Below are 54853 nucleotides of genomic sequence, written 5' to 3' on the forward strand. Positions count from 1 at the left end.
GGGCCCCCGCCCTGACCCCCCCCCCCTCCTCGCCGCAACCGTCCCAGACGCCGTCCCAGGAACCTCGGGCTGAGACCCGCACTTCTCTCAGGAAAGATCCATGCCTGAACTTCAGCCGATGTCCGAGCTGCTCGCCGGCCACGTCGAAGGCCACCTCGCCGCCGCCCGCGGCATGGCGGCGCTCATGCCCGCCGTCGAGGCCGCGGCGGACCTGCTCATCGACGCCTTCGCCCACGGCGGCACCCTCTACACGCTGGGCAACGGCGGCAGCGCGGCCGACGCCCAGCACCTCACCGGCGAGCTGGTCGGCCACTACAAGCGCGACCGGCGCCCGCTGCCCGCGGTGACGCTCACGACCGACGCCACGGTCATGACGTGCATCGCCAACGACTACGCCTACGAGGACGTCTTCGCCCGGCAGGTCCAGGCGCTGGCCCGCCGGGGCGACGTCGTGGCCGCCTTCACCACCAGCGGAAACTCGCCCAGCGTGGTCACCGCACTCGACGCCGCGCGGAGCAAGGGCGCGGTGACGGTACTGTTCGGCGGCGGCGACGGCGGCACCGCCGCCAAGTACGCCGACCACCTCCTCCTCGCCCCCAGCTCAGAGACCCCCCGCATCCAGGAGATCCACACACTGATGCTGCACATGATCAGCGAGCAGCTCGACGTCTGGGCGGCAGCGTGACCAGGCGCCCCGCCCCCATGTCGAACGCCCCCTCCGGCGGCCGGCCCTCCGGCCTTCCGGCGGCCCCACGCCCGGCCGCCAGCCCTGGCCGTACCCTGCACATGATCGGCAACGCCCACCTCGACCCCGTGTGGCTGTGGCCGTGGCAGGAGGGCTACCAGGAGGCGCGGGCCACGTTCTGGTCGGCGATCCACCGCATGGACGAGTACCCCGACTTCGTCTTCACCTGCGACCAGGTCGTGCTGCTGTCGTGGGTGGAGGAGTCCGACCCCGAACTGTTCGCCCGGATCGGAGAGCGGGTGGCGGAGGGCCGCTGGGTCATGACCGGCGGCTGGTGGGTGGAGCCCGACTGCAACATGCCGTCGGGGGAGTCGTTCGTCCGCCAGGGCCTGTACGGCCAGCGCTACCTCAAGGAGAAGTTCGGCGTCACGGCCTCGGTCGGGATGAACGTGGACCCGTTCGGCCACAACGCCATGCTTCCGGCCATCCTGCGCGGCCAGGGCATGGACTCCTACTGCTTCCTGCGCCCGGGGCCGCACGAGAGCGACCTGCCCGGCACCATGTTCTGGTGGGAGTCGCCCGACGGCAGCCGGGTGCTGGCCTACCGCATCCCGTTCGAATACTGCAGCCCGCCCGGCGAGGTCGCGGGACAGACCGAGAAGGCGCTCGGCCAGCTCGACCGCTCGCTCGGCGATCTGATGGTCTTCTACGGCGTCGGCAATCACGGCGGCGGCCCCACCAAGGCCAACATCGAGTCCATCCACCGCTACGACCGGATGGGCACGTTCGGGGAGCTGACGATGTCCTCCCCGCGCCGCTACTTCGACGAGATGGTCAAGCGGCTCGGCGAGCAGGGCCTGGCCGAGCTGCCGGTGTGGCGCGACGACCTGCAGCACCACGCGGCCGGCTGCTACTCGTCCCACTCCGGGATCAAGGCATGGCAGCGCAGGGCGCAGGCGGCGGTGCTGTCGGCCGAGCGCTGGGCCGCCGTCGCCGGCCACGACGCCCGCGCCGACCTGGAAGGGGCCTGGAAGCAGGTGCTGTTCAACCAGTTCCACGACGTGCTGCCGGGCTCGGCCATCGAGCCCGCCTACGACGACGCCCGCGACCAGCTCGGCGAGGCGGTGGCGATCTCCAAGCGGATCATCACCGGGGCGCACAACGTGATCGCCCGCGACGTGTGCGTGCCCGAGGAGACCGGCACCCAGCCGGTCGTCGTCTTCAACCCGCACCCGTGGCCGGTCAGCACCAGGGTCGAGCTGCAGTACGGCCTGGCCCCCAGCGGCGTGCACGTCGTGGACGCCGACGGCGCCGACGTGCCCTGCCAGCGCACCCAGTCGGTCGCCACCACCGACGACAAGGGTCGCGGTGCCACCGTGTTCCAGGCCGAGCTGCCCGCCCTCGGCTACCGCCTCTACCGGCTGCGCCAGGGCCCGGCCGCCCACGCCACCGGCACGCTGTCCGCCTCGCTGTCCGCCTCGCTGTCCGCCTCGCTGTCCGCCTCGCGGCACCATCTGGAGAACGACGTCCTGCGCCTGGAGCTCGACCCCCTCACGGGCTGGCTGTCCAGCCTGGTCGACAAGCGCACCGGCGTGGACCTGGTGGCCGGGGCGGCGGGCGAGCACACGCAGATCTGCGAAGACCCGACCGACACGTGGGGCCACCGCGTCGTCTCCTACGACTGGCCGGGCGCGGCGATGACCACGACCGACATCGTGCTGCGCGAGGAGGGTCCGCTGCGCGCCCGCATCCGCGTCGAACGCGAGTGGGGCCGCTCCACCATGGCCGAGGAGTTCATCCTGGGCGCGGGCGACGACGACGCCGTCGAGGTGCGGGTCACGCTCGACTGGCGGGAGCAGGCGCACCTGATGAAGCTGCGCTTCCCGGTCGGGCTGGAGAGCCCGGTGGCCACGTACGAGATCCCCTTCGCGCACCTCGACCGGCCGATCGACGGGGCGGAGGAGCCCGCCCAGTCGTGGGTGAACCTGTCGGGGACCGTGAACGGCAGGCGCGCGGGGCTGGCCGTGGTGAACAACGCCAAGCACGGCTACGACGTCTCCCCGCCCGGCCCCGGTCCCAGCCACAGCCGCAGTCACAGCATCGGCATCACCGCCGTGCGCAGCCCGGTCTACGCCTGGCACGACCCTCGGCTGCTCGACCCCGACGGCTTCTACTCCTACCAGGACCAGGGGACGCAGCGGTTCTCGTACCTGCTGGTGCCGCACGCGGGCGACTGGCGCGCGGCCGCGCTAACCCGGCGCGCCGCCCTGCTCGGCTCGCCGGTGCGGGCGATGCTGGAGAGCTTCCACGACGGCCCGCTGCCGTCCTCGCGCGGTTACCTGGACGACGGCGGCGGCCAGGTCATGGTCACGGCGGTCAAGCTGCACGAGGACGCGCCCGGCGATCTCGTGGTGCGCGCCGTCGAGAGCACCGGCGAGGCCGCGGTCGCGACCCTGAACATCCCGATGGCCGGCATCCGGCTGACGGCCGACTTCGGGCCGAGCCAGATCCGCACGTTCCGGATCCCGCTCGCCGACCCGCTCGCCGCCGTCGAGACGGACCTGATCGAGCTGAACGAGCGCAAGGGCGCGTTCACGGTGGAACCGTGGTGATCGTCGCGGGCGGCGGCGAGCCCGCTGGCGATCACCGACCCCGACGGGGGCGCGGTGACCGTGGAGGTGCTGGGCGAGGGCACGTGGAGCGTCGCCTGGCGCTGGGGCGAGCGGCTCCCGACCGGCCGCCGCGACCTGACCCTCGACCTCGGTACGACGGCGCCGAGCCGGCCGCGGGCACTGTGCGCGTGAGCAGGTCCGTGGCCGCCGGCGACCCGTGGTGGCTGATCCCGGGCCTGTTCTACGGCGAGAACCGGCCCGCTGCCTGCCGGCGGATCTTTCCACGCTTCGAGACGGGGCCGACCGGCCGGAGGAACTGGTCTCGGCCCGCTGGGGCTTCCGCGCCGACCGGGCCGCCACACCGGCCGTGCTGGCCTGGGGCGACAGGGGCGGTGCCGCGCTGATCGCGAACGAGCGCTCGTCCCTCGGCCCGACCGGCCTGGCCATCGATCACACAGAGGGAGCGCTCGGCTCGACCGGCTCGGCCATCGGCCACGCGGAGTCGGCGTCCAGCCTGGACGGGCCGACCATCGATCATGCGGCGGGGACGGCGACGATCTCGCTGCTGTTCCCGTACCAGGAGTATCCGGTGACCTACTACGGATCCGCCCTGGCCAGGCCCGCCGAGGCCGCCGTGCACGTGCGGCGGCCGGGGGAGTCGCACGTCCTGACGGTCGCCACGTGCGCGCTGCCCGCCGACCGGCACGCGTACGCGCCGCTGCTGCGCGAGGACCGTGAGCTGCGTCTGTCGGCCGCGCCCGTCGAACCCTGGGCGGACGTCGCGGAGGCGGCCGACATCGCGGCCGAGGGCCTGTACCGCTGGCACTGCGACCCCGAGCCCGGCGTACTGCTGGAGACGGTCGGGTCCGACCGCGAGATCAGCGGGGGCGACGGCGAGCGGGTGGACCGGCAGGCCATGCACGTCGGCTGGGTCAGCGGCATCCCCTGGGCGACCGCGCTCCTGGAGCACGGCCTGCGTACGGGCTGGTGTGCACCGCCGAGCCGGTCGAGCTGCCGGGGGCGCTCGGAGACCCGTACTACGCCGAGCGGGCCCACGAGACGCTCGCCTGCTTCCGCCAGCTTCTGCCCGCCACCGACGGCGACCTCAACGCCTCCCGCGGCATGATCACCGAACGGCACTACCAGACGGACTGCTTCCAGCCGAAGGGCATGTACCTGACGCTGTCGCACGCCTGGAGCGCGGGGGTGCTGCTGCTGGCCTGCGAACAGGTGCTCGCCGAGACGTCGGTGGCGGCTCGGGATCGCTGGTGAGCGCTTCGCCGGCGACCGACCGCCCGACTCGGGGGGCCGCGCGTAGCGACCGGGTAATCTGAGCACCCCGTCAACACGGAAAGGCGCTCGATGCCCGGTGCGCGACTCCGGCCGGTGGATCTGGCGCGGGAGCACGGTCTGTCGACCCAGGCGGTCCGCAACTACGAGGACGCGGGCATCCTGCCGCCCGCCGCCCGCACCGAGTACGGCTACCGCACCTACACCCGCCTGCACTCCCGGGCCTTGGGCGCGTTCCTCGCCCTCGTGCCCGCCCACGGACACCGGACCGCCACGTCGATCATGTACGCCGTGCACCGGGACGCGGAGGAGGAGGCGCTGCGGCTGATCGACGAGAGCCACGCCCAGCTGCTCGACGACCGCCGCACGCTCCGGGCCGTCGAACAGGCCCTGCGTGCCCTGGAACCGCCGGACCCGTCACCGGTCGCCGGCACGTTCATCGGCCCGCTGGCCGTCCGGCTCGGCATCCGGCCCGCGACCCTGCGCAAGTGGGAACGGGCCGGGCTGGTCACGCCGCGCCGCGATCGGCAGACGGGCTACCGCGTCTACTCGGCCGCCGACGTACGGGACGCGCAGCTCGCGCACCAGCTCAGAAGGGGCGGCTACCCGCTGGAGCAGATCGCGCTGCTGCTCGCCCAGGTCCGCGCGGCCGGCGGTCTCGCGCCCTTGGAGAGCGCCCTGAACGACTGGCACGAGCGGCTGTCGGCCCGCGGCCGCGCGATGCTGCGCGGCGCCGCCGAACTCCACGCGTACCTGAACGCCCGCGCCCCCGGCGCTGACCGAAGCGAACCGGAGTAACCGGCACGAACCTGAGCAAGCGGTGGCGAGCCGGGGAGCCGGAGCGATCCCGAGGAGACGGAACGACCCGCTGTGCGCCGGGCGTCGGCGTCAGGCGAGCGGGAACACCTCGCCCTCCGTCCAGCGCTCGCCGCCCACGCGCACCAGCAGCGTCACGGCCCGCGCCCGGGACGTCAGCGGCAACTCCCCGTCCAGGGCCGACTCCTCCACCACGCCGGCGCGCCCCAGGGTCAGGTGCGGGATGATCGTGTCGTACGCCCCGCCGTACGGAGGCGTCTCCGGCCAGCGCGCCACGACCGCCTCCGTCAGCCGTACGAACGGCTCGGCGGGCTCCGGCGCCAGGTAGACGACCTCGGGAAAGCGCCCGACCCGCCGGAAACCGACGTCCACGGCCGGATGCAGCCGGAACAGCGCCCGCAGGTCGGCCCGCACGCTGTCGTCGATCCGGCTCGTGTGCAGGAACGGCACCAGCACGGTCACATGCGCCGGGATGCCGTCCTCGCGCTCCCGCCACCGCCCCACCAGCGCCTCCGCCTCCGGCACCGTCACCACCAGCGCCGTATCCCCGGCCCGACACGCCGCCTTCCGCTCCCCACCACTCGCCAAGCTCCCCACACCCGCACCCTCGCCCACGTCACGCCGTTCCACCATCGCTCCTCCTCAGCCCGCACCGCACCCGCACGTTCTCACCTCTGCCCCCGCCCCCGGAGCCCCGCACTGCCCCGCTTTTCGGATATTTCGGGAAAGGCGGCACTGGATTCGGGGGTGACCTAATAGTCTCCCGGGGGTGCAGAATTCGCTGACTTTCACCGACCTTCTCGACGACGCCGCCCTGATCTCCCTGGAACACCAGCTGCATCTGGAAGAAGTCCTGGCCGAGCACAGCTGGCATGTGGACCTCCAGGCGCAGCGTTTCGAGTTCACCGGGGCGCGGCCTCGCACGTGCACCGCCTTCCACCTGCTCGGCAGCGCCGCCCCCGGCCCGGGCTCGTGGTTGTGGGCGTGGGCGAACCCGTCCGGTTTCCCGCCCGAGGTCGCGGCGACGGCCGCGAAATTGCGTGACTTCGGGCTCCAGCACGGCATCCCGGAGCTGGCCTCGGCGGAGGTCCCGTTCAGTGCGCTGCCGGGCTCGCCCACGGAGCCGCATCTCGTCGCCGGGCTGATGACTGAGGCGGCCAAGGCGGTGACCGGCCTCTGGACCTCGTACAACGGCGACGCGGGCGGCGGCACGCGCGCGGCCTTCCTGGTGGAGCACCCCGACTTCCACCTGCCTGCGATCGAGTCGGTCCGCGTCATGCGGGTCATGCAGCAGGCGCTCGCCGGCCTGCGCCTGTCGGACCACCGGCGGGTGGTCCACAGCTACGCCAAGCACCGGGGCCTCGGCGTGAGGTTCGACGGTGACCAGGCCACGCTCTCCGGGCCCGGCCTGTCGGCGGTGGTGGACTTCGACGGGCTGGGGCGGATCGCCCACATCAACGCCAATCTGTCGTCCGCGAATGGTGGCTGAGTCCGCCCCATCCCGACGTCGACACCAGCCTGCCGTCCCCGGACCGCGGCTGACGCCACTCCCGGCGTCAGCGTCCCCGGCAGCGGCGCCGCTCTGACAACCCCGGTGGAAAAGCCGTGGCCGGGGTCAAGGGGCTCGGGTAACTTGCTCCGCATGCTGGCCTACCCCGACAAACCGGCGCCCGGTGACGGAGTCGCGATCCTGTCCCCGGCCGCCGGGCTGCCCGCCATCTTCCCCGCCCCGTACGAGCTGGGCCTGTCCCGCCTGGAGAAGGACTTCGGGCTCGTTCCGGTCGAATACCCGACCACCCGAGTGCTCGGCGCCTCCCCGGCCGCGCGCGCCGCCGACGTCAACGCGGCCTTCGCCGATCCGTCGATCAAGGCCGTGCTGACCGCCATCGGCGGCGAGGACCAGATCAAGGTGCTGCGTCACCTCGACCCCGACGTCCTGCGCGCGAACCCGAAGCCGTTCTTCGGCCTCAGCGACAACACCAACCTGTGCAACTACCTGTGGAACCTCGGCATCGTCTCCTACTACGGCGGCGCGATCATGACCGCCTTCGGCCGCGGCGGCGCGATGCACGCGCAGACCGAAGAGGCCCTGCGGGCCGCGCTGTTCACCCACGACGAGTACGAGCTGCGTCCCGCGACGGGTTACAGCGACGTCGACCGCGACTGGGGCGACCCGGAGACGCTGCTGAGCGAGCCCGAGCTGTTCCCCGGCGACGGCTGGCAGTGGCACGGCCCGAGCCATGAAGTGACCGGCCCTTCGTGGGGCGGCTGCCTGGAGATCGTCGACTGGAACCTGCGCGTCGGCACCCACATCAGGCCGCCCGCCACGTACGACGGCTGCGTGCTGTTCCTGGAGACCTCGGAGGAGCTCCCCGACGCGAATTACGTGTACCGCGTGGTCATGGCCATGGGCGAGCGCGGCCTGCTCCAGCACTTCGGCGCCGCCGTCGTCGGCCGGCCCAAGGCGTGGTCGATGGACAGGCGGCCGACGCCCGAGCGCAAGGCCGAGTACATCGCCGCCCAGCGGGAAGCCGTGCTGAGGGCGTTCACCGAGTACAACCCGGACATTCCACTGGTCTTCAACGTGGACATCGGGCACACGGACCCGCAGCTGGTCGTTCCGTACGGCGGCACCGTCACCGTCGCCCCAGCAGCCGGCCGCGTCACCGTGCGCTACTGAGCACCGCCACCCGGGAGAACCATGAAAATGACGATCTTCGGCCCCGCCATCGACGTCCGCCCCCTGTTCCCGCGCGAACGGCAGGCCCTGCTCGGCCTGCTGCGCGCTCTCGGCCCGGGGGACTGGTCGAAGGAGACGATCTGCCCGGGCTGGGACGTGCACGACATCGCCGGACATGTGCTCAACGACTATCTGCGGCGCCTGTCGGGCGGCCGCGACGGCTACGCGGGCGCCGTCTTCGCCGACGACGAGACGCTGCCCGCCTACCTCGCGCGGACGAACGGGGAGTTCGTCGCGGCCACCCGCCAGCTCAGCCCGCGGCTGCTGATCGAGCTGCTGGAGCATCTCGGGCCCCAGCTCGACGCCGTCTGGGCGGCACGCGACCTGGAGTCACCGGCCGGCCTGAACGTGTCCTGGGCCGCCGCCGACGTCGACAGCCCCACGTGGCTCGACATCGGCCGCGAGTACACCGAGTTCTGGGTGCACCAGCAGCAGATCCGCGACGCCGTGTCCATGCCGGGAGCCACCCAGCCGGAGCTCATGGCGCCGGTGCCGTACCTCTTCGCCCGCGCCCTGCCGCACACCCTGCGCACGATCGAGCGGCCCGACGGGACGACGGCCGAGCTGGAGGTGCTGGGGCCGGCCGGTGGACGGTGGAGCGCGGTGCGGCGCGACGGCCGCTGGCGCATGGCGGAGGACGCGGGTGAGCCGGCCGCGCGGGTCTCGATGGACCAGGACGTGTTCTGGCGGCTGGCGAGCAGGGGCATCACCGTGGAGGAGGCACGCGAGCGTTCCACGCCGAGCGGCGACCCCGAGCTCACGGCCGCGATGACGACACTCCTCGCCGTCGTCGCCTGAGCCGACCCCGAGCCCGAAAGCCCGGCCTGCGCGCGAGCCCGGCAAGGCCCCGGCCGAACGCAAGGCCCGGCCGGACAGAAAAGCCTGGGAACGCTCTTCCGAGCGCTCCCAGGCCCCGGGAGATCAGCTGCCGACCGGCTCGGCACGCAGCCGCGCCGAGTGCTTGACCAGCGCGATCAGCACCTCACGGCTCGACTCGCGCTTCCTCGCGTCACACATGATGATCGGAACGGACGGGCTGAGCTGCAGCGCCAGGCGTACCTCGTCCAGCTCGAACGTCGGCGCCCCCTCGAAGCAGTTGACCGCCACCACGAACGGCGTCCCGCGCCGCTCGAAGTAGTCGACCGACGGGAAGCAGTCGGCCAGCCGCCGGGTGTCGGCCAGGATGACCGCGCCCAGAGAGCCCTCGGCCAGCTCGTCCCACACGAACCAGAACCGCTCCTGCCCTGGCGTGCCGAACAGGTACAGGACGTAGTCGCTGCCCAGCGTGATGCGGCCGAAGTCCATCGCCACGGTGGTGGTCCGCTTGGCCTCGACGGACGTGAGGTCGTCGACGCCGATGCCGCGGTCGGTCAGCACCTCCTCGGTGCGCAGCGGCCGGGTCTCGGAGACGGCGCCCACCATGGTCGTCTTGCCCGCGCCGAACCCACCCGCGATCAGGATCTTGATCGCCGTCGGCAGGCGCGGACGCTCAGAGCGAGCGAAGACCATCGAGCACCGCCCTGTACATCTTCATGTCGTGCATGTCCACCTCGGATCGTGGTTCCTGCGCGGAGACGAGTTCACGGTCGAACAGGTCGCCGAGCAGCACCCGGATCGTGCCGGCCGGCAGGTCCAGGTAGGCGGCTATCTCGGCGACGGACTTGGGCTCGCGGCAGAGCTGGATGATCCGCAGGTGCTCGGGATCGAGCCCCGCGTCCGGCCCGGGTGGAGGGCCCACCGCCAGCGCCATGGAGATCAGGTCGAACCTGCCGTGGGCCGGCTGGGTACGGCCGCGCGTGACGACATAGGGCCGGATGATCTCCGGATCCACCCAGTGCTCGTCCGTGGGCTCGTCGGCGCCTCTCACCGGTCGCTCCTGGCGATGGCCTCGGCGTTGCGGGCCCCCGAGGTCAGGTATTGGCCCACCCGGGCCACCAGCATCGCCATCTCGTACGCGACCAGCCCGATGTCGGCGTTCTGCGCGCACAGCACGGCCAGGCAGGCCCGCTCGCCCGCGGTGGTCACGATGAGGAACTGGTTCTTCCACTCGACGACCGTCTGCCGCACCTCGCCGCCGGAGATGTGCTCGGAGACTCCCTTGGCCAGGCTCTGCAGCCCTGAGGCCACGGCGGACAGGTGCTCGCCGTCGGTCCGCTGCAGGCCCGCTGAGGAGGCCATGAGCAGTCCGTCCGACGACAGCACGATGGCGTGCTCGGTCTCCTTGATCCGGCCGACCAGGTCGTCGAGCAGCCAGTTGAGGTCGGTTCCCGTTGACGGGGTCATGCTTCACCTCCGGGCTGCTCGTCCATCATCTCGGCCGCGCGGGTGCGGCCCAGACGGGTGCCTGACTGCAGAGATCCCATCATCGCGCGGATCTCCTCCGGCGAGCGCTCGTCATCGTCCTCCTCGAGGTCGGGCTGCGTGGGCGTGTCGTCACGCAGCGCTGGCGCCAGGTTGGCCTGGGGCACGCGCAACGGTAGCCCCGATGGGGTGAACTCGGCCACAGGTCGCTGCTCCGGGTCGGCCGGCTTCTCTGTCGCTGTTTCCGGGTCGGGCGCCGGAGCGCCCTCGGGCTGTGGGGCCGGCTCTGGAGCCGGCTTGGGGTCGGCCACGGGGGTGGGACGCGACACCGGCCGGGGCTCCGGCCGGGTCGCGGGCCTGCCGTCCGTCCTGCTCCCCGGCCCGTTCTCAGGAGTGGCCGCCGGACGCGGCACCGCCGTGGGGCGGCCGGGCTTGAGCGTGCGCACGTTCTCGGCCGAGGCCGGCCGGGTCGCCGCCGCCACCGCCGCCAGCCTGCGCGGCAGCCGGTCGCGGCCTTCGCCGTCGTGCGGCTCGGGCGTGGGGTCGAGCTGGACGAGCGCCTGCGGCAGCAGGACGACGACCGTCGTGCCGCCGTACGGGGACGCCTTCAGCACGACCTGGATCTCGTGCCGCCTGGCGAGCTGGCTGACCACGTAGAGGCCGAGCCGGGCGGTGCCGGTGATGCGGAACTCCGGCGGGTCCGCGATGCGCTCGTTGGCCGCCTCCAGGTCCTCGGGCTTCATACCGAGGCCGCGGTCCTCGATCTCGATCACGTACCCGTTGGCCACGAGCTGCCCGCTGACCTGCACGTTCGTGTAAGGGGGCGAGAACGACACGGCGTTCTCGATCAGCTCGGCGAGCAGGTGGATCACGTCACCGACGGCCCGGCCGACGAGCACCACGTCGCCCATCGGCATGAGCGAGACTCGCGTGTAGTCCTCGACCTCGGCCAGCGCGCCGCGGACCACGTCGACCATGGGGACCGAGCGCCGCCAGGTTCGGGCGGGCGCGGAGCCGGACAGGACGATGAGGTTTTCCGCGTTGCGCCGCATCCGGATGGCGAGGTGGTCGAGCCGGAAGAGCTCCTTGAGCTCCTCGGGGTCGGTCTCGCGGCGCTCCATCACGTCGAGGACGGTCAGCTGGCGGTGCACCAGGCCCTGCGTCCTGCGGGCCAGGCTGAGCAGGATGTCGCGGATGCTGCGGCGCAGCTCGGCCTGCTCGGCGGCGACGCCGATGGCGGTGCGCTGGACGGTGTTGAACGCCTGGCCCACCTGGCCGATCTCGTCGTCACCGAAGTCGAGCGCGGGGGCCTCCTTGGCGACGTCGACCTCCTCGCCCTGGCCGATGCGCTCGACGATGCCGGGCAGGCGGTCGTCGGACAGCTCGTGGGCGGCGTCGCGCAGCTTCTGCAGCTGGGCGAACAGGGATCGGGCCGTGGTGATGGACAGCATGATCGAGGCGATGACCGCGAGGAGGCCGAGGCCGCCGGCCAGGACCAGCCGGACGATCACGTTGACGGCGACCGGCACCGTCCGCTCGACCACGCGGTCACCGGCGTCGAGGACCATGGTGTTGAAGTCGGTCAGGAAGCGCTCGGTGGCCGACTTCCACTCCGCGGCGGTGAACGGCAGGCTCAGGGAGCTCTGGTCGTAGGCCATGACCTGCTTCTCCAGGGTCTGCAGCCGGACGGCCGACTGTCCCTTGATCAGCTTGTCGTAGGCGGCCCGGTCGAAGTCGGGCAGGTCGGTCGCGGCCTGTTCGGCGGTGATCCGCCAGGAGCCCACCATCTGGGAGAAGCCGGCCAGGGTGGCGGGGGTCAGCCGCCCGTCGGCGAGCGCGCCGGCCAGCAGCGCGTCCTCTCTGGTGAGGAGCTCTCTGGCGCGGCTCAGGGCGAGCAGCGAGCGGACGTCTCCGGCGAGCTCCTTGTCGTCGAGCGTCGCCAGCGAGCCGTAGAGGCCGTAGATGGGGTCGATGACGTCGGCGTACGCGTCCGACGTGCGCGCCTGGTCGAACCGGCCCGCGTCGATGCCCTTACGGACCTCCTTGAGGGACTCAAGCCGCGTCAGCATCTGGGCGAGCCGCTCGTCGCCCTGGTCGTCGAGAGCCAGATCCACCACGCTGGAGCTCGCCGACTCCCGGAAAGCCGCGTGGAAGCGGTCGGTCTGCTTACGCTGCGTTTCCAGTTCTTTGCGAGATTGGGCGGTCTTCTCGCTCAGCCGCACCATCGAAATACGACGCTCTTTTTGCAGCGCGAACAGCAAAGGGTCGCTCGGGGCCGACACAGCGCTGTCGAGTTGGGAGACCCAGAGGAGGTTGACGCCCTCACGGAGGGTGACCCACGCGGCGAAGACCCACAAGGCCGCCAGGGAGAGCAGCATGGCCGTGATCTTGGTCCGCAGCCGCGTCTTGCGGAAGCGCATTATATCCACCCGGTGAAAGTCACATGTTGTACGCCAGCCACCTGACGTGCGGGGACGCTGGACATCATATCGATCAAGGGACTCTAGCGCACCGGCAAAGCGTCTCTCAAGCAACAGTAATCACACTTGCCGGGCTATTGACTCAAGTTAGTCAAATTCACCCCAAAATGGGTCAGAAACGATATTCTCGGCAAGTGACCGACCCTGCCTCCGTTTATTTCCACATCCACAATGACCTCGCTGACCAGCTCCTTCAACAGTCACATCAACTGGCGGGCGTGCCACCGGAGGACCGCGGCGGCATCCTTCGAGCCGCGCTAGACTCCGCCCCTGACGTGGCCCGTCTGCTGAGTCCCTATACCGCCCTTTTCGCCGACGGAGACAGCGCGGGAAGCCGGCTGGCCTTCAGCTGCCTGTCGGCCGCGGCCACGTTCCCGGGGGCGCGGCGCGAGCAGATCGCCGACCTGGGCGCCCTGAGCACGATCCTGTTCGGCGTCGACGACATCACGGACAACGTCGCGGGCAACGTCACGGGCAACGTCACGGGCAACGTCGCGGGCGGGTGGACTCACCAGGACGTCGTGGCCCTGTTCCGGCGGCTGTCCTCCGTCCTGGCCGGCGAGCGGATCGAGACGGGGCCGGGGAGCACGCCCATGGAGCAGGCCCTGCACGCCTGGCAGACGTGGTGCGACCGCTTCCACGGGTACGGCGCCGCCGCCGCGTACGCGCCGCTCCTGGCGGAGCAGCTGGAGCTCACCGGCGCCGCCATGGCGCAGGAGAGTGTCTGGGCGACGGGCGGCGAGCCGTGGCCCGCCTACACGGAGTACCTGCCCAACGCGACCGTCACGTTCCTCTATCACACGTGGTGGCTGGCGGCGCTCGGGATCTGCGGCCCGAGCCCCGCCGACGCCGCCGCCTGGGAGACCGTCGGGCAGGTCACCGAGCTCGGCGCCGCCTGCCTGCGGCTGGCCAACGACGTCAGGACGTTCGAGCGCGAGCGGAGCGAGGGCAAGCCGAACGCGGTCCTCATCCTCGAACGCGCGGGCCTGCGTACCGAGGCGGCCGTCGAGCAGGTGTCGGCGCACATCCGCGAGCTCAACGCGGACTTCACGCGGGCGCTGGCCGGCCTGCCCGCCGATCTGGAGTGGGTCGCCGACGGGCAGCGCAGGTGCGTGTTCTTCAGCGGCGGCTGGTACATGGCCAGGGACACGCACGCGTACACCGTCCAGGACCTCGCCGCCGACGCGGACGCTCATCGCGGCTGAACCGCCTGTGCCCGTGCCCGCCGGACGAGGTGCGACGACGCGATGACGGCGGCGCGGGCCACGGCGGTGGGCACGTACAGGTCCTTGTCGTGCCAGAGCGGCGGGTGCTCGCCGGCCCGGCCCGACAGGTGCGCGTGACCGCGGTCCGCCGCCTCCAGCCGCCGCGGGTCGGCGTGTCCGCTGGTCAGCAGCAGGATCTGGATCGCGTACGCGGTCTCCTCCGCCGTGCCCTCCCAGCGGCCCCACGAGCCGTCAGGCCGCTGGGTCCGCAGCGTCCACTCGGCCGCCGCGCGCACCGCCTCCCGCGCGGACTCCCCGCCGAAGGCGTCGAGCGCCAGCGCGCAGCTCACGGTCGCGTAGTACGGGGAGGCGTGCCACCGGTCCGTCCAGCTCCCGTCCGGCTGCTGGCGTTCGCGGATCCACCCGGCCAGCTCGCCGATGGCCGCCTCGTAACGCGGCGCGGCGGCGGGCACGCGGCGGACGTACTCGCCGAAGGCGTCCAGGATGTGCGCGTTCACACTGACCGAGACGCCCTGCTCGCCGGGCCAGGTGGAGAAGTGGGTGCCCGCCCGGAACCCCCACAGGCTGTCCGGCTCGTACGGCGCGTCCAGCAGCGCCAGCGCGTACAGCGCCACGGACGTCGTGTCGGCGTCGGCGGGCAACCCGGGTCCCGCGGGCGTGCCGGCGGGGCCGATCGCCGTCCTGATGTCGGCCACCATCTCCGGCGGCACCTCGATCTCCACCCCCGCCCGCAGCAGCCAGCTCAGCACCCAGCCGCGCTCGAACACGGTGATGGGCAGCCCCACAGGCACGGGGCCTCCATACAGCCGGACCACCGCCTCCAGGTGCCCGCGGGCCGGGTCGTGCGTGTCGCGCTCCCCGCGTTCCCCGTGCTCTCCGAGCCACGCGGCGGTCGCGGCGGGTGAGGCGCCGACGCTGCCGATCGGCGTGGGCCGGATGCCGGGCGCCCCTGCGGCGGCGTCGGAGGCGATCTCCAGGGCGTGCAGCAGCTTCTCCGGCACCTCCTTGCCGGACCTGACCCGCGACCTGACGACGTGGAGCGCGTCGTAGCTCATGGCCGCGGGCAGCGGGATCGGCGCCTGACCGGGTAAGTCCTCGACGCGCTGGTTGATCCGGGCGACCAGGGAGGGGACGATGTGCTCGATCGCCGGCATGTCGGGCAGATCGAGAGGGCCGCCCAGCCAGGCGGTGAGCACGCGCAGGCCGCGCTCCACCGCGCCAACCAGGCTCGCGCGATCGGTTTCCGGGTCCGCGCGCGTCAGCGCGGCCGGGCCTGTGCGGCCGGCGTCCAGGTCACCGCGCGTCAGTGCCGCCAGGAGGCCCTCGGTGGCGCTCAGTGTCGGCACCACGCCGTACCCGTCGGGCGCGCCCCAGGCGCCGTCCTGGCGCTGCGTGCGGATCAGGTAGTCGATGCGTTCCCGATGCCCGGTCAGCCAGGGGGCCAGCGACACGAGCCGGCCGGTCTCGTACACGGAGGTCGAGACCTGCCCCCATGGCCGCAGCATGAGGCTCGTGACCAGTTCGCCCGCTTCCGCGGCGATGTCCGTACCCGCGGTGATGTCCGCCGCCTCGCCGACGCTCACGCCGCACGCGTCCGCTCGGCCGGGTGCAACTGGAGGAACAGCTTCTGCTTGGGTCTCAAAGTGGCTCCCCCCGGTACGGGCTTGAGCTGTTGCGGATTGGCCACGACCGGCCGGAATCTGCTCATCACGTTGGCGATCACCAGGGACGCCTCGATGTAGAACAGGTGCTGGCCGAGGCAGACGTGCGGGCCCACCCCGAAGGGGACGAACGCGTACCGGTGCGAGAGCGCGGCCTTCTCGTCGGCCCAGCGCTCGGGGTCGAACTCCAGCGGCCGGGGCCAGAACTCCTCCAGCCGGTGGGTCGTGTACGGGCTGATCAGCACCTGCGACCCCGCCTTGATCGGCACGCCGCCGATCTCCGTGTCCGCCACCGTCTGGCGGGGGACGACCCAGGCGTTCGGATAGACCCGCAGCAGCTCCTGGAGGACCATGCGCAGGTAGGGCATCGAGGTGATGTGCGAAGGGCGTACCGGATCGTCGCCCACCACCCGGTCCACCTCCTCCTGCAGCCGCTCCCGCACACCGGGATGGTCGTGCAGCACCTGCCACAGCCAGATGAGCGACATGGCCGTGGTCTCGGAGGCGGCGCCGTAGATGTTCACCAGGTCGTCGCGCACCTGCCGCAGGTCGGCCTCGCCCTCCTTCTCCAGCCGGGCCGCGAGCAGCGCCGAGACGACCTCCTTGCTCCTGGTCTTCTCGTGCCGCGCCTGCTCGATGAGGGGGTAGACGATCTCGTCGATCTTCTTCGCCGACCGCAGGAAGGCGCGGTCGCCGGGCACCCTGATCGAGTACGGGGCGAAGGGGAGCAGCATGCGGAAGCCGATCGAGGTCGCGCAGGTGGCGAACTCGGGCGCCAGCCGTTCGGCGGTGTCACGGGAGATCCGGCCGCCGAACAGCACCTTGATCACGGTGTCGTTGACGATCGAGGTCATCTGGTGCTCAAGGTCGATCGGCCGGCCCGCGCGCGAGTAGTCGTCGAGCTCGGAGATGCGCGCGGCGATGGTGTCGGCCATGTCCTCGGCCAGCGAGGCGGTGTAGCGGGCGGTGAACAGCGGCTGGAGGATCTTCCGCGCCGACGCCCAGCTCTCGCCCTCACCGAGGATGCTGTGCCCGATCAGGCGCTGCAGCGGCCGCCAGAAGACGCCCGCGCGGACGAAGTTGGTCCAGTCCGTCTTGAGCACCTGCTGGACGTGGTCGGGGTGCGAGATGAGGTACGGGCGGAACGGCCCGAGGTGGAGCCGGACGACCCGCCCGGAAGCGTCGGTGCCCATCCTGGCCAGCTCGGTGACCGGGTCGCTCACGAGCCTGGGAATGGCGTGGTGGGAGGGAACGATGTGAGGTCTGTTGGTGCGGGTTGCCTTGGCGTGCGGCATGACAGCGATCCCCGATCCGGATGCGATGGCACACGAGAGCCGGCGGGCGTCGGCGTCCGTGATGCCTGCGTGTCTGATGGGTGAGAGGCGGCGTCTGAACTAGATGGGGGGAAGGGTGGGTCGCGGTGCGGCTCGAGTGGCTCTGGCCGGCTCAGCGGGCGCCTTCGCGGACACCCTGGTCGCATGAGCCCCGAACGCCACTTGTGATCCCTCCATCGCTTACGGTGCCCGTCTCACATCACGGACATCTCCTGACAAAAGTCAACCGTCTGGTGGAGTATCACATGCTTGTGCATGTAGATTCAAGATCGTACCCGGGGTAGGAGCGCCAGTTGAATCTCAGCCATCCGTTGCGCGGGGCCACCATGGCCCGCTGTCGTGGCCTCCTCGACCCGGCCCTCAGGGACGCCGTCTCGGTGCTCGACCCCTGGTGGGGGCGTATGGCCGCGTTCGCTCTGGGCCGGTCCGACACCGACGGCGGCCCGCGCGGCGAGGCCGACGGATTCGGTGGGAGCAGTGGCGACGGTGGCAAGGGCGTGCGGCCCGCCATCGCCCTGCTGAGCGCCGAGGCCGTCGGGGCGCCCGCCGAGTCCGCGCTGCCCGGCGCGGTGGCGGTGGAGCTGGTGCACGCGTTCTCCCTGGCCCACGACGACATCATCGACCGCGACGAGCTGCGCAGGCACCGCGCCGCCCTGTGGAAGGCGTACGGCGTGGGCCCCGCGCTGCTCACCGGTGACGCGCTGCTGGCGCTGGCGGTCGGCCAGCTGGCCGGGCGGCCGGAGGCGATGCCGTACCTGTCGGCCGCCCTGATCGAGCTGGTCCAGGGGCAGAGCGCCGACATGGCCTTCGAGAGCCGCCCGTGGAAGGGGCCGGGCGAGGTCGGCATCGACGAGTACGCCGAGATGGCCGCGGGCAAGACCGGCGGCCTCCTGGGCGCCGCCGCCGCGGCCGGCGTGGCCCTGGGCGGGGCGCCGGAACTGGCCGACGCCATGTGGGCCATGGGCCGCGACCTCGGGGTGGCCTTCCAGATCGTGGACGACATGCTCGGCATCTGGGGCGATCCGCGCGTGACGGGCAAACCCATCTACAGCGATCTGCGGCGCGACAAGAAGACGCTCCCCGTGCTGGCGGCCCTCGCCGACGGGGGTTCCGCCGCCCGCGAACTGTCCGCCCTGCTGGCGGCCGGGGCGACGGACGAGGAGTCCGTACGGCATGCCGCCCACCTAGTGGAGGAGGCCGGCGGCCGGGAGAAGGCGCAGGCGCTGGCCGATCGGTACGTGGAGAGCGCGCTCGGCGTCATCGACGAACACCTGCCGGACGCCGGCGAGCTCCGCGCCCTGTGCGACTCCCTGGTCCACCGGGTCAACTGACGCCGGTCCTTCGGGCCGGCTGACCCGGTCGAGTCCCGCCGGTCGAGTCATGACGGCTTTGCCCCGATCGCGTTCATGAGCCGCGGATAGACCCGGTGCAGCTCCCGCTGCCAGTACACGTGCCGATGCCCGCCCCGGTAGAAGTGGGTGCGTACCGGGATGTCCAGCTCCTCCAGCCGACCGGCGAACGACCTGGCAGCCCGGTTCGCCAGGTCCTCGACCAGGTCGCCCTGCCCGGCGGACACGTACAGCTCGACGCCCTTCAACCGCCCGGCCAGGTCGTAGGGGTTGTGCGCGCGCCAGACCTCCCGCTGCGCCTCCGGGTCGCCCCAGACGCGCTTCCAGTCCGTGCCGAAGCAGCCGATCGTGGTCCCCGCCATCACGGCCTGCGGGACGCCCGGCGCCAGGATGTGCAGCGCGCCGCTGAACGAGGCCGCCGCCTCGAACCGGCCCTCGGCCGCGTACAGCATGGCGCCCTGACCGCCCATCGAGTAGCCCGCGACGGCGCGCCGGCCGCCCGCCCGGTAGCGGGACTCCAGCAGTGGCAGCAGCTCGTCGAGGTGGTACGACCTCCAGCGCGGCGGGCCGCCCGCGCCGCCGTTCCACCAGTCGGAGTAGCTGCCGCAGCGGCCGCCGTCCGGCATCACCACGAGCACGCCCGTGTCGCGGGTGATCGCTTCGACGTCGGTCCGCGCGGTCCAGGACGTGTGGTCGTCCAGCCCGCCGTGCAGCAGCCACAGCACCGGCCAGCCGGTACGCGACTCCCAGCCGCGCGGGAGCAGCAGGCGTACGCCCGTGGTGGTGCCGAGGGCGTCCGACCTGATCGTCAGCTCCATCCTGCGCTCGTCGAGCCGCCGCTCCGCCACGACCTCCACCGGGCTCTCCGCGGACCCCACCGCCGGGCCCTCTGCGCCGGTCCCGGTCTCGTTCGTGGACGGGCGGGGCTCCTCGTGAGCCCCCGGCAGGATCGTCACCACGCCCGCCAGGAACAAGCCGCCGGCCACGACCAGGAACAGCCCGCCCGCGACCACCACGCCGACCAGGCATCCACGTAAGCGGGGCCGCATCGAGCCTCCCAACCAGGGTGCGCGGATAATAGCGGGATGAGATCACTGGGCACTACCGGCCTGTCCGTTTTCCCGATATCGCTCGGCACCAATGTCTTCGGCTGGACCGCCGACAAGGAGACCTCGTTCGCCGTCCTCGACGCCTACGTCGAAGGCGGCGGCAACTTCCTCGACACGGCGGACGCCTACCCGTACTGGGCGACGGGGGAGTCCACCTCGGAGACGATCATCGGCGAGTGGCTGGCCGAGCGCCGCAACCGCGACTCCATCGTGCTGGCCACCAAGGTCGGCATGCTGGAGGGGCACAAGGGGCTGGCGCCGGCCACGATCAGGACGGCGGTCGAGAGCTCGCTGCGGCGGCTGCGTACCGACTACATCGACCTGTACTGGGCGCACGTGGACGACCGGGACACGCCGCTGGTGGAGACGCTGTCCACGTTCGACACGCTGATCCGCGAGGGCAAGGTGCGCCAGGTGGGCGCCTCCAACTACGACGCGCCGCGCCTGGCCGAAGCCCTCAAGATCTCCGGCGAGGAGGGGCTGGCCCGGTATGTGGCGTTGCAGCAGCCGTACAACCTGGTCGAGCGTGCCTACGAGGGCGAGCTGCGCGAGGTCGTGGCCACGGAGGGTCTGGCCAGCACGCCGTACTCAGGGCTGGCCCGCGGCTTCCTGACCGGCAAGTACACGCCGGGGGCGAACGTGGACAGCCCGCGGGCGGGGACGGCCTCCCGCCACCTGGAGACCGCGCACGGGCCCAGGGCGCTGGAAGCTCTCGTCCGGCTCGCGGGGGAACGCGGGGACGCGCCGGCCTCGGTGGCCCTGGCCTGGCTCGCCGCCCAGCCGACGATCACGGCACCGATCGCGAGCGCGCGCAACGTGGAGCAGCTGCGGCCTTTGCTGGCTGCGGCGGAGCTGACGCTGAGCGAAGAGGAACTCACCCTCCTGGACGAGGCCTCCCGCCCCTGACCCGCCCTGCCGGGCAACTCGCCGTGCCCGGCAGCCCGCCATCCGTCGCCCGCCATCGAGGGCACGTTGCGGCGACGTCACCAGCGACGACCAAGAGCCGGGCCGGCGGACGCGAAGGTCGGGTGGCGGCGAGGCCATGCCGACAGGAACGAGGGCAGAGGTCAGGCGGCGACGAGGTCGTGCTGACGGCACCACTCGTCGACGCTGCCCGCCTCGCGCTCGATGACCCGCGTCCAGTGGGCGTCGGCCGCGATCGCCTCCTGCACGGAGCTGTGGGAGGCGAACACCGCCGTGAGTCCGGTGATCTTGAAGATGCGCGAGATGCGGTCCGTGGTCATGACGAGCGCCAGCGACCCCTCGTGCGTACGCAGCCGCTTGAGCCCGCCGACGAGGACCCCGAGTCCGGTCGAGTCGAGGAACTCCACCGCGCTGAGGTCGGCGACGAGATGCACGACGCCCTTGGCCGCCAGGTCCACCACCTGCTCGCGCAGCTTGGGAGCGGTGAACACGTCGACCTCGCCGGCGATCTTGAGCACGGCGCAGTCGCCGACCGGTCCGACCACCTCGATGACGATGTCCTGCATGTCTCGCCTCACCATCAGTCGTGTCATTGACTACATTGACGGGGAACTCTGTAGATTTACAGTACTGTCGCGAGCGCCCTTCCGTCAATGACCGGCTGTCGGTGTCATCGTGCAGAATGACAGGTAGGCGTGAGGGGACGAGGGGATGCGGGTAGAAGAGGCGATCGGGCGGCAGCTCGCGCGGCTGCGGGCGGAACGCCGGATGTCGCTGACCGAGCTGGGCGAGGCGCTGGGCCGCTACCTGGACAGGCCATGGAGCCGCCAGGCCGTGCACCAGGCAGAGCGCGGCCAGCGCGCCTTCACGGCGGCCGAGCTGACCGCCCTCGCCCTGGTCCTCGACACCTCGGTCCAGGTGCTGTTCCGCGCCGAGGACGTCGGGATCGAACTGCCCGGCGGCGCCGTCTCCCGCGAGGACTACCGGGGGATCCTGCTGAGCAGAGAGCCGGACATGCCGCTCGACGGGGTCGAGGAGCTGATCATCGCCCTGCACGACATCGGCGAGGTCCTCTCCCGCCCCGCCCTGGCCCGCCTCGCCCGCATCGGCCGCGTAGCCGACCAGGTAGCCGGCCCAGAACACTAGTCCGCTCAGCCCGGCACCTCGGCCTGGCTCGGGAACTCCGCCTGACATTCTCCCTTCGCCCGAGATCCCGCCTCTGCGGACATCCCGGCCCCGGCCTCGTTGCCCAGGACGGGCTCTGGCCGGATCAGGGCGGGGTCGTTCAGATTGGGAGCGCGCACCCGAGCGAGACGGTCGCCGTGAGCAGGACGGGAGGTGTCAGCGGGGACGCCCCATGGCAAGGCTGTCAGGTGGGAAGTGACGGTGGTGGTGGAGGCGGCCGGGGTGGTCACCCGTGATCCGAGACGCCGGGTTCGCCGCCGTCCTGCCTTCACCCGCGGGAGTCCTATGCCGGCTGACCGGTCACCAGCGCGACCTCGGCGCCGTCGCGGAACTCATCGCTCACTCGCTCGTCCAACAGCTCATCGAGCGCCGTACGCAGGTGCGCCAGCAGGCCCCAAACGTCGTTCACGCGCTCGGGGCAGGCCACGATGCCGAAGTCGAGCATGCCGTCGTACGAGAAGCAGGTGATGTTGAGGCCGCCGCTCATGTCGGTGAGCACCGACAGCGGGTAGTAGGACAGAACCCTGCCGCCGCACAGATAGAGCGGGAACTGCGGGCCGGGGACGTTGCTGATGATGAGGTTGATCGGCGGGAAGGCCATCCCCGCCAGCCGGAAGATCGCCGGCGTGGCCAGGCTGGTGACCGGGGCGGGCAGCACCGAGCACAGCTCGCTCAGCCAGGTGGCCGGCGCCCGTGCGAACCGCCGCTTGGCCTGGCCCATGGCGTTCCCGACGGCCTGCAGCCGCTCTTTGGCGTCCGCGATGTTCGTGGGCAGGGGCGCCACCATGGTGGAGATCTGGTTGCCGGCCAGGTCTTTCGCCTCGGCCCGCCGTACCGCCACCGGCACGGCCACGATCAGCGGCGTCTCGGGCAGCGCGTCCCGCTCGCGCAACCACGAACGCAGGGCCGACGTGCACAGGGTCATGACGACGTCGTTGACGCTCACGCCGTTGGCCTTGGCGACGTTCTTGACGTCCTTGAGCGACAGCGAGCCGAAGGAGAGGTGGCGGCGGGCGCTGATGGGGCCGTTGAACGGGGTCCGCGGGACGGCGAGGCTGGGCAGGCCGGGACGGTGGTGCCCGTCGCCGGCGACCACCCGCGCGGCCTTGGCGATCAGCTTCGCGCCGGGGAGACTCGCGGCCACAGGGATGGCGTCCAGATCTTCCGCCGCTCTGACGGCCGACTGGAGGGCGCGTACGGGATGGGTCACGCCACGGACGGCGGCTCCGGCCAGCATCTTGATCATCCCCGGCGGGCCGTCCTCGGGTGACGGAGAACCACCCGTCGACCCGCCGCCCGTAGCGCCCACCTCGGAGGACGGGCCCGCGAGGACTGCGGGCTCCGCGCCGGCCGGCGACTCGGAGCTGATGGGACGGGCGTCGGCGGGTGGAGCGGAGTGGCCTGCGGGGTGGCCTGAGGGGTGGATGCCGGCGGGGGGGTCGGCGGCGGTCGGGTGGGTGTCGGTGCGCCGGTTCGCGGGAGAGAGGTCACTGGGAGGTTGGGGGGAGGGCAGGGTTTGAGGGTTGGCGGGGTGTTGAGTCCGAGGGTGGGCGGGGCGCTGCGGCCGTGGGGTCGTTGTCGTCGTGGGGATGTGCCGGCGGGTGAGGTGGCCGTCGGGGGTCAGGTCGAGGAGAGTGGCGAGGGTCTCGGCGCCTGAGACGCCGTCGATGGCGGCGTGGTGCACCTTCGTGTAGACGGCTACCTTTCCGTCCGTCAGGCCGGTGATCAGGTGCATCTCCCACAGCGGATGCGCACGGTCGAGCCGGCGGGCGTGGAGTTCGGCCACGGTGTCGGCGAGCCGCCAGTCGTCTCCGGGCTCGGGCAGCCTGGTTTCGAACAGGTGGTTGGCGAGGTCGAAGTCGGGATCGGCCGCCCAGTACGGGTGGTCGAGTCCCAGGGGCACCTCCACCAGGCGCAGGCTGAGCGCGGGGGAGAGGTGGAGGCGGTCCAGCAGCAGCTCCGCCAGGGCGGCTCTGTTGACCGAGCCGTCAGCCGAGTCGAGCAGCGCGAGACCGGCCACGTGCGCGGCGGTCGTGGTCGTCTCGACATTGAGGAACTGGGCGTCGAGTGCGGTCAGCTGGCGCATCGGCTCTCCTTTCCCTTGATGTGGGCAGCTTCACACAAGGGGATTTCCGGAAGGTTTCTGCGCGAGTCTTTCAGATGAATTCAGGTGCGCCGAACCAGCCTTTCGTGAATCGCCAGCTCAGCTCGGATGGGTGAGAATTTCCTATCCATTGACGACATGAATGGGATGTTGGACGACGGCGTCGAAGTGGTAGCCGAACGGATGGCGCGGGATGGTGAGGGGCTGGGTGGCGCCGGTCTCGTCGGTGGCGCGCGCCATGAGCAGTCGCGTGCCCGTACGCTGCGGAGCCCATTCGACGTGCCAGGGCAGCCAGGCGCTGACCAGGTGTTGTCCGTGGTGTTCCGCCTGGCGCCAGGTCAGTCCGCCGTCGAGGCTGACCTCCACGCGTACGATCCGGCCGCGTCCCGACCAGGAGCGGCCGCGCAGGACGCGTGGGCTCCCGATGGGCAGGCGCGCGTTCCATTCGAGCTCGAATGCGCTCTTGACCGGCTGGGTGGTGACGTCCGGGTAAAAGACCGAGTTCCATGGTGTGAAGAGCTCTGTTGTTGAAACTTCTATGTCGCCGAGCCATTTTATCGACGCTATTCCCACCCATCCCGGCACCACCAGTCGCACCGGAAATCCATGATCGGGCGGCAGTGGTTCGCCGTTCATCTCATAGGCGACGAGCACGTCGCGCATGGCCTTGTCGAGGGGGAGCGGCCTGCGGACATGGCCGTGGTCCTCGAACGGCGCGTCGAGCCCGGTGGGCAGCACGTCGACCGCGCCGGGCAGCGCGCCCACTTCGTCGAGGAGATGGCGCAGCGGGACGCCCCGCCACCGGGCGACCCCGATCGCGCCGAGCCCCCACTGGGTGCCGGGTGCTCCGTCGTGCTGCTGGGTCCGGTAGAAGCGCCGCCCGTTGCCCGCACATTCGATCGCCACGTCGTACGTGCGGGACGGCATCTCCCGCAGCTCTTCGTAGCTGAACGCGCGCGGACGGCGTACGCCGGCCCCATGGACGTTCAGTCGCCAGGTGGTGGCGTCGATGAGCGGGGTGAAGGTGTGATTGCGCACGAAGAACCGGTCGTTCGGGGTGTGGTACCCCAGTCCCGCCATCGACTCCCAGCGCATCTCCGCGCTGTTGCCGTGGACCCTGAACAGGTGGTCGGGCAACGGCTTGATGATCGCCGCCGTGGCTTGCTTCATGAGAGCATCACCTCGTTATACCTATTTCCTACCTGGAAACCATTTAATCTCCTCGCCCTGCGTGGTGGCGACCCCATTGCCGAAACCTGTCTCAGCTGTACGGGAACGTTCCAACAGGGATCCGGGCCGTCCGAGCCGTCCCGCAGCCTCTACCCGGCTCCGGGCCCGGGCCAACCCCGCCACGGTCGGTCGGCAGGGTCAGGCCGGATTGGCGGACAACGGGAACGGGCGACCGGCGTTGAGGTTGTCGATCAGCGTGAGGAGGCCCTTGCGGCCATTGTTGGCTGCCAGCCAGCGGCTCACCTGGCAGGCGGATTTCGCATACATCGTCACGTCCTTGGACGCGGCGTTCAGCCACTCGTCGAGTGTCTGAGGGAGCGGAGTCGAAGGTGCCACCAAGCAGCGGCCGGAGGTCATCTGCGGGGCGGTCTGCGGGGCCGTCTCCGGGGCCGTCTTCAGGGCCGTCCCCGAGGCTGGCTTCGGGGCGAGGTAGCGGGGGTCGTCGGCGACCACCACCGCGAGGCCCTCGTCGAACCACTGCGGGACTTCGGCTCCGGACGTGAGGCGGGTGTGCAGCTCGACGTGGGACATCTCGTGCGCGGCGATCACCGGGTCTATGCCCTTGGGGGAGAGCAGTACCGATCGGTTGAGCACCGCTATGCCGCGCTCCCCGCCGCCGCCGATGCGCTTGTAGCAGCTCTCGGTCAGGCAGGCGAGCACGGTGGGAGAGCTGCGCCGGGTGCCGTAGAAGCCGGCGACGAGGCGGCGGGCCTGCTGGACCGTCTGTCTCACCTGCGCCTGCCGCGCGCCGGACAGGCCGGCTTCGGTGTAGACGGACTCCTCCAGCTCCGTCAGGCCGTAGCAGCCGGGGCAGAACGTCGAAGCCAGGGACGGGAAGGCCAGGGCCACCCCGGCGACGGCGGTCACGAGCAGCGCTGCCAGAATCGCGAGGAGCCGCGCCCACAGCTTGCGCGACTTCATCCGCAGGGGCCGGTGCATCTTGCTCGGGATCTCCTTGGGCGAGGGTGGGTGGTGGGAACACTATTTCGTATGGCGGGGCCGGGCGCATCAGCCCACGGGTTGTCATGCTGACGGTTGAGAGGGCGGCTGTGCCTGCTTCTGGGGTCCTGCTCTCCGGGGTCCTGCGCGACGGTGTGCTGCGCGACGCCAGGCCGCCGTCCGACGGGCCCGTCGGACGGGGCTGTCGGACGGGGCTGTCCCTGCGAGGCCGGACGCGGGTTGCCGACGAGGTCGGATGATGGGTCGGACCAGGCCGGATGGGTGGCGAATGGGTGTGCCGGACGAGGAGGAACGTGACCGGGACGTGGTGGTGGGACCTGGTGATCGGTGCGGCGGTCGCGCTGGTCGCGACGTGGGCGGCGCTGGTGGTCGCGCTCGTCGCCGTGCGGCCCCGTGGCGGTCTGTTGCGGGAGTCGCTCCGGCTCCTGCCCGACATGTTGCGACTCGTCCGGCGGCTGGCCGCCGACCGGGCACTTCCTCGCGGCGTACGGGTCCGGCTGTGGCTGCTGCTGGTCTATCTCGCCTCTCCGATCGACCTGATCCCCGACTTCATCCCCGTCCTCGGGTACGCCGACGACGCCATCGTGGTCGCAGCCGTGCTGCGGTCGGTCGTACGGAAGGCGGGGCCGGCGGTGGTGGAACGTCATTGGCCGGGGAGCGCGGACGGGCTCGCGGCCTTGGTACGACTCACGGGCCTGCACAAACGCCGCCTCCCGTGACGGCGCCGGCCGCCCCGCACGGCGCCGTCGGAGCCGCCCTCGCCTTCGCCTTCATCACCCCGGGCAAGCACGGTGCCCGCAGCGCCGCCACGACTTCGGCGGACGATGTCGACCGGACCACAGGGCCCGTTACGCGGAGAAGAGGCCGGCGATCGCCGCGATCTTGATGGCCAGCGTGATCGGCATCCAGAACAGCCAGGGCAGCAGCCAGCGAGCCGCAGAGGCCGAGTAGCGGAAGAACACCACCACGGTGGCGGCGGCGAGCAGGAGGCCGGTCGCATCGGTGACGGCGACGGAGCGCAGGCCGTCGGCCAGCCAGAAGAGGGCGGTCTGCAGATAGCCGGCGATCAGCACGGTCAGGGGTACGGTGACGTCGCTTCCGCGTGGTGCCCGGCGCCAGAGCTGCCAGGCCGCGATTCCCATGCCGGCTTTGATCACGAGCCAGACCGCGATGAAGACCCCCGCGGGCACGGGGATCTGGGTCATCCCGAGATCGGTGGCGACCTCGGGGTTGAGCGCGAAGGCGAGTGCGCCGGGAATCTGCCCGATGAGCACGGGAACGAGGACGAAGAGCAGCCCGACCGGCCAGAAACGCGAGCGAGCCGCGCCTGGCTCGTGGGTGCGGGTGTCGGCCGAGGCGTTCATCAAGGTTCCTTCCGGCTGCCGGTGGCCGCGCCGCCGGCGAGCTTGGCGAGCAGGGCGTGCAGGGTCTGCCGTTCCTCAGGCGTCAGCGGGCCGAAGAACTCGCCCGAGATGCGTTCGCTGACCTGTTCGGCGTCCCGGATCTTCCGCACGCCCGCCGGCAGAAGGTGCACCTCCACGGCACGCCGGTCGCGCGGGTGGGGACGCCGCTCTGCCAGGCCCATGGCCTCCAGTTCGTTGACCAGCGTCACCATCACGGGTTTGAACACACTCAGCCGCTCGCTGAGCCGCGACTGGACCAGCGGGCCGCTCTGGAGCTGCGTCAGCACACCGAGGTGAAGCGCCTTGAGTCCTATCTCGGCCAGCACCTCCTCGTACTGCTCACCGGCTCTGGCGGCGACCCACGACAGCAGGAAACCGGTCGAGCGCGCCAGCTCCTCGGGGGGACCCTCGCCCAGGTCGCCACCGAACGCATTGTCGTTAAATCTCATAACGTTATTAAGATTAACGTTATTGAGGGCGCAACGTCAACGGGCGCGTGAAGACATGGCGGCGGCGAGCCCGCACATGCGCCGACGCCCCAGAAGCCCGTGCCCCAGAAGCCCGTGCCCAAGAAGCCCGTGCCCCAGGACGCCGGCGGCGGAGAGGCCGCTCGCGGCCGGCTGCGTCAGCGGCCGAGGAAGGCCAGCAGCCGCTCCAGCGGCCAGGTGTTGATCACGTCGTCCGTGGTCAGCCAGGCCCGCTGCGCGATCCCCACCCCGAACCGCTGGTTCGCCAGGTGCGGGATCGCGTGCGAGTCGCTGTCGATCGAAAACTTCACCCCATGGTGCTTGGCCAGCCGCACCAGGTCGGCGGGCAGGTCGGAGCGGTCGGGGTAGGAGTCGATCTCCATGGCGGTGCCGGTCCTGGCGGCGGCGCGGAAGACGGCCTCCCAGTCGGCGTCCACCGGCTCGCGCTTGCCGATCTTGCGGGTCGTGGGGTGGCCGATGATGTCGACGTACGGATTCTCGCAGGCGGCGATGAAGCGGCGGGTCATCTCGTCGCGCGGCATGCCGAAGTGGGAGTGGACCGAGGCCACGCAGACGTCGAACTCCCGCAGGATCTCGCCCGGCCAGTCGACCGAGCCGTCGGGAGCGATGTTGAGCTCGCTGCCGTGCAGCAGGCGCATGCCGGGGTGGCGCGCCTGCAACTCGGCCACCCTGGCCCGCTGCTCCAGCGCCTTGTCCAGGGTCATCCGCTGCATGGCCAGGTCGGGCGCGTGGTCGGTGACCGCGTAGTAGGAGTAGCCGCGGGCGGCGCCGGCGGCGACCATGTCCTCCAGCGAGGCGATGCCGTCGGTCAGGTCGGTGTGGGTGTGCAGGTCGCCCTTGAGGTCGGCCAGCTCCACCAAGACCGGTAGCGATCCGGCCAGCGCCGCCTTGACCTCGCCGCCGTCCTCGCGCATCGGCGGCGGCACGAACCGCATGCCGAGCGCCTCGTAGATGTCCTCCTCGGACTCGGCGGCGATCACCCGGTCGCCCTCGAAGAGCCCGTACTCGGACAGCTTCCAGCCCTTCTTGACCGCCATCTCCCTGATGGCGACGTTGTGCTCCTTGGAGCCGGTGAAGTACTGCATCGCCGCGCCCCACGAACCGGCGGGCACCACCCGCAGGTCGACCTGCATGCCGGACGTGGTGCGGATCGAGGTCTTCTTGTCGCCGGAGGCGATGACCTCGGCGACGTAGGGCTGGGCGCGGAAGTCGTCCATGATGGACTCGGGCGCCACGGCGAGGATGTCGATGTCGCCGATCGTGTCCTTCATCCGCCGCAGCGAGCCCGCGTAGGCGATGCGCTCGGCCTTCAGCGACCCCATCACCTGCTCGGCCAGGGACATGGCGACGCCGATGTGGACCCGGCGGCCCGACTGCTCCAGCTGCTCGATGCCCTTGAGCAGGTTGGCCAGGGTCTTCGGGCCGAGGCCCTTGACCCCGTCGAGGCGGCCGGAGGTGATCGCCTCGCTCAGCGCCGCGGTCGAGTCGATGCCGTAGTCCTCGAACAGCATGATCGCCGTCTTGGGGCCGAGCGAGGGCACCCTGGTCAGCCGCCGCACGCCGTCGGGCACACGGCCGCGCAGGTCGTCGAGCTGGCGGAAGCTCCCGCGCTGCAGGAACTCCTCCATCTTCTTGGCGATCGCCTCGCCCACGCCGGGGACGCCGCGCACGTCGACGACCGAGATGTCGTCGGGGAACCCGGCGATCGCCTTGGCCGCCTTCTGATAGCTCCGAACCCGGAAGGCGTCGCCGCCGCAGAGCGCGAACAGCTCCGCGTATTCCTGCAGCGCCGCCGCCGCCTCCTCATTTGCCCGCATGACCCATACCTTAGGGGCCCGCTCCGACAAATGATCCCTGACGGGCCCGGGTCAGAAGCGCACCTCGCGCGCCCGGTACGGCGCCTCCAGGAAGGAGATCTCCTCCTGCGTCAGCGACACCGAAACGGCCGCCACCGCGTCGTCCACGTGCCGCTCCTTCGTGGCCCCCACGATCGGCGCCGTGATGCCGGGCCGGTGCAGCACCCAGGCCAGCGCGATCCGCGCGGCGGGCAGCGCCCGGTCGGCGGCCACCTTGGCGACGCGGTCGACGATCTGCTGATCGTTCTCCGGGTCGTACAGGTAGTCGATGCGCCCGTCCGACCCCGTCCTGGTCGTCGCGGCGGGGGAGCCCGCCCTGGCCAGCACGCCGCGCGCCAGCGGGCTCCACGGGATCACGCCCACGCCCTGGTCGGCGCAGAGCGGCAGCATCTCGCGCTCCTCCTCGCGGTAGAGCAGGTTGTAGTGGGGCTGCATCGAGACGAACCTCGTCCAGCCGTTGACCTGCGCCACGTGCTGCGCCTTGGCGAACTGCCAGCCCCACATGCTCGAAGCGCCCAGGTAGCGGGCCTTGCCGGCCCTGACCACGTCGTGCAGCGCCTCCATGGTCTCCTCGATGGGCGTCTCGTCGTCCCAGCGGTGGATCTGGTAGAGGTCCACGTAGTCGGTGCCGAGCCGCTTGAGCGAGGCGTCGATGGCGGCGTGGATGTGCTTGCGCGACAGCCCGCGGTCGTTGGCGCCCCGGCCCATCGGGAAGTACACCTTGGTGGCCAGCACGTAGTCCTCGCGGCGCGGGAAGACCTCCCGCAGCGTCTCGCCGGTCACGACCTCGCTCGCGCCCGCGCTGTAGACGTCGGCGGTGTCGAAGAACGTCACGCCGGCCTCGGCCGCCCTGCGGACGAGGGGCTCGGCGTCCTGCCGCGGCAGCGCCCAGTCCTGTTTCGCGGGGTCGCCGTAGCTCATCATGCCGAGGCAGATCCGCGAGACCTTCAAACCTGTGTCACCGAGTCGCGTGTAGTCCATGGTGCACACCTTATGAGGACGAATCCGGCGGCTGGCCGGGGGCGTCCGCTCGGGAGATGCTGGCGACCATGAAGCCCCGCGTGCGGCCCCTTCCCCCCGGGGAACGGGACGACTTCACGAAGTCCAGCCCGTACAACGTGTTCGCCACCCTGGCCAGGCACCCGCTCCTGTACGAACCCTGGCGCCGCTTCGACGCCGCGCTCCAGGACGGCACGCTGCCCGACCGCGATCGCGAGCTGGCCGTCCTGCGCACGGCCCACCACTCCGGCAGCGAGTACGAGTGGAACCGCCACGCCCGGCGGGCCAGGGAAAAGGGCCTGTCGGCCCTGGAGATCGAGCTGGTACGCCGGCCCGACGCCCTGTGGTCGGTCGAGGACCAGCTCGTCCTCCAGGTGGCCGACGACCTGCACTACGCCGGCGACCTGACCGACGCGACGTGGGCGGCGCTGTGCGACCGCTACGACGAGGCGGGCAGGATCGAGCTGGTGCTGCTCGTGGTCCATCACACCGCGCTGGCGCTGGTGGTCAGGACGCTCCGGGTGCGCTCCGAGGAGTGATCATCGTGACGCCCGGCACCGAGCCGATCGAGGCCAGCGCCTTGCCGGCGTCGGCGAGCCCGATCGTGCGGGTGACGAGCTGGTCGGGGTGGAGGATCCCGGCCCTGATCATCTCCAGCATCGGCGGGTACGCGTGCGCGGCCATGCCGTGGCTGCCCAGCAGCCGCAGCTCGTGGCCGATCACCCGGTCCATCGGCACCGGCGTCGCGCCGCCAGGCAGCAGCCCGACCTGCACGTGACGCCCCCGGCGGCGCAGGCTCTCGACCGAGGCCGCGCAGGTCTGCGGACTGCCCAGCGCGTCGATCGACACGTGGGCCCCACCCCTGGTCAGCTCTCTGACCTGGGCGGCGGCGTCTCCGGCCGAGCCGTTGACGAAGTGGGTGGCGCCGGCCAGCTCGGCCAGGTGGAGCGCGTCGGTGCTGATGTCGACCGCGACCACCCGCGCGCCGGCCGCCGTGGCGATCATGACGGCCGACAGGCCCACGCCGCCGCACCCGTGCACGGCCACCCATTCGCCGGGACGCACCTCGCCGACCTGCGCCACGGCGCGGAAGGCGGTGGCGAAGCGGCAGCCGAGCCCGGCGGCGGTGGCGTACGCCATGTCCTCGGGGACGGCGATCAGGTTGACGTCGGCGTGGTCGATGGCGACGTAGTCGGCGAAGGAGCCCCAGTGGGTGAAGCCGGGCTGCGTCTGCCGCTCGCAGACCTGCTGCTCGCCGGTGGCGCAGGAGGGACAGGTGCCGCAGGCGCAGATGAACGGCACGGTCACGCGCGCTCCTGGCAGCCAGCCGCGCACGTCGGAGCCGACCGCCTCGACGACGCCGGCCAGCTCGTGCCCGGGAACGTGCGGCAGGACCTTGATGTCGGAGTCGTGGCCCTGCCAGCCGTGCCAGTCGGACCGGCACAGGCCGGTCGCCTCGACCCTGATCACCGCCCCGTGCGGGGACGGGGAAGGATCGGGCAGCTCGCGCACGTCGAGCTCTCCACCGAAGATGTCAAAGGCAACCGCTCGCATCTCATGAGCTTAGAGTCAATTGCCGCAGCTCGCGCAAGGCCCGGTGCGACGGCGAGCCGGGTTCGGTGGTGTAGAGCACGAGACGCAGGTCGTCGCGGTCGGGCACGAGCATGACCTGGCAGATCGTGTCGATGACGCCGACCGCCGGATGGATGATCTGCTTGCGCTGTTCGCGGCGGATCTCCACGTCGTGCTGGGCCCACAGCTCGGCGAACTCCGGGCTGAGCGCGTGCATCTCGGCCACGAGCTCCTGGAGCGCGCGGTCGCCGGGGTAGCGGCCGGCGGAGACGCGCAGGTCGGCGACCGAGGCTCGGGCGAAGCGGCCCTTCTCCTCGTCGCTGAGGTGCTCGGCGATCTGGGGGGACAGGAAGACCCAGCGGATGACGTTGAGCTGCTCGGGCGGCAGGGCGTTCAGTCCGCCCATGAGGGCGTCGGCCATGGGGTTCCAGGCGCGGATGTCGCCGCGGGCGTTCACGACGTACGCGGGCACCTCCTCCAGGAACGTGATCAGGTGCATGACGCTCGTCGGCACGTCGTCCCTGATGCGCGCGGGTTCGAGCGGCTGGCCCGCCAGGTGGAACAGGTGCGTGCGCTCGTCCTGGCTCAGCAGCAGCGCTCTGGCCAGCGCGCCGAGCACCTGCCGCGAGGGGTGCGGGCCCCTGGCCTGCTCCAGGCGGATGTAGTAGTCGATCGACATGCCCGCGAGCTGCGCGACCTCCTGCCGGCGCAGGCCGGGCGTGCGGCGGCGGTCCCCGCCCGGCAGCCCCACGTCGGCGGGCGTGACGCGGGCGCGCCGGGCGCGCAGGAATTCGGCCAGTTCGTCGCGGTTCATGGCTCCATCCTCCGTGATGGGACGGCGGCGAGGGTGGCACCGTTGATACCAGCCTCCCCAGGCCTCTCCTCCTAGAGCCCTGACCTGGGCGAACGTGGAGACATGACGAAAATCGCTCTCATCACGGGTGCCAACAAGGGAATCGGATACGAGACCGCGCGGCTGCTGGCCGGGCAGGGCGTCACCGCCGTCGTGGCGGCGCGCGACGAGGAACGCGGCCGGGCCGCGGCCGGGCGGCTCGGGCTGCCGTACGTCCACCTCGACGTGACCGACGAGGCGAGCGTGACCGCCGCCGCGAAGTGGGTCGAGGCCGAGTACGGCCGGCTCGACATCCTGGTCAACAACGCCGGGATCGGCGGCGGGATGACCGCGCTGCAGCCCAGCGCGCTCACGACCGCGCAGGTCAAGGAGGTCTACGAGACGAACGTGTTCGGCGTCGTCACCGTGACCAACGCCATGCTGCCGCTGCTGCGCCGGTCCGCGTCCGGCCGGATCGTGAACCTGTCGAGCGAGCTCGGCTCGCTGGCCATCGCGGTGGACCCGGCCACCCCCTTCCGTTCGTTCAACCACCTGCCCTACAACTCCTCCAAGACCGCGCTCAACATGATCACCGTCTGCTACGCCAAGGAGCTGGAGGACACCCCGATCAAGGTGAACGCCGTCTCCCCCGGCTACTGCGCCACCGACCTGAACGAGAACACGGGTGTGCTCACGCCGGAGCAGGGCGCGGCGGTCGTCGTACGGTTCGCGACCATCGACGCGGACGGGCCCACAGGGACCCATGTGTACGAGGACGGCGTGGTCGCCTGGTGATGTGTCAAGAACGGGAAAAAGGACAGAGGGGGGTGATGGGAAGAGATCTGGATAAGGAGCGCTTCACCGAGGCGGAGTACGCCCGCTTCGCTGACCGCATCCACGAGCAGCTCGGGGTGCTGCGCGAACTGCTCGACACCCCGGGCTTCGGCCAGGGCCCGACCACGATCGGGGCCGAGCTCGAACTGTTCCTGGTCGACGAGGAGGGCCGGCCCCTGCCGCGCAACAGCCAGGTGCGCGAGGCCCTCGGCGACCCCCGCGTCGTGCTGGAGCTGGGCCGCTTCAACATCGAGGTGAACCTGACCCCCACACCCCTGGCGGGCAGGCCCTTCGAGACGCTGAGCGGCGAGGTGCAGGAGACGATCGCCAGGGTGGACGCGGCGGTGGCGGACGGGGGAGCGGTGCCCATCGGCATCCTGCCCACGCTCGACACCGAGGACTTCACGCGGGGCGCGATGAGCGACCAGAACCGCTACCGGGCCATGAGCAGGGGCGTCAGGCGGCTGCGACTGGAGCCGTTCCTGGTCAAGATCGAGGATCTGGAGCTGTCGGTCGAGGACGTGATCCTCGAAAGCGCCAACACCTCGTGGCAGGTGCACGTACGCACGCCTCCTGAGCGTTTCGCCCGGATGTTCAACGCCGCGCAGCTGGCCATCGGGCCGGTGCTGGCGGCGTGCGGCAACTCGCCGTTCTTCCTGGGCCGGTCGTTGTGGGAGGAGACGCGGATCGCGCTGATGGAGGAGGCCGCCGACGACCGTGACGTGCAGCGGCTCGAGCGCAGGGACGGGCGGGTGACGTTCGGCTCCGACTGGGTGTACGAGGGCGCCCACGAGTTGTTCGAACGCTACGTGAAGGACTACGACCCGATCCTGCCCGACCTCACCGAGGACGCGCGGCCGCACGAGGTGCCGGAGCTCCGGCTGCACCAGGGCACGATCTGGCAGTGGAACCGCCCCGTCTACGACCCCGCCGACGGCGGCCACCTGCGGATCGAGATGCGGGCGCTGCCCGCGGGGCCCTCGTGCGCGGACATGGCGGCGAACACGGCCTTCCTGCTGGGGCTGACGTTGTCGCAGGCGGAGCGGGACCTGACCGGCTACCAGTTCGCGCAGGCGTACCAGAACTTCTATCGCGCGGCCATGCACGGACTGGACGCCAAGCTGGCCTGGCCCGGCAGGGAGGGCGAGTTCGACGCGGCGGAGCTGGTGCTGTCGCTGCTGCCCGAGGCGCGGGAAGGGCTGCTCGGAGCCGGGGTGACGCCGGGCGACGCGGACCGGGCGCTGGGCGTGATCGCGCAGCGCACCCGTACGCGGCGGACCGGGTCGGTCTGGCAGCGGGAGGCGCTGGAGCGGTTCGGCGGCGACCGCGGGCGGCTCGTGCGGCGCTATCGGGAGCTGGCTCTGACAGGTTCTCCTGTGCATTTGTGGAAGTGATCGCAAACCTTGGTCGCCCTTTTTCCGTCAGACTGGTCAAGAGACGGAAAAAGGTGAGGAAGATATGGCGGCATCGGGCATGGTTCCTACCGACAAGGCAGCCTTTGTGCTGAATCGGGCGACGGGCGACCTGGCGGATGGGGCGGCCAAGCTGGCGAGCGATATCGGGAGCACCTCCGTCGAAGCGGTGCTCGCGGCGGCCAACCGGGCGATGAGACGCAAGGGCGCGAGCGCGACGATGGGCTCGATGAACCCCAGACCGGCCGAGTGGTACTCCTTCGACGACGGCGACCAGCAGAGCGCCGACTGGTACCCCCAGGGCCTGACCGGCAGCGATGACTCCGGCGGGATGGGGGTGCCGTCGTTCCTGGTGAGCTGGTACTTCAAGCCGGAGGCCGGCGAACGCGGCATCAGGCTGTCGTTCGTCAGCCCGCGCACGCTCAAGTACCGGCACGCGCTGCTGGTGCAGGCCAAGCCGGACGGGGCGTACGGGCCGATCGACATCCACGCGGGCGGCATCGCCTGCCACGGCGACCTGCTCTACGTCGCCGACACCACGCGCGGCCTGCGCGTCTTCGACCTGAACAACGTGCTCGACCTGCGTACGGTCCAGAACGACCTGGGCGACCCGCAGCGCGTCGGCAGGCACGGGGGCAAGCTGCACGCCTTCGGCTACCGCTACGTCATCCCCCAGACCGACTTCTGGAAGGTGGCGCAGGCCGGGCCGCGCTTCTCGTTCGTCTCGATCGACCGCAGCGGCGCCACGCCGCGCCTCATCAGCGGCGAGTACCGGGAGAACGACCCCGGCGGCTGGGTGGGGCGCTGGGACCTCGACCTGGCGGGCGGCGCGCCGGTCGACGCCTTCGTCATGGGCCACCCCAAGATCCAGGGAGCCACGTCACGGGGCGGGAAGTGGTACCTGAGCCAGGCGGCCAACGCCACCACCAACGGCAAACTGCTCGTCTACGAGGGCCAGACCCTGCGCACCAGGCCGTTCCCGATCGGTCCTGAAGACCTGGCCGTGCAGGAGAGCAAGTTGTGGAGCGTCACCGAGTTCAGGAACAAGCGCACGATCTTCGGCGTGAGCCTCTGAAGGCTCTCAGCCGTCGAGGTGGTGGCGCAGGACCTCGCGGTAACGGCGGTCGAAGTCGTCGTAGACCGCCCGCAGCTCGGCACCGGGCCAGCCGTCCGGCAGCAGTTCGCGCGGCAGGAGCGGGTCGGCCAGCAGGTGGCGCAGCACCGCGGCCGAGACGAGGAACCCCTCGGCCAGCCCCTCGGCCCGGCCGAGTGCGCGTTCCAGCCGGCGTGCCTCGCTCGCCCAGCCGTCCAGGTCCCACAGCAGGGGCGTGGGGTCGTCGTGCGGGCGGCCGTCGATCAGCGTGCACTGCGCCGTGACGATCTCCGGCCAGGCCCGCGCCAGGTTCGCCGGGCGCATCCAGGTGCCCTCGCGCAGTTCGGCCAGGCGCAGCGCGAGCATCGCGTGCCGGAACGCGGCCCGCTCGGCCGGAGCCCGGCGCTCCGCGGTGACCACGGCCACCTCCCACGTGCCGTCCCACGGCTTCGGGTGCGGGTCGCGGCTCTCGTCCTGCCTGGCCTGACGCTCGACCAGCCGCTGCGACAGCGTGTACTGGCCGTCGGATTGCAGCAGGTCGCCCGCGGCCAGCATGCGTGACAACGCCACCCTGACCGTGCCCTCGGCGATGCCGAACAGCGCGCCGATGCGCACCAGGTGGCGCGCCGGCAGGCGGGGCGGGTGACTGCCGAGCAGCGCGCTCAGCACCGCGGAACGCGCGCTCAGTGTGGTATTACGCTCTTCCATCGCGTGTCGAGTATATGTAACACTCGCGGTATGGGCCGGTATCTCATCGAAGCTTTCGACCGCGGCGAGCGCAGCGACCGCTACGCCACCGAGCGCTACCAGGGCGCGGCCGGTCGCAACTGGTGGCGCTGCGACCCCACCCTGCGCCTGCTCATGCGGCGCCACCTGGGCGACGGGCTCGCCTGGGCCGAGCCGCACCTCGACGCGCTGGGCGAGCTGACGGGCGGGCTCGTCGCCGAGTGCGCCGAGGAGACCGACAGGAACCCGCCGCGGCTGGAGAAGTACGACAAGTGGGGCAGGGACATCAGCCAGGTCGTCATGCCGCCGTCGTTCCACACCGCCCGGCAGGCCCTGATGGGCGCGAACTTCACCTCGCCCTCCTTCGCCGCGCAGGCCAGGGCGCACGGGGCCGATCCGGCCGCGCTCGGCGCCGCGTGGACGTACCTGCTCGATCAGGCCGACATCGGCATGGGCTGCGCGCTCGGCACGGGCGGGGACATGGTGGTCTCCCTCGCCGAGAAGCACGCGCCCGAGGACGTACGCGATCGGGTGCGGGAGATCTTCGCCAGCGGCTACTACTCCGGCGAGGCCGCTCAGATGTTCACCGAGCGCAGCGGCGGGTCCGACCTGGCCGCGCTGGAGACCGAGGCGGTGCCCGCGGGCGACGCGTGGCTGTTGTCCGGGTTCAAGTGGTTCGCCTCCAACGCCAACGGCTCGGCGTTCGTGGTGCTGGCCAGGATGCCGGGCGGGGCCGTGGCGCCGTTCCTCGTCCTGTGGGAGCGGCGCGACGGCAGCCGCAACGGCGTGCGCATCCGCCGGCTCAAGGACAAGCTCGGCACCAGGTCGGTCGCCTCTGCCGAGGTGGAGTTCGAGCGGGCGGAGGCGTTCCTGCTGGCAGGAACCGGCTCCGGCGAGGGTTCGGGCCTCGGCACCATGATGAAGCTCACCAACGCCTCCCGGCTCGGCGTGGCCATGATGGGCCTCGGCGTGGCCAGGCGCGCCCTGGTCGAGGCGATCTGCTACGCCCGCTCGCGCGAGGCGTTCGGCAGGCCGCTGATCGAACAGCCGCTCATGCGGCGCCGGCTGGGCGAGCTGATCGTCGAGGTCGAGGCGGCGCAGGCGCTGGTGTTCGACGGCCACGTCGGGCCCCGGCTGCGCCTGGCCCCCGCCCTGATCAAGCTGCGCACCGCCCGGCTCGGCGTGACCGCGGCCAGCGACGCCATCGAGGTGCACGGAGGCAACGGCTACATCGAGCAGTGGCCGGTGGCCCGGCTGCTGCGCGACGCCCAGGTCAACCCGATCTGGGAGGGCGGCGACAACATCCTCTGCCTCGACGTGCGCCGCGCCATGCTCAAGGAACGCGCCCACCTGCCCTTCCTCGACCACCTGCGCGCGCTGGCCACCTCCGACCTGGTGCGCGGGCGCGTGGACGACCTGACCAAGGCGATCGAGGCGTGGTCCGCGCTGGAGCACTCGGTGGCGGAGGAGCGGCTCTATCCGCTGGCGCAGTTCATGGCCGACGTCTACGCCGCCGCGCTGCTGGAGGACCAGGCCACGTGGGGGCTCGACGACGGGCGCAAGTCCCTGGTGGCCCGCCTGTACGCCGAGGCCCACCTGGCCGACCAGGGCCCGCTGCGCGGGATCGACCGCCCGGCGGAGGACCTGGAGCATTTTGATGCTCTTGTATCGGGAGCCTTCGCGAACTGAGATTGGATCATCAAATCTGGCCCCGTTCCGCCGCTGTACCGCCAGAAAAGTAGCGCGGTGTGGACGTGGGGCGCAGACGGAAAGGATTTTGACTGCTTGGAGTCACCATTTGGAGAGGCGGTCGGCCTGGGTAGTGCCAAGCCGCTCGAGCGGGCTACGCCGCCTCTGGCAGGTCAGGTGGTTGCGGTCCGGGCAGGGATCGCAGAACGGCATCAAGACGCATGGCGTCGCGGCGGAACGCCCGCGCAAGGTGCTCGTTCTCCTCCCAGCTCGGGCACAACATGCAGATCGCACCGAGGCCACGGGGACTGTACGGTCTACTGGACAGACCCCAAGGCCACACTGCCGCCTAGCCGCACGACGAGGTCGTCGTTCAGTTGGCAACGCGCGAGTCGTCACGCGCGGGTGGGCAATGAGGGCTCCGGTGCATACGACTTCGTCGAAGACGGCGGCAGGGTCAAGGAACTGCGCCCAGCCTTCCTCTACACGCCGGTGTGGGTGTACGCCGCCCACAGGGTAGGTGCCGCGCCATAGCGGGCGCGCTGGTTACGGACGGCTTGGTGCAGGGCGTGGGCCGTGCGGCCGGTATCGGGTGGGGCGGTGCCGTCGCGGGTGAGGTGACGATAGAAATCGGTGGTGAGCTGGTGGGCGGCTCGGTCGTCGATGGGCCAGAGGGTGCCGACGACACTCTGGTACCCGGCGAGGTGGAAAGCGCCGGTGAGGTGGATGGCTTCGTCGGTGAGGGTGGGACTGGAGACGGTGGTGTCGCATGCGGACAAGTAGGCCAGGGCACCGCTGAGGTAGCGGGCGCTGATGTCGGCGACGGTGAGCGGCGCAGTCTGGTGATCGTAGAGGATCAGGCTGCTTCGGCCGGGCTCGGCCCAGTTCGCAATGCCGTGGCAGGCGAAGTGGGCTATGGGGGAGGCGGCGAGAGCCGCGAGGACCTGGTCACGGGTAGGATGCGCCGGGCGCCGGGCGCCGGGAATGAAGGCCGTCACGGTGTCGGCCTCCGCGCCGACTTCGTTGAGCGTCGGGGTTCCGGGGGCGTCGGGGACGGCAATGACGACCGTGCCGGTGGCGGAGCGGGGCGGATGGGAGCGGGCGTAGGCCAGGGCTCGCACGGTGGGGGTGTACGAGGAGACAACCCGGTCGAGCACCGTACGCGATGGGTCGTCGTGATGACCGGCGGCGTGCAGTGGGAGGTAACCAAGGACTCCGACCGGGCACCACCATACCCGCGGCCAGTCCCGGTCGGCGCCGAAGTAGCCCAGCTCGGCCAGCACCGGCTCGGTGACGACGTCCCACAGCCAGGCCAGCACGTCGAGGATCGTCTTCTGTGCGGTGATTCGTGCCGCGAGGGGCAGCACCGGGTTGCCGGTATCCCGGCAGGCGGTCAGTAGCCGGTTGGCCTGTGCGGCGGCCGCCTCCTCGGTAAGCAGGCCGAGCCGGACCGTGCGAACGGGCCGACCGGGGTCGCCGGTGAGGATGACTGCGTCGCTGCGCTGCCCGCTGTTGGCGAAGATGTAGACGATGGGCCCATCGGCTGCCTGGGCGGTGAGCGCGCCGATGTCCGGGGTGTCCAGGAATCCAGCGAAGCCCTCCACGGCCCGGATTCGGCCGATCAGTTGGGCCCACTCGGCCTGTGCGCCGCGGCGCGCCTCGGTGAGCTCGCGCCCGGCGGTCGCGGCGTCGCGACGGTCAAGTGCCTCCCGCCGATGCCGCAAGTCCTCGAATGCCGCGGCCAGTTCGGGGGCACGCGAGCGCAGCTGGCCCAGGTCGCTGCTGCGGGCGTCGACAAGGTCGGCGACGAGCACTCCCCGGGTTGCCTCCAGCAGCTCCGCCGCACGCTCGGCGCGGCCCGCGTCGAGGGAGACCGCGGCGGCCACTCCGGCCAGCGCGCCGACAGCCTCCAACCGGTGTTCCCGGTCTCCCCGGGCCAGGGCGCGCGGTGTCAGCTGCGGCAGCAGCGCCACGGCCTCTTCGACCGCGGTCAACGCCTCCTGCCGGCCCGCGTCGTCGGGGCCGGCGAGGAGCGCGGACTGCCGGAAGGCGATGATTCGGACGATGGGCTCGGCGGCGGTGTTGTTGCCCGCTCGCCGGTACGCCTGCCTGGCTTCCGTCAGGTGCTCGGCGTTCTCCTCCAGGGCGAGGGATGCCTCGAGCGCGACGCCGAGGTTCGTCAACCGCCCGGAGAGATCCGGGTCGTCGTCGCGGCTCACGGTCACGGCCTCCCGGCCGACCCGGATGGCTTCGGCCAGCCCCTCCGGATCGCCGGTCCTCTCCGAGAGCTGCAGCAGGGCGATCGCGAGGTGGGTGAGGTTCCTGGCGCGCGCGGGATGGTGGTCAGGCGTGGCGGCGAGGGCCCCGCGCGCGGCTTGCACCGCCTCGGCCAGATGGTTGCTGTCCTGTGTCCGCTCGAAGAGCCTGAACAGAGCGACGCCGAGGTTGGATTCGATGACCTCGCGTTTGACGTGGTCCGAGGGAGTCGCGGCGACCGCGTCCCGCCCGGCCTGCACCGCCTCGGTAAGGACGGCGAGTTCACCAGTCCGTTCGTACAGTCGCAGCAGCGTGATGCCGAGGCCGGACAGCCGCGCTGCGAGGGCGGTGTCGTTCTCGGGTGTTGCGGCCACCGCCTGCCGTGAAAGGTCTACCGACTCGGTCAGTGTGTCAGTGTCACCTGTCCGCTCGAAGATAGTCAGCAGCGCGAGCCCGAGCTGGAGCAGGCGTGCGGGACGGTCGGGATGGTCGTTGGAAGTGACGGCGATCGCCGCCCGTGCCACGTCTACCGACTCGGCCATCCGGTTGGCGTCGCCGGTGCGCTCGGACAACTCCCGCAGCGCTTCGGCCAGGTCGTCCAGCCGTCCTGCCAGTTCGGGATCGTCGGCAGGAGAAACGTCGACCGCCTTGCGCCCAGACGCCACCTTCTCGGCCAGCACGGCCGTGTCACCGGTCCGCTCGAACAGCATCTGTAACGCAACCCCGAGGTTGGCCAGGTGAGTGGCCATGCCGGGATCATCGTCAGGGACGGCGGCGGCCGCGCTGCGGAAGAGGTCCACTGCCTCCCGCAGCAGCGGGAGTTGGCCGTTCTGCCGGTAGCTGAGCAGCAGCGCGGTACCTCTGAGGGCAGCCTGTTCATGCTCGTCACCCTCATTGTCCATCAGGGCCTCGAGGAGTGCCGTAACGTTGCCGCCCAGTCCACCCTGAGACGCCCGTTGTTCCTGCTCTTCCCGATCGAACTGCTCGTAGACACTGTGCAGTTCTTCGGGGACTGCCTCGGGCTGAGCCCGGTAGACCGGCTCCAAGTACCAGACTGCACGGTCAAGGTCCTCCTTGTCGCTGCCGATGGGCAGGGCCTGGTACCTCAGCCAGTGGAATATCCCCAGCACGTGGTCCGCTTCGATGTCCGCGTTCACATCGATGACACGGGCGAGCTTACTGGCCTCGCGCAGCGCGGCGTCGTTGAGCAGTGTCTGTACGTTCTGCTGGGACACGGTCTGTTCCAGGCGCCGCCGAAGGGCGGCCAAAGCCCTGTTACGTCTACTCATCCCGACTCCCCATGAGCTCTTCACTTTCACTACCCCGGCTCTGCTCTAGGCTTCCATCCGAGCGGCCGTCGAACACCTGGAAAGCCCGGACAATCCGGCGAAGGCGGTCCGCACCTCGGGATCAGGGGAAGCGCGCTCCGCGCTGTGCTGGGTGCAGGAGGCGTAGGTGACGCCGTCGACGAAGCGGCGTCAGAGTACAGCGCGTAGGACGATCCCGCGTCGCTCCTTCCGCCATGGGAACCCGACTGCGCGGGCGCCCGACGACTAGGCTCAGCAAGGACGCGTCGGCCGGCACACCGAGTACTTTCACGCATGCTCCACCCCTTGGCTAGACCTCGACGGGAGGACACCATGACAGGGCGGGACGGTCCACGGACGGAGCCTCAGGCAGCACTAGCCGCCCGGCTCGACCGGCTCCCCGCTCTTCCGTCACTGTGGGCGGCGCATCTTCACTCCGGCTGCTGAGTTCCCGGCCAGCCGACCGTCAAGGGGATCAGATGGGCCTGCCCCTGGACGAGCAGGGTCATCGCCTGCCCCGTCTGCGCGTCGAGCGGGCCGCTGTGGTCGAGACCCAGGCCGCGGGCCAGTTCGGGAGCGTGCAGTCGGGCCGCCGCCTCCACCAGCAGGGCGTATGCCTCCGTCGCCCGGCGGCCCCGCTGCCGGGCGGTCACGAACAGCCCGGCGACGAGCAGGGATGCGGGCCACCACAGAACGGCGACCGCCGCGTACAGCACGCCCCATCCGGCCAGCACCGCCGCCCTGGTGACCGACTCGCGGGCCTCCTTGATCTCGGCGCGGACCTGGTCGGGCAGCGCGAGCCACAGATGCGGCCAGACGCTCGGCAGGTCGAGGCCGCACTCCTCCCGGTAGCGAGCGACGACGGCCTGCACCCGGTCGCCCATCCACGTAGGGCGGGCGGGGCGCTCCTGCGCGGTCGCCATGACCTTGCGCAGCGCCAGCTCAAGGTCGAGGTCGGTGATCTCTGAGGGCGTGCCGCCGGGGATCCGGCCGCGCAGGTACTGCTCGCGCATCGCGGTCTCGGCGTTGTGGTCGGCGTCCCAGCGGCGGCGCCTGGCCCCCACACGGAGCAGGGCCAGACGGCGCAGGGGGCGGGGCCAGGACTGCCAGTCCTCGGCCAGCCACAGGCGTTCGACGAGCGAGCCGACGGCGGAGGCGGCGAGCCCGGCAGCTGCCGCGAGGACCGCGAACACGATCAGCTGGAGGAGCGCGGAGGCGTTGTCGCGCGGCGCGGACAGCGCCCCGACCTTGCTGACCAGCGGAGCGAAGGCGAAGCCGTCGAGGTGGCGGGCGGCGGCCACCGCGCACAGGTACAGGGCGCCGGGCAGGACCAGCAGAGTCAGCCAGCGCTCGGCGAACTTCTTGCCGACCTCCGCGAGCAGGCCGGTCATATCGCTGTCCAGGCGAGGTCCTCGTCAAACAGCGTGCAGCGGGGACGTGCGGTGGCGGCCGGATCCGGCTGCACCATCCGGGAACAGCGTCCCTTCGGGCAGTGGAACACGATCTCCGCACGGCGCACCGGGCCGAGCCCGCCCGAGGAGACGGTGAACGCGCCCCGGTCCGTCCCGCCGTACAGGCCGATGACGTCACCGGCCTGCTGCAGGGCGGTGTGCAGGGTGTCCAGCACGGCCCTCATCCGGTCGGGGTCGGCGTCGCCGGACCGCGCAAGTTCGAGGACCGCGTCGAGCGGGGCCGGATCGTCGAGTATCTCGCGCAGGTCGCCAGAGCTCTCACAGATGTAGGCAATGGCCGTTTTCTCCACGCGCTCACCATAGGGCGGTTTCTGTAGGAGATTCAGGAAATGGTGGCGGCCGACGCGGTGGACCGGCTGCTGGAGGATGCTGCGCCGGACGAACCAGAGCATGGCCGACGTCTACGCCGCCGCGCTGCTGGAGGACCAGGCCACGTGGGGGCTCGACGACGGGCGCAAGTCCCTGGTGGCCCGCCTGTACGCCGAGGCCCACCTGGCCGACCAGGGCCCGCTGCGCGGGATCGACCGCCCGGCGGAGGACCCGTTCGAGGAGCTGATGGGGGGCGCGGTCAGCCTCTGATCGGCGTCACTGGCCGGAGCGAGGATGAGAGCGTACGCTCGGCAGGTTCCCCGAGGAGGATCTCATGACCGTACGCGTGGAACGCCGCGGCCCCGTCACCACGGTGGTGCTCAGCAGGCCGCAGGCGCGCAACGCCGTCGATCGCAAGACCGCCGACGCGCTGGCCGGGGCGTTCAGGGACTTCGAGGACTCCGACGCCGGCGTGGCGGTGCTGTGGGGCGAGGGCGGCACGTTCTGCGCCGGCGCCGACCTCAAGGCGCTCGACAACCACGTCGGCGAGGAGGGCGACGGGCCGATGGGCCCGACCAGGATGCGGCTGGGCAAGCCGGTCATCGCCGCCGTCGCCGGGCACGCCGTGGCCGGCGGGCTGGAGCTGGCGCTCTGGTGCGACCTGCGGGTGGCCGAGGAGGACGCCGTGTTCGGGGTGTTCTGCCGCAGGTGGGGAGTGCCGCTGATCGACGGCGGCACCGTACGGCTGCCGCGGCTCATCGGCTCCTCCCGCGCCATGGACATGATCCTCACCGGACGGCCCGTCGAAGGGCCGGAAGCCTACGCGTGGGGGCTGGCCAACCGGCTCGTCCCCACCGGCACCGCCCGCGCCCACGCCGAGGAGCTGGCCGCGCGGATCGCCGCGTTCCCGCAGGCGTGCCTGCGCGGCGACCGCATGGCGGCGCTGGAGCAGGACGGGATGGCGGAGGCGGAGGCGATGCGGAACGAGCTGCGGCACGGCCTGGTGTCGCTGCCCGACGCCTCCGAGGGGGCCGCCCGCTTCGCGGCGGGCGCGGGCAGGCACGGCTCCTTCCAGAACCCCTGACCTCGGCGTACGGCTTCCCAAGATTGTCGGTGGCCGCGCGTATCGTGATCGTATGCCTGACATCATCGAGGTCGCCGGGCGCGAGGTCCCCATCACCAGCCCCGGCAAGGTGGTCTTCCCGCAGTCCGGCCACACCAAGCTCGACCTGCTCCGGTTCTACCGGAGCGTGGGCGAGGCGGCGTTGCGCGGCGTCCACGGCCGGCCCATGGTGCTCAAGCGGTTCGTGCACGGCATCGAGCAGGAGGCGTTCTTCCAGAAGCGGGCGCCGGCCAAGCGGCCCGACTGGATCGAGGTGGCCGAGCTCAAATACCGGTCGGGGCTCAGCGCCGAAGAGGTCGTCTGCACCGACCTGGCGCAGCTCGTGTGGGTGGTCAACCTGGGCTGCGTCGACCTCAACCCCCATCCGGTACGCTCCGACGACCTGTCCAGGCCCGACGAGCTGCGCATCGACCTCGATCCCGTGCCCGGCGTCGGGTGGGCCGACGTGCTGGCCACGGCGCAGGTGGCGCGCGAGGTGCTGGCCGATCACGGGCTGGTCGCCTGGCCCAAGACGTCCGGATCGCGCGGGTTCCACGTCTACGCCCGGATCGAGCGGCGCTGGCCGTTCGCGAAGGTGCGCAAGGCCGCCGAGACGGTGGCCCGCGAGGTCGAGCGGCGCGCCCCCGGCCTGGCCACCAGCCGCTGGTGGAAGGAGGAGCGGCACGGCGTGTTCGTCGACTTCAACCAGAATGCCTACGACCGCACGGTGGCCTCCGCCTACTCGGTGCGCGCGGTGCCTGATGCCCGCGTGTCGACCCCGCTGACCTGGGACGAGGTGCCGGGGTGCCGGCCCGAGGAGTTCACCCTCGAGACCGTGCCCGAGCGGCTGGCCGAGCTCGGCGACCCCTGGGAGGATCTCGACCTGCATCCCGGCTCGCTCGACGGGCTGCTCGCCCTGGCCGAGGAGCTCGGCCCCGCGCCCAAGCCGCCCAAGGGCAGCGGGCGCAGGCGGCAGACGATGCCGGTGATCGAGATCGCCAAGGCCGAGCACAAGGATGAGGCGATGGCCGGGTTCGAGCGGTGGAAGGCCCGCCACCCCGAGGCCGCGGCCCGGCTGGAGCCCGCCGACGTGCTGGTCGACGGGATGCGCGGGCGCAGCAGCGTGTGGTACCGGATCCGGGTCAACCTCCAGCACGTGCCCGAGGAGGAGCGGCCCGAGCAGGAGGCGCTGGAGGTCGACTACGACCCGTGGCAGGGCGGCGGCGGCCCGGTGAGCTGAACGCACGCCGGTCCGGGCCGGTGCGGGGCGGGACGTTCAGCGGCCCGAGATCAGGTTGGCCAGGTGGGCGTAGGCCGAGGTGGTCGTGCCGCGTTCGTTCTCGTGCCGGTCGGCGGCCCTGAAGAGGGTGTAGATGAGCTGCACCCCGGTCCACCGCAGCGGCTCGGGCTCCCACTGCCGCACCTGACGCCCCACCCAGGGCAGGCCCGTCAGCGCGGTGTCGCGGCGCAGCACCAGGTCGCGCAGCGTGCGGCCGGCCAGGTTCGCCGTGGTGACGCCGCTGCCCACGTAGCCGCCCGCCCAGCCGAGGCCGGCGGCGTGGTCGAGGTGCACCGTCGAGCACCAGTCGCGCGGCACCCCGAGCACGCCGCACCAGGCGTGCTCGATCCGCGCGTCGGCCGCGGCGGGGAAGAGCTTGACCAGCATCCGCCAGAGCAGCGCGACCGTCTGCGCCTGGGTGACCCCCCGGTCGTCGGTACGCGACCCGTACCGGTACGGCACGCCCCGCCCGCCGATCGCGATCCGGTCGTCGGCCGTGCGCTGCGCGTAGACGTAGGCGTGTGCCTCGTCCTCCAGCAGTTCGCTGCCGTGCCAGCCGATGTGCTTCCAGACGTCCGGCGGCAGGGGCTCGGTGACGATCATGGAGCTGTTCATCGGCAGCCACTGGCGGTGCTGGCCGGTCAGGCTCGCGGTGAAGCCTTCGGTCGCGCGGATGACGTAGCCGGCCGTGACGACGCCGCGCGTGGTGAGCGCGGCGGCCTGCCCGCCGCGAGCGGCGTCCCTGGGCAGGATCTCGGTGACCGTGGTGTCCTCGAAGATGTCCACCCCCAGCCCCGCCACCACGCCGGCCAGCCCGACCGCGAGCTTGGCCGGCTGGATGCGGGCGCAGTGCGGCGAGTACGACGCCTCCAGCGCCCCCGCCACCTGCAGCCGTTCGCGCTGCTCGTCACGTTCCATCAGCCGCACGTCGTCCGCGCCGTACCCCCACGCGCGCAGGTCGGCGACGCCGGCCCGCAGCCGCCGCCGCTGGGCCGGGTTGGTCGCGACGTGGATCAGCCCGCCCTTGTGCACGTCGGCGTCGATGCCCTCCGCGCGGGCCACCTCGATGACCTCGTCGACAGACCGGAACATGGCGTGCTGCAGGTCGATCATGGCCTGCCGCCCGCGCGCCCTGGCATGCCGCTTGCGTGACCCGGCGAACTCGGCCGACAGCCACCCGCCGTTGCGGCCCGACGCCCCGAATCCGGCGAACTCCTTCTCCAGGATCGCGATCCGCAGGCCGGGCTCGGCCCGCTTCAGGTAGTACGCGGTCCACAGGCCGGTGTAGCCGCCGCCGACGATGGCGACGTCGTAGTCACGTGGCCCCGGCAGCGCCGGCCGCCGCGTGGGCAGGCCGATCTGCCGATACCAGAAGGAGACGCCGCCGTTGGCGAAGTCCTTGGTCAGCGGGATGCCTTTCATCACCGAACACATTGTCTAGTAACAGCTCAGGGGCCTACAAGTCGGCGAAGTGTAATGAAACCGGGTGCCTGGCTAGCTTCGTGTCGGGCGTTCATACCCCTCGTCCCCTCCGTATACGCGCAGGTCAGGATCCTGCTCCGGCTGCGTGGCCGGGCTGGTGGGCGAGGCGGTGTGCTCGGAGGCGAAGTCGTCCGAGAGGATCGGCTCGGGCGGCAGCAGGTAGTCGTGCCAGGTGATCACACCTTGGGGCAGGGCGTCGGTGAGCAGCAGGCCCGCGCGCTGGGCCGCGTACAGGCGGCCCGGATAGCGGACGGGCACGCACGGCCGGCGCAGGCCCTGCGCCCGCAGCCAGGTCTTGACCAGCGTCTCGGTGTCGATCACCTCGGGGCCGCCGAACTCGATCTCCCTGCCCTCAGGGCCGGCGCTGAGCAGCGCGGCGGCGCGCGCGGCGACCTCGCCCGTGTGCACCGGCTGCCAGGGCAGCGAGCGGTCCACGGGCAGCGCTGGCAGCGACGCGAAGCCGCGTAGCCGTTGGTGCAGCCACTGGTGGAACGGGGTGAGGCGGAGGATCGTCCAGTCCAGGCCGCACTCCGTGACCAGGCGCTCGGCCTCCAGCTTGTGACGCAGGTGGCCGTGGGCGGCCCGGTCGGCCCCGACCATGGAGGTCAGCAGCACGTGCGGCCGCCCGGCCTCCCTGGCCAGCAGGAGCAGGGCCCTGGTGCCCGGCACGTCCACCGCGCCACGCCCCTTGCGGCCGCTGGTGGCCAGGTGCGCGATCGCGTCCACGTCCCGTACGGCCTCCTCGACGCCCTTGCCGGAGATGAGGTCGCCCCACATCCACTCGACGTTCCCGCGGTCCTCCCGCTTGGTCCGGCTCAGCGCCCGCACCTCGTGACCCGCCTTGAGCAGGGCGGGTATCAGTGCGCCGCCCAGCGTGCCGGTGGCTCCCGTGACCAGAATCCGCATGTCAGGACCCCTACCCGCCACAATCCAGAAATGTCATGCATCGACGCCCGGCGTCTGTCCTGACCGGAGCGGGGTAGTGCCGCTCCTATGGCTCGCATCGCATCGGAAACCCTGATCGAACGGCTCGCGGCATGGGGCGTGGACACCGTCTTCGGCATGCCCGGCGACGGCATCAACGGCATCATGGAGGGGCTGCGGCGCCATCGTGACCGGGTGCGCTTCGTCCTGGTGCACCACGAGGAGGCCGCCGCCTTCATGGCGACCGGCTACGCCAAGGCCACCGGGCGGATCGGCGTGTGCCTGGCGACCTCGGGCCCCGGCGGCATCCACCTGCTCAACGGCCTCTACGACGCCAAGCTCGACCACGTGCCCGTGCTGGCCATCACCGGCATGCAGGAGACGTCCGTGCTCGGCACCGGCTACCAGCAGGAGGTGCACCTGGACAAGCTGTTCGCCGACGTGGCCGAGTACAACATGATGATCACCAACCCGGCGCAGCTGCCCTCGCTGGTGGACCTGGCCATCAGGACGTCGTACGCGCGGCGCGGGGTCTCGCACCTCACGCTGCCCAACGACATCCAGGTGGCGGACGCGGGCGCGGACCCGTACCGGCACGTGGCCCCGGCGCGCCCGCCCGAGACCGCGCCCGTCTACCTGCCGCCGGCCGGGCTGCCCCGGCAGGAGGACGTGGAGTGGGCGGCCGAGGTGCTCAACCGGGCCGAGCGGCCCGCCATGCTGGTCGGGCAGGGGGCGCTGCACGCCAGGCAGGAGGTACTGGCGGTGGCCGAGGCGCTGGGGGCGCCGGTGGTCAAGACGTTGCCGGGCAAGGCGGTGGTGCCGGACGACTCGCCGTACACGACGGGTGGGCTCGGGCTGCTCGGCACGCGGCCGAGCGAGGAGCTGATGGACGAGGCCGACGTGCTCTTCATGGTGGGCACGAACTTCCCCTACTCCCAGTTCCTGCCGGAGGTGCGGGACACGCGGGTGGTGCAGTTCGAGGCCGATCCGACCAGAGCGGGAGCGCGCATCGCGACAGACGTGCCGGTGGTGTGCGACGCGAAGGAGGGGCTGCGGGCGCTGCTGCCGCTGCTCACCCGCCGGAACGGAAACGCTCATCTAGCGAAATATCAGAAGATGATGGCGAAGTGGCGCTCGGACATGGACGCTCTGGAGAACCCGGACAGAGACCCCATCGCCCCTCAGTATGCCGTGTCCGTCCTCGACGACCTCGCGGCCGACGACGCCATCCTGACCTGCGACAGCGGCACCATCGCGACCTGGGCGGCCCGGCACTGGACGATCAGGGGCGAGCGCGAGTTCTACCTGTCCGGCACGCTGGCCTCGATGGCGCCGGGGCTCCCGTACGCCATCGCCATGCAGCACGCCCACCCCGGCCGCCAGGTCATCGCGTACGTCGGCGACGGCGGCTTCTCCATGCTGATGGCCGAGTTCCTCACCGCCGCGCAGCACCGGCTGCCGGTCAAGGTGATCATCAACAACAACAACTCGCTCGGCCAGATCCTGTGGGAGCAGATGGTGCTCGGCTACCCCGAGCACGGCGTGCGCTACCCCATGCCCGAGGCCGACTTCTCCGCCTGGGCCAGGTCGTGCGGCGGGTTCGGGGCCAAGGTCACCAAGTCGGGCGACGTGGCGACGGCCGTCGGGCAGGCGCTGGCCCACGACGGGCCGGCGCTGGTCGACATCGACGTCAACCCGAACGAGCCGCCCATGCCCGGCAAGGTCACCTACGAGCAGGCCAAGAGCTTCGCGCAGGCGTTCCTCAAGGGCCAGCCGCACAAGGCCGCCATCGCCACCACCCTGTTCAAGGACCGCATCCAGAAGCTGGGCGACTGAACCCGTTCGGGCCCGGCCGATCACCTGCGCGTGCTCACGCGCGCTCACCCGTACGCGCGGGCGATCCCGGCGGCGGCGGCGCGCAGCGGCTCGACCAGCCGGGGCAGCTCGCGGGCCCGCCGCGAGGAGAGCACGATGCCCAGCGCCGCCTCCGGCCGCCCGGCCACCAGGACCGGCGCCGCCGCCGAGCACGAGCCCAGCGTCATCTCCTCGTGCGTCAGCGCGTACCCCTGCGCCCGCACCGCCGCCAGTTCCCTGGCCAGCCGCCCCGGCTCGGTGATCGTGCGGGGCGTCGGGCGTTCGAGCGCGCGGGCCAGGTAGGACGTGACGAACCAGTCGGGCTCGTACGCCAGCAGCGCCTTGCCCACCCCGGTCGGATGCATCGGCAGCCGGCCTCCGATTCGCGACACGATCGGCACCGCCCGCCTGCCGTAGACCTTGTCCACGAACAGGACCTCGACGCCGTCCCTGACCGCGATGTGCACGTTCTCACCCGTCGAGCCGAACAGCTCCTGCAGCCACGGATGCGCCAGCTCCTGCAGCCGGTTGGGCGCGAGCCGGCCCAGCTCCCACAGCCGCTGCCCCACGCGCAGCCGCCCGTCGGAGGTGCGGCCGAGCGCCCGCCACTCCTCCAGCTCGCCCACCAGGCGGTGCGCCGTGCTCAGCGGCAGCCCGCTGCGCCTGGCCAGCTCGGTGAGCGTGAGCTGCGGATGCGCGGCGTCGAACGCGCCCAGGATGGCCAGCACCTTGGACGTCACCGATCGTCCCGGCTCGCGGGATCCGCCTGACATGAGCGCCATTCTTCCATTCAGTGGAAGCGGACTCTCGGCGATGCGCCGCCTTAGGCAGGATGCTTCCCTCATGCGAACTCAGGTCGGAATCATCGGGGCTGGCCCAGCTGGTCTGCTTCTGTCCCACTTGCTCCACCTGCGCGGCATCTCCTCCGTGGTGCTGGAGAAGCGCAGCCGGGACTACGTCGAGCGTCGCGTCCGCGCCGGCGTGCTGGAGCAGGGCACGGTCGACACACTGGTGGCGGCGGGCGTCGGCGAGCGCATGCTGCGCGAGGGGCTGCCGCACCACGGCATCGAGCTCAGGTACGGGGGCCAGGGCCACCGCATCGCGTTCGACAAGCTCGTTCCTGGCCGGGCCATCACCGTGTACGGGCAGCAGGAGGTGGTCAAGGACCTCATCGCGGCCAGGCTCGCGGCGGGCGGCGACGTGCGGTTCGAGGTCGAGGACGTGGCCGTGCACGCGCTGGAGCCGGAGCCGTACCTGACCTTCGGCGGCGAGCGGCTCGACTGCGACGTGATCGCCGGCTGCGACGGCTTCCACGGGGTGTCCAGGCCGTCCATCCCCGAAGGCGTTCTGAGCGTCTTCGAGCGGGAATATCCGTTCGCCTGGCTCGGCATCCTGGCCCGCGTCGCGCCCTCGTCGGACGAGCTCATCTACGCCAGGAACGAGCGCGGCTTCGCCCTGCACAGCATGCGCTCGCCCTCGGTCAGCCGCTTCTACCTGCAGGTTCCCGCCGACGCCGAGCTGGGGGAGTGGCCGGACGAGCGCATCTGGGCCGAGCTCAAGGCCCGGCTGGAGACCGTGCCCGGCTTCGAGCTGACCACCGGCGAGATCACGGAGCGGGGCATCACGCCGATGCGGGCGTTCGTGGCCGAGCCGATGCAGTACGGGCGGCTCTACCTGGCCGGGGACGCCGCCCACATCGTGCCGCCGACCGGCGCGAAAGGGCTCAACCTGGCCGTGGCCGACGTCAGGGTGCTCACCGAGGCGCTGGACGCGTACTTCACCGGCGGCTCGGACGAGCTGCTCCAGGGCTACTCGCAGGCGTGCCTCAAGCGGGTGTGGCGGGCCCAGCACTTCTCGTGGTGGATGACGACGCTGCTGCACACGTTCGAGGAGGACGACCCGTACGCGCGGCGGCTGCAACTGTCGTACCTGGACTACGTGACCTCGTCGGAGGCGGCGGCCACGACGCTGGCGGAGAACTACGTCGGGCTGCCGTGATGGCCTCTGACCTTGGGAAATGCTTTACAGTGTTGGGGTGGTCTTTGAGGACGGATGGGCGGCTTCGCCCCTGCGCTGGCTCATGAACACCCTGGGCGACGCGCAGCTCGCCATGATGGTCGAGCACCCCGGCATGGTCGCGGCGGTCGACCAGCACGCGGCGGTGCTGCGCGACGCGATCCCGCTCGACCGCGAGACGCTGGGCGACTATCTGCTCGGCTTCCTCGACGAGCTGCGACACCGGGGCTGGGCCTTCACCGGCGAGCCGGACGCGCCGTCGCTGCGACTGACGGCGGTGTGCTGGCTCACCCGCGAACTGGATCTCCTGGACGGCGCCGCCCCGGCCTGACGGCGGTGACCTGCGCGGCCGGACCTCCTGGACGGCGCCGCCCCGGCCTGACACGGTGCGGCGCCGCCGTTTCGAGCCGGTGGTCAGCCGGGAGGCAGGTCGGAGCGGTGGGCTCCGCCGCCCTGCGCCGACCTGATCGGCGCCGTCTCCTCCGTCATCGACCGGGCGTCCTCACGCCCTCGCTGGTACGCCTCCGCGTGCGCCCTGGCCTGCGGGGCCTCCTGCTCGATCCGGCTCAGCCAGCGCTCCCAGCGCTGCTGCATGGGGCGGACGAGCCCGCCCCCGACGCCGATCGCCGCGATCGCCCCGATGGTGGCGAGCACCGTGATCAGGACCGGGGTCGTGACCGCCGTGGCCACGCCGATCTGGTTGAGCGCCGCGATGATGCCCAGCGCCCAGATGAACACCGCGGCCACGGTCGCCAGGAAGCGGCCGTAGGACAGGCCGCCGAGCGCGCCGGACAGGATGTCCCTGACGGCCTTGGCCACCGCCCCGGCCACCACGATGATCACGATGGCCACGATCGCCAGCGGCAGCCAGGCCACCACGCCGGCCAGCAGCGACGAGACCGGGTTGGGGCCGAACACGTTGAAGGCTATCTGCAGCGTGATCAGCAGGATCGCGTAGAAGACGATCTTCGCGAGCAGGCTGCTGGCGTCGTACTTGCTGCGTTCCAGCCACCGCCGCACGCCGCTGCGCTCCACCGCCCGGTCGAAGCCGACCCGCTCAAGCACCTTGTCGACGAGCTTCTCCAGGGCTTTGGCCACGATCCACCCGATGATGAGAATCACCAGGAACGCGATCAGCCGCGGAACGAACGTGGCTATCTGCCGCCAGGCATCCGATATGCCTTGGCCTATGTCGATGTCCATAGTTTCCTCCTCTGAGGAGCCAATGCATCGGCGCTACCCGGGCTGAAACGGTATATACACGCAGAGCTACCAAAAGTTCGCACAAGGCGATATACCTCCCCAGGCAGGGGCATGCGCTCGCAATGCCGGCGCAATGCCGGCCTGCGAGCGCGGCGGCGAGGTGGGGCGCTGGGGCCTGGCGGCGCCGGAGGATCAGCCGCCCTTCGCGGCCTTCAGGTGTGCCGCCGCGGCCTGCTCCAGATGGACGAGGTCGGAGGCCACGGTCGCGAACGTGAACCCCTCCGCCAGCCGCCGGGCGGCCTGCTCCCCGCCCGGGTTGTGAATGCCGGCCGCGATGCCCGCCGCCGCGGCGGCCGTACGGATCCGCTCCAGCGCCGCCTCGAAGACGCCGGCCACCGCCGGGTCGTTGGGGAAGCGCCCGCCCACGGCCAGGCACAGGTCGGAGGGGCCGACGTACACGCCGTCGAGGCCCGGCGTGGCGCAGATCTCGTCGATGTTCTCCAGCCCGCCGGCCGTCTCGATCATCGCCAGGACCACCACGGTCTCGTCCGCCTCCGCCGGCGTGGGCCCGATGCGCAGCGAGGAGCGCATGGGCCCGTACGAGCGACGCCCGCCGGAGGGGTAGCGGGCCGCGGAGACGGCGCTGGCGGCGTCCTCGGCCGTGTCGACCAGCGGCACGATCACGCCGCCCGCCCCGTAGTCGAGCGCCCGGCCGATCACCGCGGAATCGCCGGACTCC

Annotated in this window: 51 protein-coding genes and 1 pseudogene (1 of these 52 cut by a window edge); 25 read left to right on the plus strand and 27 right to left on the minus strand. The window is 71.3% G+C overall.

Features of this window, described 5'->3' with window-relative positions:
* Positions 1 to 100 precede the first annotated feature (100 nt).
* The 6 genes from ABFX54_RS24075 (at position 101) to ABFX54_RS24100 (ending at position 5385) form a co-directional block, all read left to right on the plus strand.
* Positions 101 to 685, plus strand: a complete 585-nt coding sequence (locus ABFX54_RS24075) for a D-sedoheptulose-7-phosphate isomerase (protein ID WP_346108249.1) — start codon at positions 101 to 103, stop codon at positions 683 to 685.
* Positions 686 to 786: 101 nt separating this feature from the next.
* On the plus strand, positions 787 to 3297 hold the full coding sequence (locus ABFX54_RS24080; protein ID WP_346108251.1) for an alpha-mannosidase: 2511 nt from the start codon (positions 787 to 789) through the stop codon (positions 3295 to 3297).
* A gap of 54 nt (positions 3298 to 3351) precedes the next feature.
* Positions 3352 to 3489, plus strand: coding sequence for a hypothetical protein (locus tag ABFX54_RS24085; protein WP_346108252.1), 138 nt, complete (start codon positions 3352 to 3354; stop codon positions 3487 to 3489).
* Between the two features lie 28 nt (positions 3490 to 3517).
* On the plus strand, positions 3518 to 4423 hold the full coding sequence (locus ABFX54_RS24090; RefSeq protein WP_346108254.1) for a hypothetical protein: 906 nt from the start codon (positions 3518 to 3520) through the stop codon (positions 4421 to 4423).
* Positions 4420 to 4569 carry a hypothetical protein gene (locus tag ABFX54_RS24095; protein ID WP_346108256.1) on the plus strand — a complete coding sequence of 50 codons (150 nt, stop codon included), beginning with the start codon at positions 4420 to 4422 and terminating at the stop codon, positions 4567 to 4569. Before ABFX54_RS24090 ends, ABFX54_RS24095 begins: the two co-directional genes overlap by 4 nt.
* A 90-nt stretch (positions 4570 to 4659) precedes the next feature.
* Positions 4660 to 5385 carry a TioE family transcriptional regulator gene (locus tag ABFX54_RS24100; RefSeq protein ID WP_346108258.1) on the plus strand — a complete coding sequence of 242 codons (726 nt, stop codon included), beginning with the start codon at positions 4660 to 4662 and terminating at the stop codon, positions 5383 to 5385.
* A 90-nt stretch (positions 5386 to 5475) separates the two neighbouring features.
* Here ABFX54_RS24100 and ABFX54_RS24105 read toward each other — a convergent pair whose 3' ends face one another.
* Positions 5476 to 6036: a 2'-5' RNA ligase family protein gene (locus ABFX54_RS24105; protein ID WP_346108260.1), complete on the minus strand. Its 561-nt coding sequence runs from the start codon at positions 6034 to 6036 to the stop codon at positions 5476 to 5478.
* Between the two features lie 136 nt (positions 6037 to 6172).
* Between ABFX54_RS24105 and ABFX54_RS24110 the strand changes: the two genes are divergently transcribed.
* The 3 genes from ABFX54_RS24110 (at position 6173) to ABFX54_RS24120 (ending at position 8941) form a co-directional block, all read left to right on the plus strand.
* A complete protein-coding gene (locus ABFX54_RS24110; protein WP_346108262.1) occupies positions 6173 to 6892 on the plus strand; it encodes a DUF6882 domain-containing protein in 720 nt (239 codons plus the stop codon).
* Positions 6893 to 7045: 153 nt separating this feature from the next.
* On the plus strand, positions 7046 to 8083 hold the full coding sequence (locus tag ABFX54_RS24115) for a S66 family peptidase (protein WP_346108263.1): 1038 nt from the start codon (positions 7046 to 7048) through the stop codon (positions 8081 to 8083).
* 21 nt (positions 8084 to 8104) lie between these two features.
* The gene (locus tag ABFX54_RS24120; RefSeq protein WP_346108265.1) at positions 8105 to 8941 is read left to right on the plus strand and encodes a maleylpyruvate isomerase N-terminal domain-containing protein; all 837 of its coding nucleotides are present in this window, start codon (positions 8105 to 8107) and stop codon (positions 8939 to 8941) included.
* 123 nt (positions 8942 to 9064) lie between these two features.
* Here ABFX54_RS24120 and ABFX54_RS24125 read toward each other — a convergent pair whose 3' ends face one another.
* Genes ABFX54_RS24125 through ABFX54_RS24140 form a run of 4 tightly spaced genes read right to left on the minus strand, consistent with a single transcriptional unit; the run spans position 9065 to position 12864 of the window.
* Complete coding sequence (locus tag ABFX54_RS24125) at positions 9065 to 9652, minus strand: GTP-binding protein (RefSeq protein WP_346108266.1); 588 nt, start codon at positions 9650 to 9652, stop codon at positions 9065 to 9067.
* Positions 9633 to 10010, minus strand: a complete 378-nt coding sequence (locus tag ABFX54_RS24130; protein WP_346108267.1) for a DUF742 domain-containing protein — start codon at positions 10008 to 10010, stop codon at positions 9633 to 9635. The genes ABFX54_RS24125 and ABFX54_RS24130 overlap by 20 nt, the downstream gene beginning before the upstream one ends.
* A complete protein-coding gene (locus tag ABFX54_RS24135; protein ID WP_346108268.1) occupies positions 10007 to 10426 on the minus strand; it encodes a roadblock/LC7 domain-containing protein in 420 nt (139 codons plus the stop codon). The genes ABFX54_RS24130 and ABFX54_RS24135 overlap by 4 nt, the downstream gene beginning before the upstream one ends.
* The gene (locus tag ABFX54_RS24140) at positions 10423 to 12864 is read right to left on the minus strand and encodes a sensor histidine kinase (protein WP_346108270.1); all 2442 of its coding nucleotides are present in this window, start codon (positions 12862 to 12864) and stop codon (positions 10423 to 10425) included. The genes ABFX54_RS24135 and ABFX54_RS24140 overlap by 4 nt, the downstream gene beginning before the upstream one ends.
* Before the next feature lie 335 nt (positions 12865 to 13199).
* On the opposite strand from ABFX54_RS24140, the gene ABFX54_RS24145 reads away from it, so the two are divergent.
* Positions 13200 to 14129 (plus strand): terpene synthase family protein, encoded by a 930-nt coding sequence (locus ABFX54_RS24145; protein WP_346108272.1) that lies wholly within the window; start codon positions 13200 to 13202, stop codon positions 14127 to 14129.
* On the opposite strand, the gene ABFX54_RS24150 is transcribed toward ABFX54_RS24145, so the two are convergent.
* Together ABFX54_RS24150 and ABFX54_RS24155 are read right to left on the minus strand one after the other, a co-directional pair.
* Complete coding sequence (locus ABFX54_RS24150; protein ID WP_346108273.1) at positions 14117 to 15733, minus strand: prenyltransferase/squalene oxidase repeat-containing protein; 1617 nt, start codon at positions 15731 to 15733, stop codon at positions 14117 to 14119. The two genes, ABFX54_RS24145 and ABFX54_RS24150, sit on opposite strands and share 13 nt — an antisense overlap.
* Positions 15730 to 17034: a cytochrome P450 gene (locus ABFX54_RS24155; RefSeq protein WP_346108275.1), complete on the minus strand. Its 1305-nt coding sequence runs from the start codon at positions 17032 to 17034 to the stop codon at positions 15730 to 15732. The genes ABFX54_RS24150 and ABFX54_RS24155 overlap by 4 nt, the downstream gene beginning before the upstream one ends.
* A gap of 404 nt (positions 17035 to 17438) precedes the next feature.
* Here ABFX54_RS24155 and ABFX54_RS24160 point away from each other — a divergent pair, with 404 nt between their 5' ends.
* Complete coding sequence (locus ABFX54_RS24160) at positions 17439 to 18476, plus strand: polyprenyl synthetase family protein (protein ID WP_346108277.1); 1038 nt, start codon at positions 17439 to 17441, stop codon at positions 18474 to 18476.
* A gap of 47 nt (positions 18477 to 18523) precedes the next feature.
* On the opposite strand, the gene ABFX54_RS24165 is transcribed toward ABFX54_RS24160, so the two are convergent.
* Entirely contained in the window at positions 18524 to 19543 is a 1020-nt protein-coding gene (locus ABFX54_RS24165; protein ID WP_346108278.1) for an alpha/beta hydrolase, read from the minus strand.
* A 36-nt stretch (positions 19544 to 19579) separates the two neighbouring features.
* Here ABFX54_RS24165 and ABFX54_RS24170 point away from each other — a divergent pair, with 36 nt between their 5' ends.
* Positions 19580 to 20509 carry an aldo/keto reductase gene (locus ABFX54_RS24170; RefSeq protein WP_346108279.1) on the plus strand — a complete coding sequence of 310 codons (930 nt, stop codon included), beginning with the start codon at positions 19580 to 19582 and terminating at the stop codon, positions 20507 to 20509.
* A 251-nt stretch (positions 20510 to 20760) separates the two neighbouring features.
* Here ABFX54_RS24170 and ABFX54_RS24175 read toward each other — a convergent pair.
* Positions 20761 to 21093 (minus strand): annotated as a pseudogene (locus tag ABFX54_RS24175) (STAS domain-containing protein); the annotation flags it as partial.
* A gap of 145 nt (positions 21094 to 21238) precedes the next feature.
* Here ABFX54_RS24175 and ABFX54_RS24180 point away from each other — a divergent pair.
* Entirely contained in the window at positions 21239 to 21673 is a 435-nt protein-coding gene (locus tag ABFX54_RS24180) for a helix-turn-helix domain-containing protein (protein WP_346108280.1), read from the plus strand.
* Between the two features lie 322 nt (positions 21674 to 21995).
* Here ABFX54_RS24180 and ABFX54_RS24185 read toward each other — a convergent pair whose 3' ends face one another.
* From ABFX54_RS24185 to ABFX54_RS24195, 3 genes are all read right to left on the minus strand, one after another.
* Positions 21996 to 23798, minus strand: coding sequence for a wax ester/triacylglycerol synthase domain-containing protein (locus tag ABFX54_RS24185; RefSeq protein ID WP_346108281.1), 1803 nt, complete (start codon positions 23796 to 23798; stop codon positions 21996 to 21998).
* 141 nt (positions 23799 to 23939) lie between these two features.
* On the minus strand, positions 23940 to 24986 hold the full coding sequence (locus ABFX54_RS24190; protein ID WP_346108283.1) for a sulfite oxidase: 1047 nt from the start codon (positions 24984 to 24986) through the stop codon (positions 23940 to 23942).
* 198 nt (positions 24987 to 25184) lie between these two features.
* Positions 25185 to 25985, minus strand: a complete 801-nt coding sequence (locus ABFX54_RS24195; protein WP_346108284.1) for a hypothetical protein — start codon at positions 25983 to 25985, stop codon at positions 25185 to 25187.
* Positions 25986 to 26299: 314 nt separating this feature from the next.
* Here ABFX54_RS24195 and ABFX54_RS24200 point away from each other — a divergent pair, with 314 nt between their 5' ends.
* Complete coding sequence (locus ABFX54_RS24200; RefSeq protein WP_346108286.1) at positions 26300 to 26725, plus strand: YkvA family protein; 426 nt, start codon at positions 26300 to 26302, stop codon at positions 26723 to 26725.
* A gap of 129 nt (positions 26726 to 26854) precedes the next feature.
* On the opposite strand, the gene ABFX54_RS24205 is transcribed toward ABFX54_RS24200, so the two are convergent.
* The 4 genes from ABFX54_RS24205 to ABFX54_RS24220 form a co-directional block, all read right to left on the minus strand.
* Positions 26855 to 27370: a tryptophan-rich sensory protein gene (locus tag ABFX54_RS24205; RefSeq protein ID WP_346108287.1), complete on the minus strand. Its 516-nt coding sequence runs from the start codon at positions 27368 to 27370 to the stop codon at positions 26855 to 26857.
* On the minus strand, positions 27370 to 27858 hold the full coding sequence (locus tag ABFX54_RS24210) for a MarR family winged helix-turn-helix transcriptional regulator (RefSeq protein WP_346108289.1): 489 nt from the start codon (positions 27856 to 27858) through the stop codon (positions 27370 to 27372). Before ABFX54_RS24210 ends, ABFX54_RS24205 begins: the two co-directional genes overlap by 1 nt.
* Positions 27859 to 28034: 176 nt before the next feature.
* Complete coding sequence (gene polX, locus ABFX54_RS24215) at positions 28035 to 29714, minus strand: DNA polymerase/3'-5' exonuclease PolX (RefSeq protein ID WP_346108291.1); 1680 nt, start codon at positions 29712 to 29714, stop codon at positions 28035 to 28037.
* Between the two features lie 51 nt (positions 29715 to 29765).
* The gene (locus ABFX54_RS24220; RefSeq protein ID WP_346108293.1) at positions 29766 to 30734 is read right to left on the minus strand and encodes an aldo/keto reductase; all 969 of its coding nucleotides are present in this window, start codon (positions 30732 to 30734) and stop codon (positions 29766 to 29768) included.
* A 68-nt stretch (positions 30735 to 30802) separates the two neighbouring features.
* Here ABFX54_RS24220 and ABFX54_RS24225 point away from each other — a divergent pair, with 68 nt between their 5' ends.
* A complete protein-coding gene (locus ABFX54_RS24225) occupies positions 30803 to 31291 on the plus strand; it encodes a carboxymuconolactone decarboxylase family protein (protein ID WP_346108295.1) in 489 nt (162 codons plus the stop codon).
* On the opposite strand, the gene ABFX54_RS24230 is transcribed toward ABFX54_RS24225, so the two are convergent.
* Both ABFX54_RS24230 and ABFX54_RS24235 read right to left on the minus strand, forming a co-directional pair.
* A complete protein-coding gene (locus tag ABFX54_RS24230) occupies positions 31260 to 32306 on the minus strand; it encodes a zinc-dependent alcohol dehydrogenase family protein (protein WP_346108296.1) in 1047 nt (348 codons plus the stop codon). The two genes, ABFX54_RS24225 and ABFX54_RS24230, sit on opposite strands and share 32 nt — an antisense overlap.
* 1 nt (position 32307) lies before the next feature.
* On the minus strand, positions 32308 to 33138 hold the full coding sequence (locus ABFX54_RS24235) for a helix-turn-helix transcriptional regulator (RefSeq protein ID WP_346108297.1): 831 nt from the start codon (positions 33136 to 33138) through the stop codon (positions 32308 to 32310).
* A gap of 102 nt (positions 33139 to 33240) precedes the next feature.
* Here ABFX54_RS24235 and ABFX54_RS24240 point away from each other — a divergent pair, with 102 nt between their 5' ends.
* The 3 genes from ABFX54_RS24240 (at position 33241) to ABFX54_RS24250 (ending at position 36477) form a co-directional block, all read left to right on the plus strand.
* A complete protein-coding gene (locus ABFX54_RS24240; protein WP_346108298.1) occupies positions 33241 to 33951 on the plus strand; it encodes an SDR family oxidoreductase in 711 nt (236 codons plus the stop codon).
* A 35-nt stretch (positions 33952 to 33986) separates the two neighbouring features.
* Positions 33987 to 35384, plus strand: coding sequence for a glutamate-cysteine ligase family protein (locus ABFX54_RS24245; protein ID WP_346108300.1), 1398 nt, complete (start codon positions 33987 to 33989; stop codon positions 35382 to 35384).
* A 106-nt stretch (positions 35385 to 35490) separates the two neighbouring features.
* Entirely contained in the window at positions 35491 to 36477 is a 987-nt protein-coding gene (locus tag ABFX54_RS24250) for a hypothetical protein (RefSeq protein WP_346108302.1), read from the plus strand.
* 6 nt (positions 36478 to 36483) lie between these two features.
* Here the strand turns inward: ABFX54_RS24250 and ABFX54_RS24255 are convergent, their stop codons facing one another.
* The gene (locus tag ABFX54_RS24255) at positions 36484 to 37203 is read right to left on the minus strand and encodes a PaaX family transcriptional regulator C-terminal domain-containing protein (RefSeq protein ID WP_346108303.1); all 720 of its coding nucleotides are present in this window, start codon (positions 37201 to 37203) and stop codon (positions 36484 to 36486) included.
* 30 nt (positions 37204 to 37233) lie between these two features.
* On the opposite strand from ABFX54_RS24255, the gene ABFX54_RS24260 reads away from it, so the two are divergent.
* On the plus strand, positions 37234 to 38910 hold the full coding sequence (locus tag ABFX54_RS24260; RefSeq protein WP_346108305.1) for an acyl-CoA dehydrogenase family protein: 1677 nt from the start codon (positions 37234 to 37236) through the stop codon (positions 38908 to 38910).
* A 482-nt stretch (positions 38911 to 39392) separates the two neighbouring features.
* On the opposite strand, the gene ABFX54_RS24265 is transcribed toward ABFX54_RS24260, so the two are convergent.
* From ABFX54_RS24265 to ABFX54_RS24275, 3 genes are all read right to left on the minus strand, one after another.
* Entirely contained in the window at positions 39393 to 42455 is a 3063-nt protein-coding gene (locus ABFX54_RS24265; RefSeq protein ID WP_346108307.1) for a CHAT domain-containing protein, read from the minus strand.
* A 449-nt stretch (positions 42456 to 42904) separates the two neighbouring features.
* Positions 42905 to 43864: a hypothetical protein gene (locus ABFX54_RS24270; protein ID WP_346108309.1), complete on the minus strand. Its 960-nt coding sequence runs from the start codon at positions 43862 to 43864 to the stop codon at positions 42905 to 42907.
* Complete coding sequence (locus ABFX54_RS24275) at positions 43861 to 44337, minus strand: hypothetical protein (RefSeq protein ID WP_346108310.1); 477 nt, start codon at positions 44335 to 44337, stop codon at positions 43861 to 43863. Before ABFX54_RS24275 ends, ABFX54_RS24270 begins: the two co-directional genes overlap by 4 nt.
* Between ABFX54_RS24275 and ABFX54_RS24280 the strand changes: the two genes are divergently transcribed.
* The 3 genes from ABFX54_RS24280 to ligD all read left to right on the plus strand — a co-directional run bounded on the left by ABFX54_RS24280 (position 44336) and on the right by ligD (position 46596).
* Positions 44336 to 44524, plus strand: a complete 189-nt coding sequence (locus ABFX54_RS24280) for a hypothetical protein (RefSeq protein ID WP_346108311.1) — start codon at positions 44336 to 44338, stop codon at positions 44522 to 44524. The two genes, ABFX54_RS24275 and ABFX54_RS24280, sit on opposite strands and share 2 nt — an antisense overlap.
* A 64-nt stretch (positions 44525 to 44588) precedes the next feature.
* On the plus strand, positions 44589 to 45338 hold the full coding sequence (locus ABFX54_RS24285) for a crotonase/enoyl-CoA hydratase family protein (protein WP_346108313.1): 750 nt from the start codon (positions 44589 to 44591) through the stop codon (positions 45336 to 45338).
* 52 nt (positions 45339 to 45390) lie between these two features.
* Positions 45391 to 46596 carry a non-homologous end-joining DNA ligase gene (gene ligD, locus ABFX54_RS24290; RefSeq protein ID WP_346108314.1) on the plus strand — a complete coding sequence of 402 codons (1206 nt, stop codon included), beginning with the start codon at positions 45391 to 45393 and terminating at the stop codon, positions 46594 to 46596.
* 36 nt (positions 46597 to 46632) lie between these two features.
* On the opposite strand, the gene ABFX54_RS24295 is transcribed toward ligD, so the two are convergent.
* Positions 46633 to 48057 (minus strand): NAD(P)/FAD-dependent oxidoreductase, encoded by a 1425-nt coding sequence (locus ABFX54_RS24295; protein WP_346108316.1) that lies wholly within the window; start codon positions 48055 to 48057, stop codon positions 46633 to 46635.
* A 72-nt stretch (positions 48058 to 48129) separates the two neighbouring features.
* A complete protein-coding gene (locus tag ABFX54_RS24300) occupies positions 48130 to 49023 on the minus strand; it encodes an SDR family oxidoreductase (RefSeq protein WP_346108318.1) in 894 nt (297 codons plus the stop codon).
* A gap of 87 nt (positions 49024 to 49110) precedes the next feature.
* Between ABFX54_RS24300 and ABFX54_RS24305 the strand changes: the two genes are divergently transcribed.
* Positions 49111 to 50877 carry a thiamine pyrophosphate-dependent enzyme gene (locus ABFX54_RS24305; RefSeq protein WP_346108320.1) on the plus strand — a complete coding sequence of 589 codons (1767 nt, stop codon included), beginning with the start codon at positions 49111 to 49113 and terminating at the stop codon, positions 50875 to 50877.
* Positions 50878 to 50921: 44 nt separating this feature from the next.
* Here the strand turns inward: ABFX54_RS24305 and ABFX54_RS24310 are convergent, their stop codons facing one another.
* Positions 50922 to 51668, minus strand: coding sequence for an IclR family transcriptional regulator (locus tag ABFX54_RS24310; protein WP_346108322.1), 747 nt, complete (start codon positions 51666 to 51668; stop codon positions 50922 to 50924).
* Positions 51669 to 51738: 70 nt separating this feature from the next.
* Between ABFX54_RS24310 and ABFX54_RS24315 the strand changes: the two genes are divergently transcribed.
* Both ABFX54_RS24315 and ABFX54_RS24320 read left to right on the plus strand, forming a co-directional pair.
* A complete protein-coding gene (locus tag ABFX54_RS24315) occupies positions 51739 to 52893 on the plus strand; it encodes a 4-hydroxybenzoate 3-monooxygenase (RefSeq protein WP_346108324.1) in 1155 nt (384 codons plus the stop codon).
* A 37-nt stretch (positions 52894 to 52930) separates the two neighbouring features.
* Positions 52931 to 53242 carry a DUF6401 family natural product biosynthesis protein gene (locus tag ABFX54_RS24320; protein WP_346108326.1) on the plus strand — a complete coding sequence of 104 codons (312 nt, stop codon included), beginning with the start codon at positions 52931 to 52933 and terminating at the stop codon, positions 53240 to 53242.
* Between the two features lie 83 nt (positions 53243 to 53325).
* Here the strand turns inward: ABFX54_RS24320 and ABFX54_RS24325 are convergent, their stop codons facing one another.
* On the minus strand, positions 53326 to 54114 hold the full coding sequence (locus ABFX54_RS24325) for a mechanosensitive ion channel family protein (RefSeq protein ID WP_428834560.1): 789 nt from the start codon (positions 54112 to 54114) through the stop codon (positions 53326 to 53328).
* A 192-nt stretch (positions 54115 to 54306) separates the two neighbouring features.
* Positions 54307 to 54853, minus strand: the 3' portion of a protein-coding gene (locus tag ABFX54_RS24330; protein WP_346108328.1) for an HpcH/HpaI aldolase family protein. 218 nt of this gene lie beyond the right edge of the window; only the last 547 of its 765 coding nucleotides appear in the window; its start codon lies beyond the right edge, outside the window; it ends in the stop codon at positions 54307 to 54309.

Source organism: Nonomuraea maheshkhaliensis, from assembly GCF_039529435.1.
GTDB classification, from domain to species: domain Bacteria; phylum Actinomycetota; class Actinomycetes; order Streptosporangiales; family Streptosporangiaceae; genus Nonomuraea; species Nonomuraea maheshkhaliensis.

What these genes read in the sequence shown, in the direction of transcription:
- ABFX54_RS24075 (WP_346108249.1), top strand. Translation starts at nt 101, where the DNA reads ATGCCTGAACTTCAGCCGATGTCCGAGCTGCTCGCCGGCCACGTCGAA.
- ABFX54_RS24080 (WP_346108251.1), top strand. Translation starts at nt 787, where the DNA reads ATGATCGGCAACGCCCACCTCGACCCCGTGTGGCTGTGGCCGTGGCAG.
- ABFX54_RS24095 (WP_346108256.1), top strand. Translation starts at nt 4,420, where the DNA reads ATGATCACCGAACGGCACTACCAGACGGACTGCTTCCAGCCGAAGGGC.
- ABFX54_RS24100 (WP_346108258.1), top strand. Translation starts at nt 4,660, where the DNA reads ATGCCCGGTGCGCGACTCCGGCCGGTGGATCTGGCGCGGGAGCACGGT.
- ABFX54_RS24105 (WP_346108260.1), bottom strand. Translation starts at nt 6,036, where the DNA reads ATGGTGGAACGGCGTGACGTGGGCGAGGGTGCGGGTGTGGGGAGCTTG.
- ABFX54_RS24115 (WP_346108263.1), top strand. Translation starts at nt 7,046, where the DNA reads ATGCTGGCCTACCCCGACAAACCGGCGCCCGGTGACGGAGTCGCGATC.
- ABFX54_RS24120 (WP_346108265.1), top strand. Translation starts at nt 8,105, where the DNA reads ATGAAAATGACGATCTTCGGCCCCGCCATCGACGTCCGCCCCCTGTTC.
- ABFX54_RS24125 (WP_346108266.1), bottom strand. Translation starts at nt 9,652, where the DNA reads ATGGTCTTCGCTCGCTCTGAGCGTCCGCGCCTGCCGACGGCGATCAAG.
- ABFX54_RS24135 (WP_346108268.1), bottom strand. Translation starts at nt 10,426, where the DNA reads ATGACCCCGTCAACGGGAACCGACCTCAACTGGCTGCTCGACGACCTG.
- ABFX54_RS24140 (WP_346108270.1), bottom strand. Translation starts at nt 12,864, where the DNA reads ATGCGCTTCCGCAAGACGCGGCTGCGGACCAAGATCACGGCCATGCTG.
- ABFX54_RS24165 (WP_346108278.1), bottom strand. Translation starts at nt 19,543, where the DNA reads ATGCGGCCCCGCTTACGTGGATGCCTGGTCGGCGTGGTGGTCGCGGGC.
- ABFX54_RS24170 (WP_346108279.1), top strand. Translation starts at nt 19,580, where the DNA reads ATGAGATCACTGGGCACTACCGGCCTGTCCGTTTTCCCGATATCGCTC.
- ABFX54_RS24180 (WP_346108280.1), top strand. Translation starts at nt 21,239, where the DNA reads ATGCGGGTAGAAGAGGCGATCGGGCGGCAGCTCGCGCGGCTGCGGGCG.
- ABFX54_RS24185 (WP_346108281.1), bottom strand. Translation starts at nt 23,798, where the DNA reads ATGCGCCAGCTGACCGCACTCGACGCCCAGTTCCTCAATGTCGAGACG.
- ABFX54_RS24190 (WP_346108283.1), bottom strand. Translation starts at nt 24,986, where the DNA reads ATGAAGCAAGCCACGGCGGCGATCATCAAGCCGTTGCCCGACCACCTG.
- ABFX54_RS24195 (WP_346108284.1), bottom strand. Translation starts at nt 25,985, where the DNA reads ATGCACCGGCCCCTGCGGATGAAGTCGCGCAAGCTGTGGGCGCGGCTC.
- ABFX54_RS24205 (WP_346108287.1), bottom strand. Translation starts at nt 27,370, where the DNA reads ATGAACGCCTCGGCCGACACCCGCACCCACGAGCCAGGCGCGGCTCGC.
- ABFX54_RS24210 (WP_346108289.1), bottom strand. Translation starts at nt 27,858, where the DNA reads ATGAGATTTAACGACAATGCGTTCGGTGGCGACCTGGGCGAGGGTCCC.
- polX (WP_346108291.1), bottom strand. Translation starts at nt 29,714, where the DNA reads ATGCGGGCAAATGAGGAGGCGGCGGCGGCGCTGCAGGAATACGCGGAG.
- ABFX54_RS24220 (WP_346108293.1), bottom strand. Translation starts at nt 30,734, where the DNA reads ATGGACTACACGCGACTCGGTGACACAGGTTTGAAGGTCTCGCGGATC.
- ABFX54_RS24225 (WP_346108295.1), top strand. Translation starts at nt 30,803, where the DNA reads ATGAAGCCCCGCGTGCGGCCCCTTCCCCCCGGGGAACGGGACGACTTC.
- ABFX54_RS24230 (WP_346108296.1), bottom strand. Translation starts at nt 32,306, where the DNA reads ATGCGAGCGGTTGCCTTTGACATCTTCGGTGGAGAGCTCGACGTGCGC.
- ABFX54_RS24235 (WP_346108297.1), bottom strand. Translation starts at nt 33,138, where the DNA reads ATGAACCGCGACGAACTGGCCGAATTCCTGCGCGCCCGGCGCGCCCGC.
- ABFX54_RS24240 (WP_346108298.1), top strand. Translation starts at nt 33,241, where the DNA reads ATGACGAAAATCGCTCTCATCACGGGTGCCAACAAGGGAATCGGATAC.
- ABFX54_RS24245 (WP_346108300.1), top strand. Translation starts at nt 33,987, where the DNA reads ATGGGAAGAGATCTGGATAAGGAGCGCTTCACCGAGGCGGAGTACGCC.
- ABFX54_RS24255 (WP_346108303.1), bottom strand. Translation starts at nt 37,203, where the DNA reads ATGGAAGAGCGTAATACCACACTGAGCGCGCGTTCCGCGGTGCTGAGC.
- ABFX54_RS24260 (WP_346108305.1), top strand. Translation starts at nt 37,234, where the DNA reads ATGGGCCGGTATCTCATCGAAGCTTTCGACCGCGGCGAGCGCAGCGAC.
- ABFX54_RS24265 (WP_346108307.1), bottom strand. Translation starts at nt 42,455, where the DNA reads ATGAGTAGACGTAACAGGGCTTTGGCCGCCCTTCGGCGGCGCCTGGAA.
- ABFX54_RS24270 (WP_346108309.1), bottom strand. Translation starts at nt 43,864, where the DNA reads ATGACCGGCCTGCTCGCGGAGGTCGGCAAGAAGTTCGCCGAGCGCTGG.
- ABFX54_RS24280 (WP_346108311.1), top strand. Translation starts at nt 44,336, where the DNA reads ATGGCCGACGTCTACGCCGCCGCGCTGCTGGAGGACCAGGCCACGTGG.
- ABFX54_RS24275 (WP_346108310.1), bottom strand. Translation starts at nt 44,337, where the DNA reads ATGCTCTGGTTCGTCCGGCGCAGCATCCTCCAGCAGCCGGTCCACCGC.
- ABFX54_RS24285 (WP_346108313.1), top strand. Translation starts at nt 44,589, where the DNA reads ATGACCGTACGCGTGGAACGCCGCGGCCCCGTCACCACGGTGGTGCTC.
- ligD (WP_346108314.1), top strand. Translation starts at nt 45,391, where the DNA reads ATGCCTGACATCATCGAGGTCGCCGGGCGCGAGGTCCCCATCACCAGC.
- ABFX54_RS24295 (WP_346108316.1), bottom strand. Translation starts at nt 48,057, where the DNA reads ATGAAAGGCATCCCGCTGACCAAGGACTTCGCCAACGGCGGCGTCTCC.
- ABFX54_RS24300 (WP_346108318.1), bottom strand. Translation starts at nt 49,023, where the DNA reads ATGCGGATTCTGGTCACGGGAGCCACCGGCACGCTGGGCGGCGCACTG.
- ABFX54_RS24305 (WP_346108320.1), top strand. Translation starts at nt 49,111, where the DNA reads ATGGCTCGCATCGCATCGGAAACCCTGATCGAACGGCTCGCGGCATGG.
- ABFX54_RS24310 (WP_346108322.1), bottom strand. Translation starts at nt 51,668, where the DNA reads ATGTCAGGCGGATCCCGCGAGCCGGGACGATCGGTGACGTCCAAGGTG.
- ABFX54_RS24315 (WP_346108324.1), top strand. Translation starts at nt 51,739, where the DNA reads ATGCGAACTCAGGTCGGAATCATCGGGGCTGGCCCAGCTGGTCTGCTT.
- ABFX54_RS24325 (WP_428834560.1), bottom strand. Translation starts at nt 54,114, where the DNA reads ATGGACATCGACATAGGCCAAGGCATATCGGATGCCTGGCGGCAGATA.